The following is a 54,493-nucleotide window of genomic DNA, read 5'->3' as shown; positions in this document are numbered from 1 at the left end:
CTTGGGCCTTTGGTGGGGTGGCCCGGAGGGGCAAAGCCCCTTCGGTCTGCCCTTCCCCGCCATCCCACGTCACCTCACACGCAGGCCTGATCCATGGATTCCTTCTCCGGCCTCGCGCTTGGTTTCGGCAATGCCTTCTCGCTTGTGAATCTCGGTTGGGCGTTGCTCGGGTGCTTCCTTGGGACGGCCGTCGGCGTGCTGCCCGGGATCGGGCCGGCGCTGACCATCGCGCTGCTGCTGCCGATCACCTTCCAGGTCAGCGCGACCGGCGCCTTCATCCTGTTCTGCGGCGTCTTCTATGGCGCGATGTACGGCGGTTCGACCACCTCGATCCTGCTGAACACACCGGGCGAGAGCGGGTCGATCATCACCGCGCTCGAAGGGGCGAAGATGGCGCGCAACGGGCGCGCGGGACCGGCGCTGGCGACCTCGGCGGTCGGGTCCTTCGTCGCCGGCACCGTCGGCACGCTCGGCATCGCCTTCCTCGGTCCGATCATCGTGGAATGGGCGCTGGTGCTGGGGCCGGCGGAATATTTCGCTCTGATGGTGCTGTGCTTCGTCACCGTGTCAGCGGTGCTAGGAGCCTCGGCGCTGCGCGGGCTGACCTCGCTCGCCTTCGGGCTGATGCTGGGGCTGGTGGGCGTCGATCTGCAGACCGGGCAGCCGCGCCTGACCTTCGGCGTGCCGGAACTGCTCGACGGCGTAAACGTCGTGCTGGTCGCCGTCGCGCTGTTCGCGGTGGGCGAGGCGCTGCACATGGCCTGGCGCCACCACGAAGGAAAGATCGAGGTGCTCGAGGTCGGGCGGCTGATGCTGTCGAAGGAGGATTTGAAACGGTCCTTCTGGCCCTGGATGCGCGGCGCCGGGCTCGGCTTCCCCTTCGGCGTGCTGCCGGCCGGCGGCACGGAGATGCCGACCATGCTGTCCTATTACGCCGAACGCCGGCTGGCGAAGCCCCAATACCAGCACGAATTCGGCACCACCGGCGCCATCGAGGGCGTCGCCGGGCCGGAGGCCGCGAACAACGCGGCGGCGGCGGGCATCCTGGTGCCGATGCTCACCCTTGGCCTGCCGACCAGCGCGACGGCGGCGATCATGCTCTCCGCTTTCCAGTCCTACGGCATCAATCCCGGGCCGCTGCTGTTCACGCAGCAGGCGGAGCTGGTCTGGACGCTGATCGCATCGCTGTTCATCGCCAACGTCATGCTGGTGGTGCTGAACCTGCCGCTGGTCGGGCTGTGGGTGCGCATCCTCAAGATCCCGGTGCCGCAGCTCTATGGCGGCATCCTCGTCTTCGCCACCATCGGCACCTACGGCATCTCGAACAGCGTCATCGACCTGGTGATTCTCTATGCGCTGGGCGTGGTGGCGATGTTCATGCGGCGCTTCGACTTCCCGGTCGCACCCGTGGTCATCGGCATGATCCTTGGACCGATGGCCGAACAGGCGTTGCGGCAGGCGCTGACGATCAGCCAGGGCGATTGGACCACCTTCGTCACGCGGCCGGGCAGCGCGTTGATCCTGGCGCTGGCGGTCCTGGCGCTGGCCGGGCCGCGCCTCTACGGCGCCATCGCACGACGCGCCTGAGCGATGTTCTACGAACCGCGCAACGGCCACGGCCTACCGCATGATCCCTTCAAGGCGATCATCGCGCCACGGCCGATCGGCTGGATCTCGACGCTCGATGCGCAGGGGCGGGCGAACCTCGCGCCCTATTCCTTCTTCAACGCGGTGCATTCGCGCCCGCCGATGCTGATGTTCACCAGCGAGTCGATGAAGCACAGCGCGGCCAATGCGATCGCGAGCGGGGAGTTCGTGTTCAACCTCTGCACGCGCCCGCTGTTCGAGGCGATGAACATCTCCTCCGGCGCGCTCGCCGCGGGGGAGGACGAATTCGTCGCGGCGGGGCTGGAGGTAGCGCCGTCGCGCGTCGTGAAGGCGCCGCGCGTCGCCGCATCTCCCGCCGCGCTCGAATGCCGTGTCGTGCATTCGACGCAGTTCCACGACGTGGATGGGCGGGCGGTCGATGGGTGGATCATCATCGGCCAGGTGGTGGGCGTGCATATCGACGACGCCTTCATCCGCCATGGTCGCTTCGACACGGCGGCGGCGCAGCCGGTCGCGCGTTGCGGCTATCGCGACTACGCGACCGTGACCGAATTGTTCGAGGCGCTGCGCCCGACGGATGGCGGGGCCTTTGGGGCGGGGCAGCCGGATCGCTGAACCGACGGCCTACCCCCGCACCGGCCGCACCGTGGCCAGGATCGCCGCGCCGATCGCCAGGAACACCAGCACCGTCGCCATCCCCGCGCGCTGGCTGCCAGTGGCATGCGTCACCATCGCCAGCACCGCGGGCCCGCAGAATCCCGTGATCCGCCCCGACAGCGCGAACAGCCCGAAATGCGTGGCGATCTCGCCTTCCGGGGCCATGCGCGCCATCAGCGTGCGCGACGCCGCCTGCGCCGGCCCCATGAAGATGCCAAGCGCCATCGCCATGCCCCAGAACACGGCCTTGCTGTCGGTCAGCAGCAAGGCCGCGCCCAGCAGGATCATCGCGACCAGCGCGACCATCGCGGTGGGCTTCGAGCCCAGCCGATCCTCGATCAGCCCGAAGCCCGCGGCGCCAAGGCCCGCCGTGACGTTCAGCGCGATGCCGAAGAGCAGGATCTCCTCGAAATCCATGCCGTGGACGCCGGCGGCGAAGATGGCGCCGAAGGCGAACAGCGTGTTCAGCCCATCCGTGTAGAACAGCCGCGCGATCAGGAAGCGCAGCATGTCCGGTCGCTTCGGCAGGCCGCGCAGCAGCCCACGTGTCTCGGCGACGCAGGTCGTGACGGCCTGACCCATGGGCAGCCTTTGGTTTGGCGGATCGGGCACCATCAGCAGAACCGGCCAGCCGAACAGCAGCGTCCAGGCGCCGACAAGCAGCGCGGTGGCGCGCACATGCTCGGACGTCGCGCGATCCAGGCCGAACAGCGAGGGATTGGGCTGCACCAGCAGCACCAGCGCCACGCCAAGGCAGGCGAGCCCGCCCGCATAGCCCAGCCCCCAGGCGAGGCCCGAAACACGCCCGATCTGCGCGGGGGGTGCGACCTCCGGCAGCATGGAATTGTAGAAGACGGTGCCGAGCTCGAAGCCGATGGTCGCGATGCCGACGCAGACCAGCAGCCAGACTGTCCAGGACGGATCGGGTGCAGCGAACCACACCAGGGCGGTGAAGACCGCCGTGACCAGCGTGCAGGCCGCGAGCAGCGCGCGGCGATGCCCGCCGAGATCGGCGATGGCACCAAGCAGCGGCGACAGCAGGGCGACGCACAATGCGGCGGTCGTCTGCATCCAGCCCCATTGCGCCTGGCCGGTCGCGGCGTCCGGTGCCACGCCTTGGGTGAAATAGGCCGCGATGACGAAGGTCGAGACCACTGTCGGGAAGGCACTGTTCGCCCAGTCGAAGGACGCCCAGGCCAGGGCCTTGCGGTTCATCAGCGCGGGCCTGGCCCGCTACTCCACGGCCGTGACGGTGCCGGGTGCGGGCATCGACACGCGGGTGATCGCCCATTGCACGGAGGTCTCGCCCTCCTCCGCCACCAGCACGACCTGGGAGGACCGGCGCGGCTCGCCGCCGAGATACACACTGTCCTCCAGCGCGACGCGCGCGCCCTTGGCGCGGATCTTCCAGCCGATGCCGGATGGCAGGCGCAGCAGCGCGGCACTTTCGTCCTGCAGCAGCGATGCGACGACGCCGGGATGCAGGTGGAAGCGCAGCGAGAAGGCCGGCACGGCGACGTCGCCGGGGATCTCGACCATGTCCTCGCCACGCAGATCGTCACCGGATTCGGCGAGGTAGAGGCGCCGGCGATGCACCGCTCCGAAGGCGCGGCGCCAGCCGTCATGGCTCGCCTCCAGCCATTGCGCGCCGGCGGATTCATGGCGCGCGGTCTCGACCTGTTCGGGCCGGCGGCCGAGGCCTTCATGGCGCAGTTCCGACGAATTGGTGTCGGACAGCACCAGCGTCGAATGCGCTGCGGTGGCGCGCAGCGCGTCACGCCAGGCTTCCTCGGCGGCCGGCGCGGCGCCGCAATTCACGATCAGGCGGTCGCGGCCGACTGACATTTCGAAGGCCAGCGTCCCGGCATGGGCGAAGCGATCGGCGCCCGCCGGCAGCCCGCCATCGCCACCGGTGGTGGCACGCGCGGTAGGCGGCGCGCCGGTATCGGCGATGATCAGCGTGCGCCCCGCCTGGAGGCGCTGGAAGCCGGTCTCCGGCAGATCGAGCGGCGCCCGTCCGCGGGCCTGCCCCTGCGTCAGCACCAGGTCGAGCAGCGCCGAGCCTTCATCCCGCGTGCCGTTGAACAGCGCGAGCCCGCCATCGCCATGGCGGAACAGCCGCAGTGCCGGCGCGGCGCGATCCAGCACCGCGGCGAGGTGCGGCGGCGGTTCCATGCCCGCGCCGTGCAGCAGGTTGCGGATCTCGATCAGGTCCTGCAGCGCGACCAGCTGCATGGAGGGGGAGCGTTCGACATGTCCGCCATCGGGATGGAACTGGCGCTCGATCTCGGCGGGCAGGAAGCGGGCGGCGCGCTGGAGGTAGGCGTCCTCCTGCAAGGCGATCGCCGCGGCCATCGCGCCCTTCAGCGCGGCCAGCGCGCCGCGGTGCTCGGCCTCGGCCGGCAGGGCGGCGGACAGGTCGCGGGCATCCTGGGCCATGCGCGTCATCACCGCGCGGCGGAAGGCATCCTCGGAGGTCGCGGCGAAGAAATCCCAGTGGCCGAGCCAGGCGGACAGCCGGGCGCCGACGACTTCGGGCGCATCTGCGACGGCCTCGTCGGCCCCGCGCGCCAGCCAGTCGTCGGTCAGCGCCCTGGCATGCAACCGGGCGGCATCAGTGCCGAGCGCCCGCAGATCGCGCATCCAGGCGAAGCCATGCGCCGCTGCGCGCCAAGGCGCGGTGCCCGATGCGGTGTCCCAGCCTTCGGTGCCCGGCAGGCCGGGGCGCAGCATGCGGGAGGTGCCGAGCGTCTCGAACTCGCCGCGCAGCAGGCGGGCGCCGCGCGCGGGGTCACCGGGCCAAAGGTCGCGGAAGGCCCGCGCCGGTGCGTCCGGTACGCGGACAGGCTTCAGCCGCGCGAGCTTCTGGCGGGCCCCGCGCAGGATGCCGATCATGCCGGCGCCCCGCGGATCGCGGCGATGGCCGCGGCGTAGTCGGGTTGGCCGAACACGGCGGTTCCAGCGACCAGGCAATCGGCGCCGGCCGCGATGCAGGCCGGCGCGGTCTTCGCTGTCACCCCGCCATCGACCTGCAGGTGGATGGACCGGCCCGAGGCGTCGATCATCTGCCGCAGCGTGGCGATCTTCGACAATTGGCTCTCGATGAAGGATTGCCCCCCGAAGCCTGGATTGACGGACATGACCAGGATCAGGTCGGTCAGGTCGAGCACATGCACCACGGCATCGACCGGCGTCGCCGGGTTCAGCACCACGCCCGCCTTCTTGCCGAGTGCCCGGATGGTCTGCAGCGAGCGGTGCAGATGCGGCCCCGCTTCGGGGTGCAGGCTGATCAGGTCGGCGCCGGCCTCGGCGAAGGCGGCGAGGTAGGGGTCGGCCGGGGCGATCATCAGATGCACGTCGAAGGGCATCGTGCTGCGCTTGCGCAGCGCCTTCACCAGCACCGGACCGAAGGAGATGTTGGGCACGAAATGCCCATCCATGATGTCGAGGTGCAGCCAATCCGCGCCGGCGGCGGCGATGGCCTCGACCTCCTCGCCCAGGCGGGCGAAGTCGGCGGCGAGCAGGGAGGGGGCGATCAGTGGCACAGGCACGATTCCCTTGTAGCCGCGAGCGTTCCAGCGGGACAACTCAGGTCGAGTCGGTTCGCGCCGTCAAAGCCTCGTGCGCGGTGCCTTGCATACAGGCTGTGGCATGCATCACGCGGCCCCCCAATCGGCCCGAGGCTGCGCCTCGGGCCGGGAACGCACAGCGCGACCGCGCCCAGGCCGCCCGCGACCCCCAACGCACCAGTGCAGGGCGCGAAGGCAAGCCGCGCGGATGCGCGGCGCCCGCCGTTTGAGGGACAAAATCAGAGCGGCAACGCCGTGGTCGATTTCACCCGTTCCATCGCGAAGCGCGACGTCACCTTTCGCAGCGCCGGCACCTGGGCGGTCAACCGGCGGTAGAAGGTGTCGAAGGCCTGCATGTCCGGCACGACGACCCGCAGCAGGTAGTCCACATCGCCGCCGAGCCGCCAGCATTCCACGATCTCCGGCATCTTGCCGACGGTCGTGGCGAAGGATTCGATCCAGGGTGCCGAATGGTCGCCGGTCTCGATGGCGACGAAGACCGATACGCCAAGGCCGACCTTCTCGGGGTCGAGCAGCACGACCCGGCCGGTGATCACGCCCTCCTGCTCCATTCGGCGAATGCGCTTCCAGCAGGGGGTGGGGGTCAGCCCGACCTCCTTGGCGATATCGGCGAGGGACAGGGCGGCGTCGCGCTGGATCAGGCGGAGGATCGCGCGGTCGGTGTCGTCGGGCTCAAAACGGCGGCTCACGGGCAAGTCCTTGGCTGTATGATCATGGTTGGTAGTAGGAAAATCTTTTGCTTGCAAGATTCCCGGCCTTCCAGAGAAACGTGTTCCATCAATCAGCCGGAACGCCCGTCATGACGCGCCGCGACCTCCTCCTCCGATCCGCCTTGCTCGGCACTGCCGTGTCGCTGCCGCGCCTTGCCGCTGCGCAGCAGGCCGCAGTCTGGGCGCCGGACCGACCGCTGCGCGTCGTCATCCCGGTCGCGCCGGGCGGCAGCCTTGATATCCTCGGCCGGGTGCTGGCGCGCCATCTCACGACGCGGCTCGGTCAGGCGGTGGTGGCGGAAAACCATCCCGGCGCGGGCAGCAATCTCGCCTTCGAACTGGTCGCCCGCGCCCGGCCGGATGGGCTGACGCTGCTGGTGGGGTCCGACCCTCTGGCAATCAATCCGGCGCTTTACCCGCGCGTCGGCTTCGATCCGGTGCGGGACTTCGCCCCGGTGATCGAGGCAGTGCGTGCGCCGCAGGTGCTGGTGGTCAATCCGCGCTCGCCGGTGACGGATGTCGCAAGCTTCATCGACTGGGCAAAGGAACAGGAAGGCCGGCTGACCGTCGCTTCCCAGGGGAATGGGTCGATCGGCCACCTGGCCGGCGCGCTGTTCGCACAGCAGGCGGATCTGCGCTTCGTCCACGTTCCCTATCGCGGCGGCGGGCCTGCCGTGATCGACCTGATCGCGGGGCATGTGGAAGCGCTGTTCGTCACCCTGCCGGCCGCGATCGAGCACGTCCGCGGCGGCCGGCTGCGGGCCCTGGCGGTGACCGGGGCGGTGCGGTCCGCCGCCATCCCCGACGTCCCGACCGTCGCCGAGTCCGCCCTGCCGGGTTTCGACGTGGTCACCTGGCAGGGCATCCTCGTCCCTGCCCGCACGCCGCAGGCCGCGATCGACCGCCTCGCCACGGAACTCGCCGCGATACTGGCGTTGCCGGAGGTCGCCGACGACCTGGCGCGCCAGGGTTTCGCGGTGACGGCCGATGGCCCGGACCGCTTCGCCGCCCTGGTGCGGGCCGAATCCGAGCGCTGGCCGGCCCTCGTCCGCCGCACCGGCGCCCGGTCGGAGTAGGCAGGCCGCTGGACCAGGGACGACTCGCCGTGGTCAAACGCTCCGATGCCGTCACGACGCGCCGTGCTCTCGACCGCCGTGCTGGGCGCCTGCACCGCGCCGGATCCGGGCCGGGGCACTGCGTCGCTGTCGTCGGAATCGCTGCAGGTCGCCGCGGAATCCTGGCACACGGATCTCTGCCTTCCGGCCACGGCGATCCTGGCCGGCCCGCTTGCGCCGCTGGCGCGGGGCGCTCCGTCGGCGCGGATCTTCGCCTTCGGCTTCGGCCTCGAATCCTGGATGCGTGCCGCGCGGCCGGGATCGGGCGAGGCGCTGGCGGCGATCTCCGGCGGACCGGCGGTGGTGGCGGTGCGGGCATTGCCCGGACCACTGCCCCCGGGAACGGAGGAAGCCGTTTCGTTGCGCTTGCCCGCCGGGGGGCTCGCGGCCATCGCGGCCTTCATCGCGGGCCAGTTGTCGCCGCCCCTGCCGCCGGCATCGGGGGATGGCGCTTGGCTGCTGCTGCCCTCCACCCGGCGCTACAGCCTCGGCTTCACCTGCAACACCTGGGTCATGGCGGGTCTCGCCGCCGCGGGTCTGCCGGTGCCGGTCGCCGGCATGCGCTTCCGCGGGGAGACGATGGCCGCGCTTCAGGCCGAGGCGCGGCGCCAGGCCGTGCCGGGCTGAGCGCATGGGATTGCAGGGGTGGATTGCGAAGTTTGCGGTGCCTTCCGCCGGGCCGCCCCTGTAGGGGGAGCGCCCGCAAGGCCCTTTCCTGTGCGCAATGTCACGGATCGGTCGCCCCGAAGACCTTCATTTGCCCTGATTGGCGGGTTGAACACCCTCCCGAACGCGAATCGCCTCCGGAACCCGAGTTGATGCCCATTCGTCGCGAATTGCTGCTGCGCACCGCGCTGCTCCGCCAGCCGGACATGCCGCCCCTGCCGCCCCTGCGCGCCGTCGCGCAGCCGTCCCAACCCGTCCACGCGCCGCGCCGCGCGGCCAAGCCGGGCGCCCGCCGCCGGCCGGCCCGGCTGTCGGAAGGCGATACGACCGCGCGCTGATTACCGACCGATACGGCGCTGGGCTGGCGCCGCCCGGGCATCACCCCGCGCGGCGGAAGCGCGCCGCGAAGAACCCGTCCATCCCGCCGCGCGCACCCCATAGGTCGGGCCGCGTCCGCAGGCCGCCGCCGGGCGTAATCGCCTCCGGCAGGCCCTGCAATTCGGCCGGGGCGAAGGGGTCGTGCGCCAGCCCCAGCGCGGCGGCGCGGGCCAGATGCGCCTCGCCTTCCTCGGGCTGCAGCGAACAGGTGGCGAAGACGATCCGCCCGCCCGGCTTCAGCATGCGCGCAGCGGCCGCCAGCAGCCGGGCCTGAGCCTCGGCCGCCGCCGGCACGTCGCGCGGACGCTTGGCATGGGCCACGTCGGGGTGGCGGCGGATCGTTCCGGTCGCCGTGCAGGGGGCATCGAGCAGGATGGCGTCGAAGGGTTCGGCCGGCGTCCAGGCGGCGGCGTCTGCGCGGACGATCTCGGCCGGCAGGCGCAGCCGGGCGAGGTTCTCCGCCAGCCGGGCGACGCGGCCCGCGTCGCGCTCGACGGCCGTGACCACGGCTCCGGCGGCGGCAAGCTGCGCCGTCTTGCCGCCCGGCGCGGCGCAGAGGTCGGCGATGCGTTCCCCCGGCTGCGGCTTCAGCAGTAGCGCGGGCAGTGCGGCGGCGGCGTCCTGCACCCAGAAGCGGCCCTCGGCGAAGCCGGGCAGGTCGGTGACGCGGGTGCCGGCGGCGAAGCGCCAGGATCCGGTGGGCAGGATCTCCGCGCCTTCGGGCGGTGCTGCGCCCGGGGCGGCGGTCAGGTCGAGCGGGGCGGGGCCGCGATGGGCCTCGGCGATGGCGCGCACCGCCGGGCCATAGGCCGCGTGCCAGGCCGACCATAGCCATTGCGGCGTGTCGAGCCGCGGCGCGTCCAGCCCTTCGAGCGTGGCGGCCCCTTCGGTTGCGACCTTGCGCAGCACGGCGTTGACCAACCCGGCGAAGGCCTTGGGCGCGAGTGCGACGGCGGTGGCGACCGCGGCATGGGCCGGGGTGTCGAGCAGCAGCAGTTCCGCCGTGCCGATGCGCAGCGCGTGGCGCGCGGGCGGTGGCGGGTCGCGGCGCAGGAAGGGGGACAGCACCTCATCGATGCAGCCCAGCCGCCGCAGCACCATGGCCGCGATGCGGTGCGCCGCGGCGCGGTCGCGCGGGTCGAGCCGCTTCGGCAGATGTTCGAGCGCGTCCTCAAGCGGCTTGCGCTGTTCGAGGGTCGCGTCGAGCAGGTCGCGCGCGGCTTTGCGGGTCGGAAGTCCAGAAAGTGGTGCCAAGTTCTCGCGGGGTCCGGGGGGCGCGTACGCCCCACGGCGGGGGTGCGGGGGCGGCGCCCCCGCTTCATGGCACCGCAGCACGTTGCGTGCTAGACGCCCCGCGCGATGCGCGCTGCTGCCTTCCTCGACCGGCTGCCCGAGACGCGACGGCCGGCCTCATGGCTGGTGCTGTTGTGCCTGCTGTTGTGGCTGCCCGGCTTCTTCACGATCCCGGCCGGGGATCGCGACGAATCCCGCTTCGCCCAGGCCAGCCGCCAGATGGTCGAGACTGGCGACTATATCCGCATTCGCCTGGGCGAGGTCGAGCGCAACAAGAAGCCGGCCGGCATCCATTGGGCGCAGGCGGCGACGGTGCGTGCGCTGGAAGCCGTGGGCGTCCCGGCGCGTGGCGCGATCTGGGCGTATCGGCTGCCTTCGCTGGCGGGCGCGCTGATCGCGGTGCTGGCGACGTGCCTGCTGGGCCGTGCGCTGGTCGGGCGGCGGGCGGCCTTCATCGCCGCGGCGATGCTCGCGCCCTGCATGGTGCTGTTGGTCGAAACGCACATCGCCAAGACCGATGCCGCGCTGCTCGCGGCCATCACCGTCGCGATGGGCCTGATGGGCCGGGCCTATCTGTCGCCGCAGAATTTTACGGCAGGGCAGGCGGGGGCGTTCTGGGCGGTGCTCGGCGTCGGCATCCTGCTGAAGGGGCCGATCGCGCCGATGGTGCCGCTGCTGGCGGGGCTGACGCTCGGGGCGATGGACCGGCCGACGGGGTCGCCCTGGTGGAAGCCCTCGGCGCCGTGGTTCGGCGTGTTGCGCGCGGGCTGGGGCCTGCCACTGATGGTGTTGTGCGCCGCGCCTTGGTTCGTCGCCATCGGCATTGCCACCGAAGGCCGCTTCTTCACCGAGGCGCTCGGCGGCGACATGCTCGACAAGGTCTCCTCCGGTGAGGAAGCCCATTGGGGGCCGCCGGGGATGTATGCCGCGATCTTCGGTATCACGGCGTTCCCGTCGGCCTGGATCGTGCTGCGTTCCCTGCCGGGGTCCTGGGACGACCGGATGCAGGCGCCGGTGCGCTTCCTTCTGGCCTGGGCGGTGCCGACCTGGCTGTTGTTCGAGGCGGTGGCGACCAAGCTGCCGCACTACACCCTGCCCGCCTTCCCGGCGCTGATGCTGCTGGGCGCCCGCTGGGCGATGGACCCGCTGCGCGTCGCGCCACCGCGCTGGATCAACTGGCTGGCCGGCGCCGCGCTGGGCGGGGTGGCGATCGGATTGCCGCTGCTCGCGGGCTACGCCGTGTTCCGGGTGGAGGGGCGGATCGAGCCCTTCGCCATCCTCGGCCTTGCCGCCGGCATCTTCATGACCCGGGCGCTGCTGCGCATGGGCCGCCGCGCGCAATGGGGCCGCGCGGCGCTGGCCGGCGCGATCCTGGTGGTGCCGGTCTATGCCAGCGTGCTGGAAGGTGTGATCCCGCGGCTGCAGGCGGTGTGGCTGTCGCCGCGCCTGGCCGCGCAGGTCGCAACTGCCGCGCCCGGCCTGCCGGGGCGGGATTTCGGCGTGGTCGGGCATCACGAGCCGTCCCTGCAATTCGCCATGGGCGGCGACATTCGCCTGCTGCGGGACGGGGCCGCGGCGGCGGAATTCCTCGCCGGCGCGCCCGGCCGCATTGTGGCCGTGAATGACAGGCAGGAAGCGGCCTTCCGGCGTGACGCGGCGGAACGTGGCCTCGCCGTGCGGGAGCTCGGCACCGTCACCGGTCTGAACTATGTCCGCGGCCGTTGGGTCGCGATGTCCTTGTTCAAGGTGGATTGAATGTTCGCGTGGGTCACGGAAATGGTCGCCGCCGGCGGCCTGATGGGCGTCTTCGCGCTGATGGTGCTGGAGAACCTGTTCCCGCCCATTCCGTCCGAGCTGATCATGGCCGCGTCGGGCTTCGCCGCGGCGCGCGGCCAGATGTCGCTGGTCTGGCTGATCGTCTTCGCCGTGGCCGGGACATTGGCGGGCAACCTGTTCTGGTACGAGCTCGGCCGCTGGCTGGGGGTGGAGCGCTTCCGCCCGCTGGTGCAGCGCTTCGGCAAGTGGTTTGCCGTCGAGGAGGAAGACCTCGACCGCGCCACCGACATGCTGAAGCGCTGGGGGCCGTTTGCGATCTGCATCGGGCGGATGTTCCCCGGCGTGCGGACGCTGATCTCGGTGCCGGCCGGCATGGTCGCGATCCCGCGCGGCGTATTCTACCTTTGGACCGCGCTGGGGTCGGGCATCTGGCTGACCTTCCTCGCGCTCGCGGGCTATTTCCTCGAGGAACACTACGACAAGGTCGAGCACTGGGTGGAACCGCTCGCCTGGGTCGTGGTGGGTGCGGCGGTGGGCGGCTATGCGGTGCATCTCGCCTACGCCTTCCGCCGGGCGCGGCGGCGCCGGCAGCAGCAGCAGCAGGGCTGACGCGCCGAATCCACGCTTGACCTGCCGGGGCGCGGGCTGGCGTTAGTTGCGGAGCCGACCGGTTCCGGCCCCGGATTCCGGGGTCCCTGCGCCGGGGCAGGAGTCCGCCGCGCATGCCGAATGCCCCGCATGTCTTCTCGACCAGCGCACTGCCCGGCCGGCAGCAGCGGGACGCCTGGCGCGCCTGGTTCAATCCCGTCTTCGACCTGCGCTGGACCACTGAGGAGGCCGACAAGCCCTTCGAGGCGGAGAGCGTCACCTGGTCGGCCGGCGGCGCCGTCCTCAGCCGCGTCCGCGCGCCGAAGCTGCATTCCCTTCGCGACGCGCGGCACATCCGGCGCGCCCCCGCCGACCATTGGGTGATCGCGGTCGGCGCCAGCGAATCGCGCATCACCCTCCCCGAGGGCGAATTGCTTGTGCCCGCCGGCGCGCCGTTCCTCGTTTCGCTGGGTGAACCGGTCGAAAGCGAGCGGGATGCCGATGACCGGCTGCAGCTGTACCTTCCGCGCGACCGCTTCGCGGCACTTGCGCCCGAGCTCGACAAGGCGCGCGGCCAGGTGATCGAAGGGGCGCTCGGCCAGATGCTGGCGGAATATCTCCGGCTGCTGGAACGGTCCCTGCCCGCGCTGCGGCTGGATGACCGCCGCGGCCTTGGCGACGCGATCCAGGCGATGGTCGCCGCCTGCGTCGCGCCGACCGCGGCGCGCGTGTCGGAAGTGCGGGCGCAGCTCGACCTCACACGGCTGGAACGGGTGCGCCAGGCGATCCGCCGCCGGCTGCATTCGGCCACGCTGACGCCGGCATCGTTGTGCCGGGATGTCGGCATGTCGCGCTCCCAGCTCTATCGCCTGCTGGAAGGCGAGGGCGGGGTGATCCGCTACATCCAGCGCCACCGGCTGCGCGCCATCCATGCGGCCCTGGCGGACGGCGCGGATGGCCGGCCGATCGCCGCCATCGCCGAATCCTGCGGCTTCTACGAACCGTCCACCTTCAGCCGCACCTTCCGCCGCGAATTCGGCGCAACGCCGAGCGAGGTGCGCGCGGCGGCCCGCGCCGGTGCGCCGCCGGCCGATCCGTGGTCGCCGAGCATGAATGCCGATTTCGGCTCGCTCAGCGAATGCCTGCGGGCGTTCTGACGGGCGCCGCGCAGGCGTGCTGCCTCGGCGTGAGGGGCACGGCCCCTATTGCTGCCGCTGGGTCGGCCGCCGGCGGGGCGGCGGGGTGGTTCGTGCGGCGGGGCGGTGCGCCCTGTTGCTCGCCGGCGCCTGCCGGCCGCGCGCGGCCGGGCGTGCCGGGGGCGGCGGCGGTGGCCGGCGGATCAGGAAGCGCTGCTGCGCCGGGGGCATGATCATCCAACGGGCCTGCAGCGTCTCGTCGTCGTCCACCGGGTCGCCCATCCGCGCGAGGGCGGCGCGGGCGCGCCGCTTGTGTTCGTCGGACAGGTCGCTCCAGGCGATCGGGCCGGGGGCGTAGACGCGCTCCGGCTCCGGGTCCTCCGGCGCGGTGACGACCGGTGCCGGCGGTTGGGGCGCGGCGCAGGCGGACAGGCCGGCGAGCAGGGCAAGCAGCCCCGCACGTCGTCCGAAGCGGCCGGTCATGGCGTCAGCTCCACCATCACGGGGACATGGTCCGAAGCCTTCGGCCAGTCCCGCGCATCCTTGAAGACGATATGGCGGGACAATCCGCCGGCGAGGTCGGGGCTGACCCAGACATGGTCCAGTCGCCGCCCGCGATCCGACGCACGCCAATCGGCCGCGCGATAGGACCACCACGTGTAGAGTTTCTGGTCTTCCGGCACGAAATGGCGCAACGCGTCGTGCCAGCCGCCGGCACGTTGCCAGGCGGTCAGCGCATCCACCTCGACCGGGGTGTGCGAGACGACGTCGAGAAGCTGCTTGTGCGACCACACATCGTGTTCGAGCGGCGCGATGTTGAGGTCGCCGACCAGCACCGACCGCTTCGCCGGCCGCGCGGTGGACCAGGCGGTGCCCTCGGAGACGAAATCCAGCTTGTGGCCGAATTTCGGGTTCTTCTCCCGGTCGGGGATGTCGCCGCCGGCCGGGATGTAGAAATTGTGCAGCTCGATTGGCCCGCCGGGCGCGTCGATGCTGGCGCCGAGGTGCCGGCAGTCGCCCTTGCCGCACCAGTCGGGATCGTCGTCGCGCAGCAGGATCGGCCGCTTCGAGAGGATGGCCACGCCGTTGTAGCCCTTCATCCCGCGCACCAGGCGATGCGCGAAGCCGAGGGCCTCGACGCCATCATGCGGGAAGTGCTCGTCGGGGCACTTGGTTTCCTGCAGGCACAGCACGTCGGGTTCGAGCGTCGCCACGAGGTCGCTCAACAGCGGCAGCCGCAGCCGCACGCTGTTGATGTTCCAGGTGGCGATGCGCAGCGTGCCGCGCCCGGCGGCGGCCTTGCGGGGCATCAGACGATCTTCGTCTTCACCCCGCCCACGCCCTCGACGATGCCTTCCAGCACATCGCCCTTCACGACCGCCGCGACACCCTCCGGCGTGCCGGTCATGATCAGGTCGCCGGGGGCCAGTTCGACCAACTCGGACAGGTTCGCGATGACTTCCGGCACCGACCAGATCAGCTTGGACAGGTCGGAGGTCTGCACGACCTTGCCGTTCACCTTCAGCTCGATCTTGCCCTTGGACGGATCGATCCCGGCGGCCGGCACCAGCGCGCCCATCGGCGCCGACTTGTCGAAGCCCTTGCCCATGTCCCAGGGACGGCCGGTCTTCTTCGCCTCGTTCTGCAGGTCGCGGCGCGTCATATCCAGGCCGCAGCAATAGCCCCACACATGCTTCAGCGCGTCGGCCACCGCGATGTTCTTGCCGCCCACGCCGATGGCGACGACGAGTTCCATCTCATGGTGCAGCGACTTGCTCATCGGCGGATAGGGCATGTCGGCATCGTTGATGACGACCGCGTCAGCGGGCTTCGCGAAATAGAAGGGCGGCTCGCGCGTCGGATCGGAACCCATCTCGATGGCGTGTTCGGCATAGTTGCGCCCGACGCAGAAGATCCGGCGCACCGGGAACATGGCGTCGCTGCCCTTAACGGGAATCGCAGCGACCGGCGGCGGGGGCAGGACATAGGACACCATGCGGGCACGTCTCCGAGATCGAGAATGGGGTGGCAAACCTATACAGGCGGCCGGGGCGCGCCGGAAGCCGGGCTGGCCGCCATGCCCGAACTTAACATCTCACATGAAGATGATGGCCGAACCGTAAGTATTCGGGCGACACGTCGATCCGGACGGCCCAAAAAAGGAGCGCCCGGTCAGGGGGGTGACCGGGCGCCGTATTTTATTCCGATCGGAATGGTCGGGCGAGCCGGCAGGGGACACCGGAGCTCGACCCCCGGCATATTGCGTGCCGGTCAATGAACATTAGACCCGCACGCGCTTGAAGGCAAAAGGCAAATTCCGCGTCTTGCGTGATGCGCGTCACTTGCGCATCCGGACAGGTCATTCTGCCGCCTGCGCGATTGCCGCAAGATTGTTTCGCGCGGCGCGGTGCTCCGCGCAGGCCTGCCCGAAGGCGAGGAAGATCGCGCGGCTGTCGGCGTCGTGCTCCCAATCGTATTCCGGGTGCCACTGCACGCCGATGGCAAAAGCGGTGGCGCCGTCCACGCGCACGGCCTCGACCGTGCCGTCCGGGGCCCAGGCCTCGGCCACCAGGCGCGGCGCGAGGCGCTGGACGCCCTGGTTGTGCAGCGAATTCACGGCAAGCCGGCCGGCACCGCGCGAGGCAGGCGTCAGCACCCGGGCCAGCGCGCCCTCCGTCTCGATCCGCACGCCATGCGCCTTGCCCGTCCGCACGCGCGGGATGGGCTGGTCCGACGGCGTCGAATGGTCCATCCGCCCCGGCAGGTCCTGGATGCGCTGGTCGAGGCTGCCGCCCAGCGCGACATTGAGTTCCTGCATGCCGCGGCAGATGGCCAGCAGCGGTACGCCATGGTCGATGGCCGCGCGGATCAGCGGCAGGGTGGTGGCGTCGCGGTGGTGGTCCTCGGGCGTGCCGTCGGCATGGGCGGGGCCGTCATAATGGCCGGGCCAGACATTCGACCGGCTGCCGGTGAGGATCAGCCCGTCGAGATGCGGCAGCAGTTCACCCGACAGGTCCTCGCCGGCGGCGGGCAGCAGCACGGGGGTCCCGCGCGCCGGGCCGCGCACAACGCGGATGTAGCTGTCGGAGGCGGCGTGGTTCGGCGTGCCGAAGATGCCGAAGGGTTTCTGGCAGCAGGAGATGCCGATCAGCGGTCTCATGGAACGGCAGACTCCCGCGATGCGGTGTCAGGATCAAGGCATTCCGTGACGTTTTCGCCAAAGCCTGTGCAGCGTTGCATGCGCGCCATGCAGTGGGCGCGAGGCGCTGCACAGGATCTGGTCGGCGGCGTCAGTTCCTTCCGCCCTGCGGCGCGCCCATGCCGCCCGGCTCGAAGAAGCGCGGATCGTTGAACTGGAACAGCGCGGCCGGCAGGCGCATCCCGGTCTCGACGCGGAACAGGCTGACACGCGTCTCGCGTCGCTGCGGATCGACGATCGCCCATTGCCGCAATTCCATCGGCTCCGGGTTGAACACCAGGGTCAGGCGGCCTTCGCCCGGCTCGCGCGTGCGGTACATCGTCACGCGCAGGAATCCGCCGGAGCGTTCGATGCCGGTGACGGTGACATCGCCGGACAGCCGCACCTGCTCGCGCAGCAGGATGCCGAGCGGCGTCTGGCTGATCAGCAGCGTCGTCGGCGCCCGCAGCTCGCGGTCATACATCAGGAACTGTCCGGCATAGGCGACCAGCAGCAGCGGCTCTGGCGGGTCGTATTCGAAGCGCATCCGCCCGGGGCGCGAGATCCAGGCAGTGCCCTCCGCCGCCGCGCCATTCTGCGCGATCTGCAGGAAGCGGGCGCGCAGCGTCGTCAGGCCGTTCAGATAGGCCTCGACCCGCGCGAGGTCGGCGCGGTCCCGCTCGGTCAGCGCCGCGGCGTCCGCGCCGGGCGGTGCCGGGGCGCGTTGCGCCAGCGCGGGCGTGGCGAGCAGGGCGGGGGAGAGGAGCAGCAGGCGACGATTCATGGCGGTGGATGTGGCCTGTTCGCGGCGCTGTTGGAACCCCCCGCGATACTTGCCGGGGAATGGGCCGGCGCCGCTGCCGGCACCGGCCATCCCAGGCCGCCGTTCAGCGCGGCGCGGTCTGGCGCGGGGGCGCCGCCCCCGGCATGCCCTGCGGCACCTGCATGCTCTGGTAACCCTCGGGGCGGCGGAACTGCGCCGGATCCTGCGGGCCATAGGCGACGCGGACCGCTTCCATCCGGCCCTGCTGGCCCTGGGCGGTGCCCTGCGCGCGCAGCATCACGCCATCGGCGGTGATGCAGGCCTCGCCCGACTGCGTCTGGCCTTCATAGCGCCAGACGGTGCAGTCGGTGCCGGCGATCTTCTCGGTGCCGCCGCGCGTGAAGCGGGCGTTCTCCATCTCGCGCTGGATGCCGGCGGCCTGCTGCATCGGCACGTCCATGATGGTCCGCATCGCCTCCATCACCATGAAGCCGCGCTGGTTCTGGTGGTCGGCGACCATGTAGCCCATGCCGCCCGGCATGTTCATCCGCAGCAGCTTCTGCGCCGCCAGCCATTGCATGGTCAGTTCGGCGCCCTGGCCCTGGCCGGAGACGGCGTAGGTCACGGCGACATCGCGGGTCGGGTAGATCTGCGGGCGGTCCTGCGCCTGCGCGGCGAGGGGCAGGGCGGCGATCATGGCGGCGGCGAGAGTGGTGCGCATGGTTGGTCTCCTTCGCGGACAGTCTGGCCCGACGAATGTGGCGGCGGGATGAAGCGGTTCGCAGGCCGCGACGCGGCCGGCCGGCGTGGAGATTCGCGCCCACCGGCGCAACGCCCGCTCGAATCCCACGTTGCATCCTCGCAGTGACCGGAGGAGTAGCACCATGATCCGCAAAATCCCCGCGCTCATCGCGCTCGCCGCCGGCCTCGGCCTGGCCGCCTGCGGCAATTCGCCGGGCGAGCGCGCCGTCACCGGCGGCCTGCTCGGGGCGGGCACGGGGGCGGCGATCGGCTCCTTCTCCGGCAATGCCGGGACCGGCGCACTGATCGGTGGGGCCGTTGGCGCGGTCGGCGGCGCGGCGACGGCGCCCGGGGTGCTGCGCTGATCGCAGGCGGATAGCCGACCGAACCAGGGCGGTGCGCAGGACGCGCACCGCCTTTTCTTCGTGCCCACGTCAAGAGGGCGACTGCCGCGCGTCAGGCCTCGATGCCCACGAAAACGCCGCCCGAAGGGTGGCCCTTCGGGCGGCGCATGTCGGTAGCGGCATCAGCCGCGCGCGGCGTAGCTCACCACCGGGCGGGCCTGCAGGCTTTCCTTCGTCGCGCCGGTGAGCATCCAGCGCGAATCGGCCTCCGCGAAGCGCAACTCGGACAGCGGCACCGCCACCAGCCGCGACCCGATGCCGAGGAAGCCGCCGACCGACACCACCGCGACCGGCGCGGTGCCGTCACGCTGGATGATCAGGTCCTCGACCTCGCCGATCGACTGACCTTGGTCGTTGTAGATGTTCGCGCCGATGATCTTGCTGGCGCGGTTGCTCGGCCGGACCTCCTGCGTCGAGGCCGGGCGCGCCGGCTGCGGCGTGGCCGAACCGGTCGCCGAGGTCACGGCCTGCCCGGCGCGTTCGACCGCGCGGCCGGCCGCGGTGCCGGGCGGGTTGTTGCCGGTGCCGTCGGGGCTGGTCGGCTGGCCGGTCGCACGATCCACCGCGCGGCCCACGGCCGTGGAGGGCGGGTTGCCCGGCTGGCCGTCCGGCACGGTGCGCTGCCCCGTGGCGCGGTCGATGGTGCGGCCCACCGCGTCCGAGGGCGGGTTCGCCGCCGTCCCGTCGCGCGCTTGCGACAGAGCGAGCGCCGGCGTCAGCGCGATCGCGGCGGCGAGCGCGGCGGGGAGCATGCTGTTGGTCTTCGTCATGGCGTCTTCTCCTGCGAAGTGAAGCCGGCGGGTTGCCGGGGTGCGGGGAGAACGCCACCCGGCGGGCATGGTTGACGCACGTTCCTGCGAGGGGCGTGCAACCGAACCCGCGCCCTGCCGTTTTCATGTCGGTGACCGAGGACATGGAGATCGGCGATGTTTCGAATCTTCACCCTGCCCGTGCCGGTGCGGACCACCCATGGGCGCTGCCTGGCACGCTTCGGCATCGAGCCGGAGCGCGCCGGTGATCCGTGGTGGGTGATCTATCGCGATTCCAGCGGGCGTTGGCTGACCGCGATGGTGGCGGATCCGGCGATGGCCTGACGGCCCTGGCCGCCCTGCGGCCGGGTGCGGGATGTGTTCCTGCGACACCTGTCGCGCATCGACCCACGGGCCGTGGCGCGCGCTGCTCAGCCGGGCTCGGCTGATCGCTGCGCGCCGCCCATTAGCGCCGCTTCAGCCAGGCCGACACCGCCTCGGCCGTCACCGCCCCGATCAATGGCGCCGATCCGCCGCGCATGGCCAGCGCCAGCGCGTCGCGCACGGGGTCGCGCGTTAGCACGGCCGACAACATGGTCTCGCGCAATGCGCGCGCCTCCTCCGCGACAGGATCCGCGCGACGGCGGGCCAGCAGCGCCAGCGTCCCGGCGATCGCCAGATCGACCGCCGCCACGATCGCCGCTGCGACCGGCATGCCGTAGTCGAGGCTGAGTTGCGCGACGGCGGCGACATGCGCCGTCGCCAGCGCCGCCGCACCGAACGTCGCCGCGGCGGCGATCCAGCCGGCCCGGCGCGCGGTGCCGCTCACCTCCCGTCGCAGGCGGATGCCTTCCGCCTGCGCCGCCACGCCGAGCATCTGGAGCAGATGCATGGCGGCTACCGCCGGATCAGCAGGCCGACAGCGAGGCCGGCGAGCGCGGCCGCCCCGACCGCGACGAAGGGCTGAGCGCGCACGGTGCCGGCGAAGTGGTCGGATTGACGCTTGACGGTGTCGGCCGCGCCGTGGGCCAGGGCCTCGGCGTGCTCGGCGACGGCAGACAGCGTGGGATTGACGCGCTCGGCCATCAGCGCTTCGACCTTCGCGCGCAGCGCGGCGATCTCGCTCTGGGCCGCGTCCTGCACGTCGTCGCTGATGCGGTTGCTGGCATTTGCCATGATGGATCTCCTTTCATCGTCCTTGGCGGCATAACGACCGCGCGGCGCCGGGGTTGCACGGCGATGAAACCCGCGAAGCCACGGGGCGTTCGCCATCCGTCGCAACGCGGGAACCGTCCATGCCATCCGAAACGCACGAACCGGCGCAGCCGCCGGGCACCGGCCCCGATCCGCTGTGGCTGATCGCCGCGCTGATGGTGCTGGCGGCCCTGCATCTCGGCCGCGACGTGTTCATCCCCATGGCGCTCGCGCTGCTGCTGTCGGTCGTGCTGATACCGCCGGCGCGCGCGCTGCAGCACATGGGCCTGCCACGGCCGTTGACGGTCACGCTGCTGTTGCTGCTCGCCCTGTCGGCGATCGGCGCGACGATGCTGCTGGTGGCGTCGCAGGTGCTCGCGCTCGCCGCCGACCTGCCGGGCTGGGAGACCAACCTGCGCGCCCGGCTGCGCACGCTGTCCGAGGGGTCTGGCGTGCTTGACCGCGCCGCCGGCACGCTGCGCCGCCTGGCCGAGGAACTCGGCGGCGGCACCAGCACCTTCGCGCCGCCCGCCACCGCCAGCGCGACCACGACCGGCGGCGGCACGCTCGAGACGCTTCTCAACATGGCGGCCTATGTGGCCGCCCCGGCGGCATCGCTTGCGGTGGCGCTGCTGCTGATGGCGTATCTGCTGATGCAGCGGGAGGATGTGCGCGACCGCTTCCTCCGCCTCGCCGGCATGCAGGACCTCCACCGCACGACCCGCGCCATGGCGGACGCGACCGAGCGTGTCGGGCGCTACCTGTTGATGCAGATGCTGCTCAATGCGGTGTTCGGCTTCGGCATGGGCCTCGGCCTCGCGCTGATCGGCGTGCCCAACGCGCCGCTGTGGGGCGTGCTCGCCTTCGTGCTGCGCTTCGTGCCCTTCCTGGGCGCCTGGATCGCGATGACGCTGCCGCTGGTGGTCGCCTTCGCGACCGGGCAGGGATGGGCCGAACCGCTGCTCGTGCTGCTGCTGTTCGCCGTCGTCGATGGCGTGGTGACGCATGTCCTCGAGCCGATGATCTATGGCCGCACCACCGGCATCTCACCACTCGCGCTGCTCGTGTCCTCGGCGGTGTGGACGGTGCTGTGGGGGCCGATCGGGCTGCTGCTGGCGCCGCCGATCACCGCCTGCCTCGCCATCCTCGGCCGTCACGTCCCGGCCTTCGGCTTCCTCGAGATCCTGCTCGGCGACGGGGAGGCGCTGCCGGTGCCGCTGCGCTTCTACCAGCGCTACCTCGCCGAGGATGCCGAGGGCGCGTTGCAGATCGCCGAGGAGCATGCCGAGGCCGAGGGCACCGCCGCGACGCTGCGCGACCTCGTTCTGCCGGCGATCGCGGCGCTCGCCGCCGACCGTGCCGCGGGGGCCCTGTCGGTGCCGGCGGCGGGACGCTTGGCGAGGGACCTGGCCGCGCTGGCGACGACGCTGGTCGCCGAGGTGGAGGTATCGCCGCAGGCCGCCGCCGTCCGCGCCGTTCCACTTGCCGGGCCGGCGGATCGCGCCCTGGCTGCGACGGCCGCCGCCGCGGCGCGGCTGCGCGGCTGGCGCGCGGCGACGGAGGGCGAGCCGGTCGCGGTGACGATCCTGTGCCTCGCGCAGCCGGTCTCCGCGCCACGGCTGCGGCGCGCACGGGCCGAGGCATCGCGTGATGCGGGCAGCGTGATCGGCTTCGCGCTTGAGGAGGCGGCGGCGGCGCAACTCGGGGCTTCCATAGCCCCGGTGCCTGTCGCGCGTGGGCTGGAGGCGGTGATGCAGCGGCTCGGCACGCCCCCCGCGGCACCACAGGCGGCGACGGCGGAGAGCGAGGACGAACGGCCGCTGGATCTCGGCGCCGCCGCGCCGGCGTGACGGTGGCCGCGGTGCGCCGCGGTCCTGCACGGTTCCGCTTGCCAGCCCGCCCGCATCGCGGGATGCCTAGCTATGATCAGCCCCGACCCGCGCCGCTTCGCGCCCTCCGCCGCACGCAACCGCGACCCGATCCTGGATGCCATGCGCCATCACCTGCCGGCCGCCGGCCTGGTGTTGGAAGTGGCGAGCGGCAGTGGCGAGCACGCCGTCCACTTCGCCGCCGCCCTGCCCGGGCTGACCTTCCAGCCGAGCGACCCGGAGGCCGCGGCGCGCGCCAGCATCGACGCCTGGGCCGCGCGCTCGGGCCTGCCCAACATCCGTCCGGCGCTCGCGATCGATGCCGCGGTGCCGGGTTGGCCGGTCACGACGGCCGATGTGGTGGTCTGCATCAACATGATCCACATCGCGCCCTGCGCGGCGGCCGAGGGCCTGATGCGCGGCGCCGTGGCCATCCTGCCGCCGGGTGGGCCGCTGATCCTCTATGGACCTTACCGGCGCGGCGGCGCGCATACCGCGCCGTCCAATGCGGCCTTCGACGCTGATCTGCGCGCGCGCAACCCGTCCTGGGGCGTGCGCGACATCGAGGCCGTCGCCGCATTCGCCGCCGCGCAGGGCTTCGGGCTGCCAGACGTCACAGAGATGCCGGCGAACAACCTGACTGTCGTGTTCCGGCGCCTGTGACGGTGGGGCGCGGCACCTTGCACGATGCCGCGGCGCTGCTGCGCGCGCGGTCGGGGCTTCCGGTGCTGGCGCTGCTGATGCTGGGCTGCGGGGTCGCCTCGGCGGCGCTGGGCGCGGACCGTGGCTGGGACGCGCAGAACTACCACGTCTATGCGCCCTGGCGGCTGTTCGTGCCGCGTCCGCTCGACGGGCTGGCGGCAGGCATGCAGGGCTTCCACAATCCGTTGCCCGACATTCCGTTCGCCCTGCTGCTGTGGCGGCTGAACGACTGGCCGCACGTCGTGGCCTTCCTGATGGGGCTGCCGGCTGGTGCCGTGCTCTGGGTGGTCTGGCGCTGCGCGCGGCATGTGCTGGCCGCCGCTCCGGCGGTCGAGCCGCTTGCAGTGCTCGCGACCATCGGCGCGGCGGGTGGCGCGGTGTTCCGCAGCCAGGTTGGCACCAGCTCGGGCGATGCCGTCACCGGCGGGCTGGTGCTGCTGGGTGTGCTCGCGCTGCTGCGCCCGGACGGCGGGCGACCGGCGCGCGCGGCGTTCCTCGCCGGGCTGGCCTGCGGGGCGGCGATCGGGCTGAAGCTGACCAATGCGCCCTACGCGCCGGCCATCGCGGCAATGATCGTCGCAACGCTGGGCTGGAAGCGCCGACTGCCGGTGGCGCTGGCGGCCTGCGCCCTGGGTGGGTTGGCCGGTATCCTGGCCACCGGCGGCTGGTGGGCGGCGCATCTGATGGCGCAGACGGGCAACCCGGTCTTCCCCTATTTCAACGAGGTGTTCGCCGCCGGGGAAGGCATTCCGCGGGCCGGGCGCGACCTGCAATTCATGCCCGCGACGTTGACCGAGGCGCTGATCCGCCCCTTCCTCTGGGCCGTATCCGACCTGCCGCGCGTGACCGAGGAACGCATGCGCGACCCGCGCGTCGCGGCGGGCCTGCTGGCCGCGATCGTGCTGCCCTTCCTGCGAGGCGCGCCGGCGCGCCCTGCGGCGCTGCCGGTCGCCGCCTTCGTCTTGGTCGCCTATGCGATCTGGCTGCCGCTGTTCTCGATCTACCGCTACGCCTTCGTCATCGAGGCGCTGGCTCCCGCCCTGCTGATCGCGGCGCTGACCGCGCTGCCGCTGCGCATCGCAGCCACGGGCGCGGCGGTTGCGGTGCTAGCGGCCTTCGCATTCACCAAGCCGGTGCCGGCGCTGCGCGCGCCAATGGCCGAGCGGTATCTCGTGGTCGACTGGCCCGCGCTGGCGCCCGGGGCGGCCGTGCTCGGCACCAGCAAGCCGACGGCCTTCCTGGCGGTTGGCTTGCCGCCGGATATCGGTTTGTGGAGCCTGACCGGCCTTGCCGAGGTCGGCGGCCCGCGCAACCGCGCCGCGTTTACGGCGCTGCTGGCGGGGCCGGCGCCGCTCTATGCCGTGGCGCCCGGGGATGGGCAGGGGCTTGGGCTGCTGGCGGATCATGGGTTGTCGCCGATCACCGAGGATTGCCGGCGCATCTGCACCAACTGGTCCCCGGCGGGCGTCGGGCCGCTGGTCTGCCCGCTGCGCCGCGAAGGCCGTGCCGAGATGCCGTCACCGCTGCGCCATGCCGGCGCGGCGCGCCACTTGTGCGAGGCCGCCGGTCCCGGCTTCCGCAGCGCCGGCCGGCGCGGGCTGCGGGTGGATGGCGAGGCACTGCTTGATTTCGGCGCCGACTGTCGGGTTGGGGAAGTCACCGCGCCGGGCTTGGCGCGCCTCGATGCCGTACCGCCGGCGCAGCCCCTGGAGGGGAGCCGCTTCCGTTTCACCCTGCCTGAGGATGGCGTGGTGCGCCTGCGCGGCGACGCGGTGCTGGCCGAAGCCGCCTGCATCAGGCAGTGATGCCTATGGGTTTCGGCGGGCGCATGGCAATGGCGGCAATCGACGGCAAGGCGAAGGGGGCAGGGGCGCGGCGACGCGTCGCGGTGCTGATCCCCTGCTTCAACGAGGACGTGGCGGTGCCCGGCGTGATCGCTGCCTTCCGCGCGGCGCTGCCGGACGCGACCGTCTATGTCTACGACAACAATTCGACCGACCGCACGCGGGAGGTCGCGGCGGCGGCCGGCGCCGTGGTGCGGACCGAGGCGTTGCAGGGCAAGGGCAATGTCGTCCGCCGCATGTTCGCCGACATCGAGGCCGAGGCCTATGTCCTGGTCGATGGCGACGACACCTACGACGCCGCCGCTGCGCCGGAGATGGTGCGCCTGCTGCTGGCGGACCGGCTGGACATGGTGACCGCCGTGCGCGTGACGGAAGAAGATGCCGGCCGCGCCTATCGTCCCGGCCATCGCTTCGGCAACCGTCTGCTGACAGGCATGGTGCGGCGCATCTTCGGCGACCGGATAACCGACATGCTGTCGGGCTACCGCGTCTTCTCGCGCCGCTTCGTGAAGTCGTTCCCGGCCCTCGCCTCAGGCTTCGAGACGGAGACGGAATTCACCGTCCATGCGCTGGAACTGCGCTTGCCGGTCGGCGAGGTCCGCACCCGCTACAAGGAGCGCCCGGTCGGGTCGGTCAGCAAGCTGAACACTTGGCGGGACGGCATCCGCATCCTGCGCACCATCCTGCTGCTGGTACAGCGGGAGAGGCCGCTCGCCTTCTTCGCCGGGACGGGGGCGGCGCTGATGGCGCTGGCGGTCATTCTCGCGGTGCCGCTGCTGGCGACCTATGTCGAGACCGGGCTGGTGCCGCGCTTCCCGACGGCCATGTTGGCGACGGGACTCGCGATCCTCGCCTCACTGTCCGCGGTCTGCGGGCTGATCCTGGATACGGTGTCGCGCGGGCGGCTGGAGACGCGGGTGCTGGCCTATCTCGCCATTCCGGCACCGCGGGGGGATGAGGACGAGGGCTGACGTCCTACGCCCCCAGCAACCGCGACAGCGCGCGCGCTTCGTCCACCACCGCCGGGGCGATCGCTTCCGCTTCCGCCGCGCCGAGGCGCAGCACCGGGCCGGAGATGCCAAGAGCGCCAAGCATCCGTCCCGCCCGGCCGAAGACGGGGGCGGCGACCGCCGCGATCTCGGGGTCGCGCTGGCCGATCGATATGGCGAACCCCGCCTTGCGCACCGCCTCGTGGATCGGCAGCGCGCCATCGGTGAAGGCCATCAGCACATGCCCGCTGGCGCCGCGGTCGAGCGGCATCGCCGCCCCTTCCTCGATATGCAGCCGGATCGGGCGCGGGGATGCCTCACGGAACAGGCAGATTCGGCGGTCGCCGTCGCGCACGTAGAAGCCGGCCGTCTCTCCGGTGCGTGCCACCAGCCGCGCGAGCGCCGGCCGGATCTGGTCGGCCAGGTCATAGGCGGCGCGATACAGCCCGCCGAGCCGGAACGGCGTCGGCCCCAGCCGGTAGCCGCCATCGGCGCTGCGCGCGAGATAGCCGAAACGGATCAGCGATCCCGCGAGGCGCAACGCCGTGCTTGGGTACAGGCCGGCGCGGGCGGCCAGTTCCGCCAGGGTCAGGGTCTTGGCGCCATCGGCGAAGGCTTCAAGCAGGGCGAGGGCACGTTCCACCGCCTCGACCCGCTGCTCGGCGGCGGGGGCTGCGATGCGGGCGGGGCGGCCGCGTCGGCGGGCGGGCACTTCCGGGTTGACATCGGGGCTGCTCATCAGGATTATTCTTTCCAACAGAATTCAATTCTGTGCAACAGAATTAATTGTGCCGGTAGCGAGCCGGCCAGAGGAGACGGCGATGAGCGACCTGCCGCGCAGCGTGCGGATTGCCGAGGAAGGTCCGCGCGAGGGCTTCCAGATTGCGACCACCCCAGTGCCAACCGCCGACAAGATCGCGTTGATCGACGCGCTGTCGGCGACCGGCGTCGCACGGTTGCAGGTCGCGTCCTTCGTCAGCCCCAAGCGCGTGCCTGGCTGGGCCGATGCCGATGCTGTGGTGGCGGGTTTCACGCCCCGGCCGGGCGTTGCCTACACCGCACTGTGGTTCAATCCGCAGGGCCTGCAGCGCGCGCTGGGCTTCAAGGACCGCCTGTCGATCAGCGGTTCCATCACCGTGGCCGCGTCCGAGGCCTTCTCGCTGCGCAACCTCAACCGCGACCGTGCCGGGCAGCTTGCCGCAATGCGCGAGAACATCGCCGAGCACCAGGCGGCCGGCGTGCCGGTCACACGTGCTTCCGTCCAGGCCGCCTTCGGCTGCAACTTCCAGGGCGAGGTGACGGTGGCCCAGGCCATCGCCGCGGTGGCCGACGTCATGACGCTCGCTGCCGAGACGGGTTGCGCGATCGAGCGCATCTCGCTCGCCGACACCATGGGCTGGGCCAACCCGCTGCATATCGAGCGCGTGGTTGGCGAGGTGCGGTCGCGCTGGCCGGATCAGGCGATCAGCCTGCACCTGCACGACACGCGCGGCCTCGGCATCGCCAATGCGCTGGCCGGGCTGCGCATGGGCGTCGCGGAATTCGACGCGGCGGTGGGCGGCGCGGGCGGCTGCCCCTTCGCGGGCCATCCCGGCGCGCCGGGGAACATCGCGACGGAGGAGCTCGTGCTGCTGTGCGAGGAGATGGGAATCAGCACTGGCATCGACGTCGATGCGCTGATCGCGGCGGGGCATCTCGCGGAACGCGTCCTTGGACGGACGCTGCCCTCGGCGCTGCTGCGTGGCGGGTCGCTGACGGCGTTCCGGGCGAAGGCACACGCGGCGTGATGGCCGCGCCGCCGCGCCCCTTCGTTTCGCGCCCATTGCAAGGACACCGCCCATGACCGCCCCGCTCCCCCTTGAAGGCATCCGCGTCGTCGAGTTCTCCCACATGGTCATGGGCCCGACCTGCGGTCTGGTGCTGGCCGATCTCGGCGCCGAGGTCATCAAGGTCGAACCGCCCGGCAAGGGCGACCGCACACGCTACCTCACATCCTCCGGCACCGGCTTCTTCCCCGCCTTCAGCCGCAACAAGAAGTCGGTGCAGCTCGATACCGAGAATGAGGACGACCTCGAGACGCTGAAGCGGCTGATCGACACCGCCGATGTGCTGCTGGAGAATTTCCGTCCCGGCGGGCTCGAGGCGAAGGGCCTTGGCTATGCCGCGCTGTCGGCGCGCAATTCGCGGCTGATCTATCTCTCGCTGAAGGGCTACCTGCCCGGCCCCTACGAGAATCGCACCGCGCTTGATGAGGTGGTGCAGATGCAGTCGGGCCTCGCCTACATGACCGGCCCGCCGGGGCGGCCGCTCCGCGCCGGGGCGCCGGTGAACGACATGATGGGCGGCATGTTCGGCGCCATCGCCGTGATGGGCGCGCTGCGCCAACGTGACGTGACGGGGCGCGGCCAGCACCTGCAATCGGGGCTGTTCGAGAACGCCGCCTTCCTGGTGTCCACCGCCATGCTGCAGCAGGCACTGACGGGGCAGGAGCCGACGCCGATGCCCGCCGGCCGCCGCGCCTGGGGCGTCTACGACGTGTTCGACACGAAGGATGGCGAGCAGATCTTCATCGGCGTCGTCACCGAACGGCAGTGGGAGATCTTCCTGCGCGAGCTGAACGAACCGGTGCTCGACAACCCCGACTACGGATCGAACACGGAACGCGCGAAACGCCGCGAGACGCTGATCCCGCTGGTGCAGTCCCTGCTGGTCAAGCACGACGTCGCGACGCTGGAGGCGATGTGCGAGCGCGCCGGCTTGCCCTTCTCGCGCATCGCGAAGCCCTGGGACCTGTTCGAGGATCCGCATCTGAAGGCGAGTGGCGGGTTGCTGCCGGTCACGCTGCCGGACGGCCGCCCAGCCACGGTGCCGGCGCTGCCGATCCGCTTCGGCGCGGATCGCCTGACGGTCCGCCTCGACCTGCCGAAGGTCGGCGAGCACGACGCCGAAATCCTGGGCCCGCTCCGCGCGCGCCCCAATGCTGCCGACTGAGACCTGCCGGAGGAAACACGAAATGCTTCGACGTAACCTGATGGCGGCCGCCGCGCTGGCCGCGCTGCCACGCACCGCGCGCGCGCAAGCCCCTTGGCCGGACCGCCCGATCCGCCTGATCGTCCCCTTCCCGCCGGCCGGCGGGACGGATGTGATCTCGCGGGAGATCGGCGCGCGCATCGCTGCCACCGCGGGCTGGAACATCGTCATCGACAACCGGCCCGGCGCGGGTGGCAATATCGGCCTCGACGCTGTCGCGAAGGCCGCACCCGATGGCTACACTATCGGCATGGGGCAGGCATCGAACCTCGCGATCAATCCCGCGCTCTACCCGCGCATGCCGTTCGATTCGTTGACCGATTTCGCGCTGATCTCGATCGTGGCGAGCCAGCCCAACATCCTGGTGGTCGCGCGCAACTCGCCGCTGCGTTCGCTGGCCGATCTGGTCGCCGCGGCGCGCGCGCGGCCGGGAGCGATGACGGCGGGCAATGCCGGCAACGGCACGACGGGGCACCTGGCCGGTGCGCTGTTCGCTCGCGCGGCGGGAATCGAGTTCGTCCATGTCCCCTACCGCGGCGCGGCACCGGTGATCACCGACCTGCTGGCCGGGCGCGTCGACATCTTCTTCGCCAATCCGCTGGCGGTGAAGGGCGTGCTGGAATCGGGCGATGTGCGCGCGCTCGCCGTCACCTCCCCGGGCCGTGCGCAGGCCTTCCCGGCCGTGCCGACGGTCGCCGAGCTCGGCTTCCCGGGCTTCGAGGCGATGAACTGGACCGGCCTCGTCGCCCCCGCGCGCACGCCCGAGCCGGTCATCGCCCGCCTGTCGGAGGAAACGCGCAAGGCGCTGGGCCAGGCCGAGACCGTCGCGCGGCTGGCCACCGAGGGCAGCGAGGCGGTCGGGTCCACACCAGCCCAGTTCCGCGACTTCCTGCGCGCGGAACACGCGAAATGGGGCCAGGTGGTGCGCGAGGCGCGCATCCAACTCGACTGACGTGCGGCGCGGGCCTTGCTAGGCTCGCCCCATGACAGCGCCCATCCGCTTCACGCTGAACGGGCAGGAGGTGACGCTTCCGGCGGACACCTCCCCCACCATGACGCTGCTGGACTGGCTGCGCGGCCCGGCGCGGCTGCACGGCACCAAGGAAGGCTGCGCGGAAGGCGATTGCGGTGCCTGCACCATCGTCCTCGAACACGCGGACGGCACGCGCGCACCGGTCAATGCCTGCCTGATGCTGCTCGGCCAGGCCGCCGGCCATGTCATCCGGACCGTCGAGGGCCTGCGCGGCGAGGATGGCAGCCCGCATCCGGTCCAACAGGCGCTTGCCGCGCATGACGGCACGCAATGCGGCTTCTGCACGCCGGGTATCGTCATGTCGGCCTGGGCCTGGTCACGCGAGGGCGGCGATCCGCATGAGGCGCTGGCAGGCAATCTTTGCCGCTGCACGGGATACCGCCCGATCCTGGATGCCATGACGACGATGGCCGATGACGGGGCTCCGCCACCCTTCGCGCATGACCCGCCGGAGGAGATCGCCATCGGCGACCAGCGCTTCTTCCTGCCGCAAACGGTCGATGCCGCTGTGGCGCTGCGCGCCGCTCATCCTGAGGCCTGGTTGCTGGCCGGCGGCACCGATCTTGGCCTGCGGGTGTCGGAGCATCGCGAGCAGCCGGCGACCGTCATCTGCCTGCTGAACATCCCGCGCCTGCGCCGCCTGGAAGTCACCGAGGGCGGAATCGAGGCCGGCGCCGCGGCACCCTATGCGCGGCTGCTCGATGCCTGCACGGAGGATGCAGACTTCGCGCCACTCGCTGGCCTGCTGCGGCGGCTCGGTTCACGGCAGATCCGCGCGATGGGCACGCTGGGCGGCAATCTCGGCACGGCGAGCCCGATCGGCGATGCGCTGCCGCCGCTGATCGCGCTCGGCGCGCGGGTGCTGCTCGCCTCGCCGCGCGGCCAGCGCGACATGCTCGTTGAGGATTTCATCACCGGCTACCGCACCAATGCGCTGGCGGCGGACGAGATCATCGCGCGCATCGACATTCCGCGCCCCGCGCGAGGATCGCTGTTTGCTTGCGAGAAACTGTCCAAGCGCCATGACCAGGACATCGCGACCGTTGGGTTGTCCGCGCTGCTGACGCTGCGCGAGGGCATCGTGGCGGAAGCGCGCATCGCCCATGGCGGCTGCGGGCCGCGCGCGGCGCGCGCACCGGCTGCGGAGACGGCGCTGGTCGGCGCGCGCTTCGATGCCGCCACAGCCGATCGCGGAGCGCAGGCGCTGGAAGCGGAAATCGCGCCGCTGTCGGACCTGCGCGGCAGCGCGGAGTACCGCCGCATTGTCGCGGGAAACCTGTTGCGGCGGATGGCGCTGCGCACGCCGGACATGGCCGGCGAGGTCATGGCCATCCCGGCCCCGCACGCACCCGGATTCGTCGCATGAGCGTCGGCGCGGTGGTCCCTCACGACAGCGCACTCGGGCACGCCACTGGCGCAGCGCGCTTCGCCGACGACCTGCCCGAACCGCCGGGGCTGCTGCATGGCGCGTTGGTGCTCGCGTCGGTCGCACACGGCGTGCTGGATGGGCTGGAGGTGCCGCCGCTGCCCGGCGTGGTGCGTGTTCTGACCGTCGCCGATATTCCTGGCCCGAATGACGTGTCGCCATCCGGGCGCGGCGGGGAGCCGCTGTTTGCCGACCGCACGATCCGCCATCACGGCCAGCCCATCGCGCTGGTGCTGGCGGAGGATCGCGACATCGCGCTGCGCGCCGCCGCCGCGATCAGGCCCGCCATCACGTCGCTGCCAGCGCTGCTGACCCCCGAGGAGGCACTCGCCCGCGCCGACTACCTCATGCCGCCGCAGGTCATCCGGCGTGGTGATGCCGCGACCGCGCTCGCCGCCGCGCCGATGCGCGCCGAAGGCCGCTTCGGCGCCGGCGGGCAGGAGCATTTCTACCTTGAATCCCAGGTCGCGATCGCCGTGCTGGGGGAGGATGGGGAGATCGCCGTCACCTCCTCGACCCAGCATCCGACCGAGGTGCAGCACATCGTCAGCCGGATCCTCGGCTGCGATTACAATCGCGTGCCGGTCACCTGCCGGCGCATGGGCGGCGGCTTCGGCGGAAAGGAGAGCAATGCCTCCTGGGTCGCGGCAGCGGCGGCCCTTGGCGCGCGGGTCACTGGCCGGCCGGTGAAGCTGCGCCTGCCGCGCAAGACGGATATGGCCGCGACGGGCAAGCGTCATCCCTTCCTCTATCGCTGGAGGGCGGGCTTCGATGCGACCGGGCGCATACTGGCACTGGAGGCGACGCTCGCTGCCGATGGCGGGCACAGCCTGGATCTCACGCCCGGGGTGGTGTTCCGCGCCATCACCCATGCGCTGAACTGCTACGACGTGCCGGATGTGACGCTGACAGCGCTCGCGCTGCGGACCGACACCGTGTCCCACACGGCCTTCCGCGGCTTCGGCGGCCCGCAGGGCGTGCTGCTGATGGAGGATGTGATCCGCGGCGTCGCGCAGGCCACGGGCCTCATGCCCGAAGCCGTGCGCGAGCGCAATTTCGCGGGCGCGCCCAACGATACGCGCACGCCCTATGGCCAGGTGCTGGAAGGCGACCTGATCCGCCGCGTCTGGGCGGAATGCCGCGCCGATGCGCACTGGGACGAACGCCGCGCGGAGATTGCCGCCTTCAACGCGACGCACCCCTTCCTGCGGCGCGGGCTCGGCAGCTTCGTTCTCGCCTTCGGCATCTCCTTCGGCGTCCGTCACCTGAACCAGGCAGGCGCGCTGGTGCATGTCTATGCCGATGGCTCCATCCGCCTGAACCATGGCGGGACGGAGATGGGGCAGGGGCTCAACATCAAGATCGCGCAGGTGGTGGCCGAGACTTTCGGCGTTCCGCTCGAACGCGTGCGCATCACCGCGACCAGCACGGCGGAGGTGCCGAACACCGCGCCCACCGCCGCCAGCACGGGCAGCGACATGAATGGCTGGGCGGCGCATCTCGCCGCCGCGACGATCCGCGCCCGCATGGCCGAGGTCGCCGCTGCTCTGTGGGAGGTCCCTGCCGAGACCATCACCTTCGCCGAAGGCCGCGCCTTCGTCGCGCGTCCCGGCGACAACCGCGCCATGTCCTTCGGGGAGCTCGCGCATCACTGCTGGATGGAGCGCGTCTCGCTCTCCGCCACCGGCTTCTACCGGACACCGGACATCCACTGGGATCCGGTGGCGATGAAGGGGGAGCCGTTCTTCTACTTCTCCTACGGCGCCTCGGTGGCCGAGGTCGTCGTGGACACGCTGACCGGCGAGCACCGCGTGCTGCGCGCCGACCTCGTCCAGGATTGCGGCCGCTCCCTGAACCCCGCCATCGATCGCGGCCAGATCGAGGGCGCCTTCGTCCAGGGCCTCGGCTGGCTGACCTGTGAGGAACTGTTCTGGGACGAACAAGGTCGGCAGCGAACGCTTGGGCCGTCCACTTACAAGATCCCGGGATCGCGCGACGTGCCGCCGGCCTTCAACGTGCGGCTGCTGGCGGACGCGCCGGCGCGGTCGGACACGATCTTCCGGTCGAAGGCGGTGGGCGAACCGCCGCTGATGCTGGCGACCGCCGTGTGGAACGCGCTGCGCGACGCGACGGGCGCGGCGCAGCTGGACCTTCCCGCGACGCCGGAGCGCATCCTGCGTGCGATACGATCGGCCACTATGCGCGAAGAATAACCGCCGCCGCGCTCGGAGCCATAGGTGCAGGGCGTCAACGGGCAACCGTCGCACGTCACGGCGCACGCCGCGATCCGGGAGCGCTAAGCGCGACCGCGCCCCGACCACCCGTCGCGCCCGGCGCGCCAGTGCATGGCGCGTAAGCCAAGCGCCCGGACGGGCGCGCCGGCGCTTGAGGTCCAACAAAATTCCAACGACCCATTGCATGGGCCGTTGGAATCAAGGCGCGGGGATCGTGAAAGCCGGCACGGCAACGCCGAGCGGTTGCCCGAGTGCCGCCTTCACCTGCACACCCGCCACCGCGTAGCCGCCGCTCACGGGCACCAGGATCGGCGCGCCGCTGCTGCCGACCGTGCCGGCGCAGTTGTGCCCGACCAGGATGCCCTGCGGGCCGAAGGTGCTGACGGTGACGACGCGGCAAGCGCGGTCGGCCAGCAGCACGTCCGGGCGATCGTACTGCCACGCCGCGAGCGTCGCCGGCGTGCCCTGCTGCGGTGGTTCCCGCAGCATCGGCAGCGCGTGGCCGCCACCCGGCTGTCCTGCCAGCGTCACCAGCGCCCAGTCGGCGCGCCAGGGTTCCTCTCGCGACGGATCGAAGCCGGGGCCGCTGCGCAGGGAGGCGGCGCGCACCGTGCGCCCGCCGAGGCGGACGCTGATCTCGGTTGGCGGCACCAGTCGCGTCGCATCGCTTGAAACCAGGCAATGCGCGGCCGTCAGCACCACGCGCGGCGCCACCATTGCCCCGGTGCAGCGCCCGCCGGCCGTGGTTTCAATCAGCGCGATGGCGTCGAAGGGGGCCTGCACGGGGGAAACCGGCAGGCGCGTATCGACCGGGCCGAGGCCCGGCACCTCTGCCACGCCCGGCAGCGCAAGCAGCAGCGCGGCAAGCATCAGCGCCGGCGCGATGGCGCCGCTCCGCACAGGGGCTTTGCCTGTCATCACGTCGTCGGCGTTTGCGGCGGCGGGTGGCAGGATCGTGGTGGCTGGGGCGCCGGGGGCGTGCTTGGCGGCGCCGGCACCTGGGTCTGGTGCTGAGCCCGGGCCGCGCCACCCGGCAGGGCCGCCGGCAGCAGGCCGAACACGAGCGCGCAGACAGGCAGGGCGATGGTCCGCATGCGCGGAGGCTAGAGCCTTTGGGGGGGTGAAGGGAACAGCGTTGCGCGCCCATCTGGCCTGGCCGGCGGGGCCGGGCCATCCTCGGCGCCATGTTTCGCGCCGTCTTCCTCCTCGGCCTGTTGGCCGCAATTGGTGCCGCGATCGCCTGGCTGGCCGCCGCCCCGCCGCCGCGCGGTTCCGCCGGGCCCGCCCACGCCGGGGCGCCGCGTCAGCCGGCCTCGGTCACCTCGCCGGCCGGCGGCCAGGCGGGGCTGTCCACCCCGTTCGGTGACGCCCTGTTCCGCTGGCGCTGCACCACCGGGCTTCAGGAGGCGCTGGGCAACCGCCCGGACTGGCCGCTGGAGCGCGTCGCCGGCCTTTGCCTCTGCGCCGCCAACCGGCTGCGGGAGGACGGGCCGCGCGACATCATCGTCGGCGCTGGCGACGTCGCCGTGGCGCTGGAGGCCGCCGAAGCGCGGCTGTGCCGGCGGCGATAGACCAAAGGATTTCGCAGCCGTTACGCTGGCGGCGGCCAGACCGGCGCGTGCGCCCCGATCTCGGCGAGCCGTGCCGCGAAGGGCACCGACCGGCGCCCCCGCAGCAGCCCCTGCAGTCGCGGCAGCGTGGACCGGCGGTTCAGCCACAGCATCAGGCTGCCCAATGCCCCGGCATCGGGCCGGCGCACCAGGCGCTCCCCCGTGTCGAGGTCATAGGGGTGGCAGTAGGACCACAACGCGCCGCCCTCCGCCTTCGCCGCCCAGTCCCGTGACAGCGCGCGCAGGCGCCAGGGCGGCAGCCAGCGCAGATACATGCCTCCGAGGAAGGGCAGCGCCAGTGGCCCGATCCGCCCGAGTGGCACCGGCAGCTCCAGCAGGCCGTCGGCCCAGCGGAACGGCCGGGATGGCGCGCCCGGCCAGCCCGCCAGCGGGTTGCGCGCCGGCAGCAGTGAGGAGGAATAGGCGAAGCCGAGTTCCGCCAGGATCGCCGGCGCCCAGCGGGCGGCGGGGGTCAGGGAGAAGTACGGCGCCCGGTAGCCGAGCGGCGCCATCCCCGAAACCTCCGCGAGCCGCGCCCGCGCCGCTGCCATGCCGGCGCGGAAGGCCACCGGCCCCTCGGCGGCGAGGTGGCGATGGGCATGGCCGTGGGACGCAGCCTCATGCCCGCGCCGGACGATGTCGCGCACGAGGGCCGGGTCGGCGCGCACCACCTCATCCAGCACGAAGAAGGTTCCGAGGGAGTCCGTGGCCTCCAGCAAATCCAGCAGGCGCCGGGTCGATGCGGCCGCGCCAGCCCCGCCCGGGTGCGATTCGACGTCCACGGTGAAGGTGAACAGGGCCGGCAGCGGCGCGAAGCCCAGGGCGGCCCTGTCCGCCGCCCTTGTTCGGCCGCTTTCACGTTGATAGGTATGGGTTCCGGGACAGGGCTGCATGGCGATGGAGGTCGCTGGTGCGCCCTTCCCCGTCAAGGCCATCGGCATGGCCGGCGGCACACCCCGGGTGGCACCATGACGCGCGGCGGAGGCTGAACTTGACGACAACCCTCTCCTTGGAAGCGGAGGTCGCGCGCCTGATCGTCGAGGCACTGCACCTCGAGGTCGCGGCGGAGGAGATCGACCCGGAAGCCCCGCTGTTCGGGGAGGGTCTGGGGCTCGATTCCATCGATGCGCTCGAGATCGCGCTCGCCGTGTCGCGCCGCTACGGCTTCCAGCTTCGTTCCGATGACGAGCGGAACCATCGCATCTTCGCCTCGCTTCGCGCGCTGTCGGCGCATATCGAGAAGAACCGGACGGGCTGACCGCCATGGCCACCCTGCCGCTGACCGCGCGCGGACCGCAGGAGGTGATCTTCCATCGCGGCACGGCGCCGGTGACGACCGCCCGCTTCCTGGCCGAGGTGGCCACACTGGCCGCGCGACTGCCGGCCGAGGGGCCGGTGCTGAATTTCTGTACCGACCGCTACCTCGCGCTGGTGGCCTTCGCTGCGGCGCTGTCGCGCGGGCAGGTGACGTTGCTGTCGGCCGACCGCTCGGCGCAGCGCCTGGCCGATATCGCGGGCGGCCACGGCGCACGCTACGCGCTGTCCGACACCGATGCCGTGCTGCCCGTGCCCGTGCTGCGGCCGGATGCGCCGCCGGGTGACGCCGCGCCGAACCCGCAGATCCCGGCCGAGGCCGTGGCAGCGATCGGCTTCACATCCGGCAGCATGGGGGAGCCACAGTCGCACGCCAAGCCCTGGGGCTCGCTGGTGTCGGGCGCGCGGGCGGCCGCTGAGCGCTTCGGCGTCACGGGCGGGACCAGCGTCCTCGGCACCGTTCCGGCGCAGCACATGTACGGCTTCGAGACGACCCTGATGATGCCGCTGCATGGCGGCGGCGCGGGGCATGCCGGGACGGTCTTCTATCCCTCCGACATCGCCGAGGCGCTGGCCGCGCTGCCGGCGCCGCGGCTGCTGGTGACGACGCCGCTGCAGATGCGCGCCCTGCTCGGCAGCAAGGTTACGCTGCCGGCGCTGGCCGGCGTGATCTCCGCCACCGCGCCGCTGGCTGCGGAGATGGCTGCCGAGGCCGAGGCAGCCTGGGGCGCCCCGGTGCGAGAGATCTACGGCGCCACCGAGGCCGGTTCCATCGCGTCGCGCCGCACCCTGGATGGGGAGGCGTGGGAGCCCTATCCGGGCATGCGCTTCGACATCGACGCGGATGGCGCGCGCGTCACCGTGCCGGGCCTGCCCGCGCCGGTGCCGCTGTCGGACCGGCTGGAATGGGTGGGCGAGGGCCGCTTCCGGCTGGAAGGGCGGCTCGCGGACATGGTGAAGCTCGCGGGCAAGCGTGCCTCGCTGGCGGGGCTGACGCGCATCCTGACGGCAATCGACGGCGTGGAGGATGGCGTCTTCGTCGCGCCGGACGACCTGGATGTGAACCCCCGCGCGCGCCTAGCGGCTGCGGTGGTGGCGCCAGGGCTGAGCGCGAAGCACGTGGTCGCCGCGCTGCGCAAGACCGTGGAGCCCGCGTTCCTGCCGCGACCGGTGGTGATGTTGCCGGCGCTGCCGCGCGACGCCGTGGGAAAGGTGAGCCGGGCGGCGATCGCGTCGCTGGCGTGGAAGCGATGAGAAGGCCGGAGGGGCGCCGCCCCTCCGGAGCACCCCGCCAAATGGCAGTGCCATTTGGAATGCCGATTTCTGGCGCCGGGCAGGCGGGTCGCGCAGCGGATGCCGCGCGTCAGGTCGCGTAGTCGGGTTCCTCGCGGTCGAGGACGCGGCGCCAGGCATCCAGATGCAGGCGGGCGTCGAGCTTCTCCCCCCATGCCCCTGTGTGGTGGCGGCGCAGCCCATCCGGCAGCTTGTGCAGTGGCATGCCGGTCTGCATGGCCGTCATCTGGTACATGGTCGTGCGTTCAGCCATGTAGGTCTCGTCGAAGGCATCGTGGACCGTGGGGCCGACCACCGTCACGCCATGGCCGCGCATCACCATGATGGTCTTGTCGCCCATCAGCCGCGCGATGCGGTCGCCCTCCTCATTGCTGTGCACGGGCTGGTCGCCTTCGCCGTCATAGACGGTACGGTCGTTCAGCAGCAGCGAGTTGTGGTGGGAGAGCGAGAACTCCGCGCCCTCGATCATCGACAGCGCGGTCAGCCAGCGCGGATGGACATGCACCACGCAGGTCGCCTTGGGGTTCGCGAGGTGGATGCGGCAATGGATGTGGAAGGCGACCTTGCGCAGTTCCCCCTTGCCGCGCAGCACCTTGCCGTCGAGGTCGCAGACGATCAGGTCGGAAGCGCGCAGCTCCTGGAACAGGTAGCCGCGCGGGTTGATCAGGAATAGCGGCTGCTCGCTGTCCGGCAGCATCAGCGAATTGTGGTTGCCGATATGCTCGTTCCAGCCGAGCCGCGCGCCGATGCGGAACACCGCCGCCATGTCGCAGCGCAGCGCCCATTCGCGTTCCTCCGCGCGGCTGTCGGAAAGGGAGTGGACCACATGCGCCATGGAGACCTCCTGCCGGAACGCCGCAAGGCTCGCACGATCCGCGCGAAGGCACCATCCGTGGATTGACGTGTCAGGGGGCGCGGCGGACGCTTTCGCGCAGCACGCCGAGGAGCACCGCCATGTCGCCACCGCCGCCCGTCGCGGAACTGCCGATCACCGGCTACCTCGACCGCTTCTCCCACCGGCCGGGCGAACGCTTCGAGGCGCGGATCAGCGTGCGGGACGGTGGCCAGGCGCGGGCGCGGCTGGTGCGCGTGATCTCCGGCGATCCGAACCCGGCAGGGCCGGGGCTGCGCTTCGAGGATCTGTCGCATCGCTTCGACGTGACCTTCGAGGGGCGGCGCCAGGCGATCCGGCTCGGGTCGCACGCCATCGTGCCGCGCGCGCCACGCCGCGAGGCCGGGTCGCTGACCTGGAGCGCGCTGGTCTGGCTCGGGGTGCTGCCGGCGGAGGAGGCGACGATCCTCTGCGAGGCGGCGGATGGCGTCGCCGCGACGCTCGCGATCGGACGCGACGGCGTGATGGGCATCGTCACGGCCGAGGGGCGGGCCGTGGTCGTCGCGACGGATCGCCCACCGGCGCTGCGCGGCTGGCATCGCCTGTGGCTGAGCGCGGACCCCGGCACCGGGCGCGTTGCGGTGGGGATGGCGCCGCTCGATGGGGCCGCCGCGACGGTCGCGACGGCAGTGGTGCCGGGGCTGCGCGTGCCGGCGGGGGGCGGGCGCATCACCATCGCCGCGAATGGCGCGGCGGAGCCGGGCCGGCATTTCACCGGCAAGATCGAGGACCCGGCGCTGCTCGACGGCTATCGCGACGCCTGGGCGCATCCCGAGGCGACGCTCGCGGCGCTGGCGCCGATCGCCGGCTGGGACTTCTCGCGCGACATGATGACACAGCGCGTCCTCGATGTCGGGGAGCAGGGTTGCGACGGATATCTGGTGAATGTGCCGACACGCGCGGTGGTCGGGGCGCGGTGGTCGGGGGCGGAGATGTGCTGGCGCCACGCGCCGCGCGACTATGGCGCCATTCATTTCCACGCCGACGATCTCGGCGATTGCGGCTGGCAGACCGATGTCGCCTTCACCGTGCCGGAAGACCTGCCGTCCGGCGCCTACGCCCTGCACCTGACCTGTGCAGGCGGGGAGGACTGGCTGCCGCTGTATGTGCCGCCGCCGCGCGGGGTCGCGCGGGCGCCGGTGGTGTTCCTCGCTTCCACCTTCACCTACCAGGCCTATGCCAACCATGCGCGCGGCAATGCCGATGCGGCCTACAAGGCGCGCGTCGCGGCCTGGGGCGCCTATCCGCACAACCCGGACGATTATCCGGTCTATGGGCGGTCCACCTACAACAAGCATCCGGATGGCAGCGGCATCGCCTTCTCCTCGCGGCTGCGACCGATCCTGACGATGCGGCCGGGCTTCCTGACCTTCAACGACGCGCGCGGGTCGGGGCTGAGGCACTATCCCGCGGACACGCACCTGCTCGCCTGGATGGAGGCGAAGGGCATTGCCTTCGACGTCATCACCGATGAGGACCTGCACGAGGAGGGGGCCGCGCTACTGAAGCCCTATCGCGTCGTGCTGACGGGCTCGCATCCCGAATACCACACGCTGCAGACGCTGGATGCGTTGGCTGACTACACGCGCCATGGCGGGCGACTGATGTATCTCGGCGGCAATGGATTCTACTGGCGCGTCGCGGTGACGCAGACGCTGCCGGGGATGATGGAGCTGCGCCGGTCCGAGGGCGGCATCCGCGCCTGGGCCGCGGAGCCCGGCGAATACTGGCACCAGACCGATGGTGCCTATGGCGGGCTGTGGCGGCGCAACCGGCGGCCACCGCAGATGCTGGCCGGCGTCGGCTTCTCCGGCCAGGGGCTGTTCGAGGGCACGCATTACCGCCTGCTGCCCGCCGCGCGCGATCCGCAGCACGCCTGGATCTTCGATGGCGTGGCAGGGGAGACCTTCGGCGACTATGGCCTGTCCGGCGGCGGCGCTGCCGGCTTCGAGCTGGATCGTGCGGACTTCACCCTGGGCACGCCGGCCGGCACCACCATCCTCGCGCGGTCGGAGGATCCGCCGGCGTCCTTCGTCACCGTGCCGGAGGAACTGCTGTCGCACCTCGCGACGATCAGCGGCGAGACACCACAGGCGCTGAAGCGCGCCGAGATCGTGCAGTTCGACACGCCAGGTGGCGGCGCGGTCTTCGCCACCGGGTCCATCACCTGGTGCGGCAGCCTGTGGCAGGATGGCGCCTTCCAGGGACCGATCAGCCGCATCATGGAGAATGTCGTGGCACGTTTCTCCATCCCCTGAGGACGATCCCCCGTTGACACGCCGCGTTGCGCGTCGGACGCTTCATGCAACAGGGCTGTCACGCATCACCCGGGGGATTGTGCTTATGAAGCGCTCTCGTCTTGCGTTCTCGATCCTGGCGGTGGGCCTTGGCCTGCCGGCAGTGGCCTTCGCGGCCCCGTTCCAATGCCCGTCGCGCGGCGGCGACATCGTCTTTGGTCAGGAAGCGAATGTGAATTCGCTGGACCAGATGACGTCCACGACCATCTCGACCCGCAACATCGCGATGAACATGTACGAATCGCTGATGACGCGCAGCGAGGACAACCAGCCGATCCTCGAGCTCGCGGAGAGTATGGAGGAATCGGGCGACGGCCTGACCTATACCTTCCGCCTGCGCCAGGGCGTTACCTTCCACAACGGCAAGCCGATGACCTCGGCCGATGTCGCGGCATCCTTCAACCGATACAACCGCATCGGCATACAGCGCAGCACGCTCGACAATGTGGCGGGCTGGGACACGCCGGATCCGCGCACCTTCGTCATCCGCATGAAGCAGGTGCAGCCCACCTTCATCGAGGCGCTGTCCTCCTTCTCGGTCCCCATCGTCGTCATTCCTTCGGAGCACGAGAATGACGAGCGCCAGCAATTGCGCCCCGTGGGCACCGGACCGTTCCGCCTGCTGGAGTTCGTCCCCGGCAGCCATGCGCGGCTCGGCCGCTTCGACGGATACCAGCCGAACACGGCCTTCGAGCAGCGCACCGGCTTCGGCGGGTATCGCGTGGCCTGCGTGGATACCGTCACCTTCCGCATCGTGACGGAGGCCTCCGCCCGCGTCGCGGGGCTGGAAACCGGCGCCTTGCAGGCTGTCGAGGACGTGCCGACCCGTTCGCTCGACACGCTGCGCCGCAACAGCGCCATCACCATCCTGCCGCTGCAGAACTGGTGGATCCAGATCGCGCTGCCGAACACGTCCATCCCGCCGACCAACAACCTCGCCTTCCGCCGCGCGGTGCAGGCCGCGCTCGGGATGGAAGACATCATGGATGCGGCAACAGATGGGAATTACCGGCTCAATGTCGGCTTCCAGTTTCCGGGCCGGCCATCTTACACCGATGCCGGCAAGGAGACGTACAACATCAACGATCAGGCGCGCGCCCGCGCCCTGTTGCGTGAATCCGGCTACCGCAACGAGCCCATCATTCTCCTGACCAACCGCGACTATCCGCCGATGTACAACGCGGCGCTGGTCATGCAGCAACAACTGCGTGCGGTCGGCATCAACGCCAATCTCCGCGTGGTGGACTGGCCGACCTCGGTGCAGATGTCGCAGCGGGTGAACAGCGACGAATGGCACTTCTTCCATACCGGCTGGGGCACGCAACCCGCGCTTGGCGCGCTGGCGACGATGCAGTTCCTGGTCAGCCCCAACGCCGCCTATCGTCCGCGCGACGATCGCGACGACCCGGAGGTGCTGGCCCTGTGGAACGCGATGAACAACGAGCGTTCCGCCGAGGCGCGCCAGGCGGCCTATGCGAACATGCAGCGGATGGTCCTGGAGCGGGCCTATGCGCTGCCCTTCGGATCGCTGACCAAGGTGCAGGCGGTGCGATCCAACGTGCAGGGCTTCGTGCCCTTCCGTATCCCGCGCTTCTCCAACGTGTGGGTGCAGCGATAACACCATGGCCGGGGTCGCCTTCCGCCGCCTGCTGAGCGCGATCCCGGTCCTCCTCATCGTCAGCCTGATCACCTTCGGGCTGATGCGGCTGATCCCCGGCGATCCGGCGGCGGCCATCGCCGGTGTGTCAGCCACGCCAGCGCAGATTGAACAATTGCGGCGGGATCTCGGGCTCGACCAGCCACTGCATCTGCAACTGCTGGACTATTACCAGGGCTTAGCGCGGGGCGATCTGGGGCGGTCGCTGCTGCTCGGCAAGGGTGTCTTCGCCGCGACGATGGAACGGCTGCCGGTCACCATCGGGCTGTCCCTGTTCGCACTGGTCTTCACCCTGCTGATCGGCATCGCCAGCGGCATCGTCGCCGCGCTGCGGCAGAATTCCTGGATCGACCAGGCGGCGATGATGTTCGCCATGATCGGCATCAGCGTGCCGAACTTCTTCCTTGGTCTGCTGATGATCATCCTGTTTGCGGTGCATCTCGGCTGGCTGCCTTCGGGTGGCTACGTCGCCTTCGGCGAGGATCCGGTGGGTTGGCTGCGCAGCATGACGATGCCGGCCTTCTCGCTGGCGCTGCTGCAGGCGGGGCTGCTGGCACGCATCACGCGGTCGTCGATGCTGGAGGTGCTGCGCCAGGACTATATCCGCACCGCCAAGGCGAAGGGCTTGCCGCATCGCAAGGTGGTGCTGAAGCACGCGCTGTCGAATGCACTGATCCCGATCGTGACGGTGGTCGGCATCATCGTCTCCTTGCTGCTGTCCGGCGCGGTGGTGACGGAGGCGCTGTTCTCCATTCCCGGCATGGGCCAGTTGCTGACCCAGGCGGTGCTGTCGCGCGACTATCCGATGGTGCAGGGGGGGCTGCTGCTGGTGACAACCTTCCTGGTGATGGTGAACATCACCGTCGATGTCCTCTACGCCGTGCTGGACCCGCGGGTGCGCTATGAGTGACGTTGCCGACGCCGAAGGCATCGCGCTGAAGCGGGAACACCCTGCGCGCGCGGCGCTGCGCCGCCTGTTCCGCCACCGGCTGTTCGTGACGGGGTTGTTCCTCTTCACCATCGTCGCCGGCATCGGGGCGGCCGCGCCTTGGATCACCGACATCGACCCGCAGCGCCTGTCGATGCGCAACAAGTTCCTTTCGCCCAGCGAGACCTGGGTCTTCGGCACCGACAATTTCGGCCGGTCGCTGTGGTCGCGCGTGGTGTGGGGCGCGCAGCTGTCGATGGTCATCGGCGCGTCGGTCGTCGCGCTGAACGCGGTGTTCGGCACGCTGATCGGCGCGGCCGCGGGGTATTTCCGCCGGCTCGACAACGCGTTGATGCGGGTGAACGACGCGCTGATGGCCTTCCCGGCAATCCTGCTGGCCATCGCCGTGACCTCGGTGCTCGGGCCATCCACGCTGAACGTCATCCTGGCGTTGTCGATCGTCTACATCCCCCGCACGGCGCGCATCGTGCGCTCATCGGTGATCGTGCTGCGGGAGATGGAATACGTGCAGGCCGCGATCGCCGCCGGCGCCGGGCACTGGCGCATCCTGCGCCACCACATCCTGCCCAACGCCATGGCGCCGATGATCGTGCAGCTCTCCTTCCTCTTCGCCTATGCCGTGTTGTCGGAAGCGACGCTGTCCTTCCTCGGCGTCGGCGCGGTGCCGCCGACGCCCACCTGGGGCAACATCATGGCCGAGGGCCGCGACTTCATGCGGGAAGCGCCCTGGATCATCACGATCCCCGGCGTGATGCTGATGATCACGGTGATGGGGCTCAACCTTCTCGGCGACGGGCTGCGCGACGTGCTCGACCCACGGCTCAGGATCCAGCAGTGAACCTACTCGAGGTGCGCGGCCTGACCACGGCCTTCATGACCGGGCGCGGCGAGGTGAACGCCATCGAGGACATCTCCTTCTCGTTGAAGGAAGGCGAGATCCTCGGCATCGTCGGTGAGTCAGGCTCCGGGAAGTCGGTCACGGCGCTGACCATCATGGACCTGTTGCCGAAGCCGCCGGCCCGCGTCGCGGCCGGCGAAGTGACCTTCAACGGCCAACGCCTGACCGCCATGTCCGACCGCCAGATGCAGGCGATCCGCGGCCCCGGGATCTCGATGATCTTCCAGGAGCCGATGACCTCGCTGAACCCGGTCTTCTCCATCGGCGACCAGATCATGGAGACGATCGCGGCACATGAACGCCTGTCGCAGGCGGATCTGCGCCGCCGCGCCATCACCATGCTGGACAAGGTCGGCATCCCGTCAGCCTCGCGGCGGCTGGACGACTACCCGCATCAGATGTCAGGCGGTCAGCGCCAGCGCGTGATGATCGCCATGGCACTTGCCTGCAATCCGAAGTTGCTGATCGCGGATGAGCCCACCACGGCCCTCGACGTCACCATCCAGGCGCAGATCCTCGATCTTCTGATGGATCTGCGCGACGAGTTCGGCATGGGCGTCATCATCATCACCCACAACATGGGGGTGATCGCGGAGACGGCGGACCGCGTGCTGGTCATGTATGCCGGTCGTGTCATCGAGGAAGCGCCGGTCGCGACCATCTTCGACCATCCGATGCATCCCTATACCCGTGGGCTCCTGGAATGCGTCCCCTCGCTCACCGAGGACCGCCCGCGCCTCGTCGCCATTCCCGGCACGCTGCCCGAACCCGCCCGCCGCCCGCCGGGCTGCCGCTTCGGTCCGCGCTGCGCCCATGCGCTGCCATCCTGTTCCGCGTCGATCCCGGCGCTGGAGACGCTGGAGCCGACCCACACCGCGGCCTGCTTCCGTGCCCGGGAACTGGCATGACCACGCCGCTGATCGCAGCCACCGCGCTGTCCAAGCATTTCGAGGTCGGTGGCGGCGGCTTCTTCGGCTTGCGCCGCGGCACGACGCTGAAGGCGGTGGACGAGGTCTCGCTGTCGATCAATGCCGGGGAGACGCTTGGCCTGGTCGGCGAATCCGGCTGCGGCAAATCCACGCTGGGCCGGCTGCTGCTGCGGCTGATCGAACCGACCTCTGGCGCCATCGCCTTCGACGGCAACGACATCACCGCCATCGGCCGGATGGAGATGCGCGGCTATCGCCGCTTCATGCAGATCATCTTCCAGGATCCCTACGGCGCACTGAACCCGCGCATGTCGGTCGAGGACATCATTGGCGAGCCGCTGATCATCCATGGCGCGAAGCCCGGTGCTGAGACTCGTGCGAAGGTGACGCAGATGCTCGGAAAGGTCGGCTTGCCGGCGCGCGCGCTCGACCGCTTCCCGCATGAATTCTCCGGCGGCCAGCGGCAGCGCATCGGCATCGCCCGCGCGCTGATCCTGCATCCGCGGCTGATCGTCTGCGACGAGGCGGTCTCGGCGCTCGACGTCTCGGTGCAGGCGCAGATCGTCAACCTGTTGCAGGATCTGCAGCGGGAAATGGGGTTGACGTACCTGTTCATCGCGCACGACCTGTCGGTGGTGCGCCACATCTCGGACCGCGTCGCGGTGATGTATCTCGGCAAGGTGGTGGAAGTCGCGGATAAGGCGACGATCTACGCCGCGCCGCTGCATCCCTATACACAGGCGCTGATCGCGGCGGTGCCGGCGCAGCATCCGGCGCAGCGGTCGCGCGGCAAGCGGGAACGCATCGCGGGCGACATCCCCTCGGCGCTCAACCCGCCATCGGGTTGCCGCTTCCACACGCGCTGCCCGCATGTGATGCCGGTCTGCCGCGAACGTGCCCCCGAATTGCGCGTCACCGCACCAGGCCATCAGGTCGCCTGCCACCTGACCGACAACTGAGGAACGCCATGTCAGAACCAAGAAAGTCCCGCCTGGTCCCGGAAGTGGACTTCGCGAAGGACGGCAAGCAGACCGGCTTCATCCGCCTGTTCCATTCCACGCACGACAGCGCCTACGGCTTCCTGCCCATCCCGATCGTGGTGGTGAAGAACGGCGAGGGTCCGACCGCGCTGTTCTCCTCCGGCAATCATGGCGACGAGTATGAGGGCCAGCTCGCCGTCACCAACCTGGTCAAGTTTCTCGAACCATCCATGATCCGCGGCCGGGTCATCCTGCTGCCCATGGCGAATTACCCGGCGGCGCTGGCGGGGCGGCGCGTCTCGCCGATCGACGACGTGAACATGAACCGCGTCTTCCCCGGCGACCCGGATGGCACGGTCACGCGCCAGATCGCACATTACATCGACAGCGAATTGATCCCGCTCGCCGACCTCGTCATCGACCTGCATTCGGGCGGCTCGTCGCTGAACTACGTCCCGACCGCGCTCGCCAAGCAATCGGCCGATCCGGCGCTGTATCAGAAGCAGCTCGCGGCACTGCGGGCCTTCGGTGCTCCCTACACCTACATCCAGGGCGGCGCGCAGGGGCAGGGCGGCGACCAGACGCTCGGCGCCGGGGCGGACCGGCGCGGCAGGATCGCGCTGGGGACGGAACTCGGCGGCGCGGGGGCGGTGAATGCCTCGGGCCTCGCGATTGCCGAGCGCGGGTTGCGCAACCTGCTGGTTCACCTCGGCATCCTCGGCAAGGAACATTGGGAGGACCCGCCGGCGGCGACGCGCTTCCTCGATGTGCGTGGGCCCGAAATGTATGTCTATGCGCCGGAAAACGGGGTGTTCGAACCCCTGGTCGAACTCGGCGACACCGTCGCCATCGGCACGCCGGCCGCGCGCATCCACATGCCTGAGACACCCTGGCTGCCGCCGGTCGAGATCGCCTTCAAGGCCGCCGGCCTCGTCATGTGCAAGCGCATCCCCGCGCGCACCAAGCGCGGCGACTGCCTGTTCCACCTGGCGACCGGCCTCGTGACCTGAACCCCTTGCGGGATGGCCGCCGGGCGTGCTGAAGCCCGGCGGTGAGCACGCGCCACGACACCGCCTTCGTCATCGGCCCCGACCATCCCGCCCTGCCCGGGCATTTCCCGGGCCGTCCGGTCGTTCCGGGCGTGGTACTGCTGGATCACGTCGTGGCGGCCGCGCGCGAGGCCTTCGGCCTCGGTCCGGCAACGGGCTTGCCGCGCGCGAAGTTCGCCGCCCCCGTGCTGCCGGGCCAGCGCGTGGACGCCACGCTGACCCGGCTCGACGCCACGCGCATCGCCTTCGCCTGTAGCGCCGAGGGGCAGGTCGTCGCGTCCGGCGAATTGCGCTTTGCGCCATGACTGACACCGCCGCCTGGACGCGCACGCCCGAACGCGGCGGTGGCGGCACGGCGCAGCGCCTGATCGTGCGCATCGCGCTCGGGCTCGGCTGGCATGCCGGCCAGGCGCTGCTCTATCCGATCACGCTGTTCTTCCTGACCACTTCCCCTGCGATGCAGAAGCGCGCCGTCTGGCGCTACCTGACGCGCGCACTCGATCGACAGGCCGGCTGGCACGATATCTGGCGGCTGTACTTCTGCTTCGCGTCGACCATGCTCGACCGCGTCTTCCTCCTCACCGGCCGCACCGCCGGCTATCGGGTGGAGATCGAAGGGCTCGATCTGCTGAAGGATGCCGCCGTCGCGGGGCGCGGCATGGTGCTGCTCGGCGCGCATATGGGGTCCTTCGAGGCCCTGCGTGCCATCGGCGGCGCCGATGCGCCGGTCGAGGTCCGCATGCTGATGCACGCCAATCCCGGCGGCGCGGCGGATGCGATGTTCGACAGCCTCGATCCCACCCGGGCCGGCGCGATCATCCGGCTCGGCCGGCCCGAGGCGATGCTCGAAGCCCGCGAGGTGCTGGACCGCGGCGGCGTCGTCGGCCTGCTGGCCGATCGCGCACCGCGTGGCGAACGCATGCTTGCCGTCCCGTTCCTCGGTGCCGAGGCGCCGTTCCCGGGTGGGCCGATGACGCTCGCCGCCATCCTGCATGCACCGGTGGTGCTGGGCTTCGGACTGTGGCTCGGGCCACGCCGCTACCTGTTGCGTTTCGAATCCTTCGCCGAGACCGTCGACCTGCCGCGTGCAACGCGGGAAGCCGCGCTGCGTTCCTGGTTGGCGCGCTATGCCGCGCGGTTGGACCAGATCTGCCGCGCCCATCCGTACAATTGGTTCAACTTCTACGATTTCTGGCAGGAGGAACCGTGACCCGTCGCGCTGTCCTCATCGCGATGGCGCTGCTGCCTGGCGCGGCGCGCGCGCAGGATGCGATGGCGCAGGTCATGGCCGCGCTCGCGGCGGTGCGCGAAAGCCGCGCGCGCTTCGTCGAGGAGAAGGAACTGCCGGAGCTCGACCGCCCGCTGACCTCACGCGGGACGCTCGCCTGGAGCGCGCCGGACCGGCTGGAGAAGCACACCACCGAGCCCTTCGAGGAACGCCTGCTGGTCGAAGGCGACCGCCTGCTGCTGGAACGCCCGGATCGTGGTGCGCGACAGGAAATCGCCCTCGACACCGCGCCTGAGATCCGCCCGCTGGTCGAGGCGATCCGCGCCACGCTCGCCGGCGACGCAGCGACGCTGCGCGCCTATTTCCGCGTCGATTTCTCGGGCGACCCGGCGCGCTGGCGGATGGTGCTGACACCGCTGTCGACGCGCGTACTGGCTGCTGTTCAGCGCATCGCCATCGAGGGCGAGCGGGCCTTCGTGCAGGTGATCGAGACCCAGGGCCGCGAGGGCCGCAGCCGCATGACGGCGACGCCGCTGCGATGAACCGCCTGCTGCGATTCCTGCCGCTGCTGCTGATGCTGGCGGTGCTCAGCGCTGCGTTTCCACTGGTGCTGCGCCACGTTACCCTGCGCAGCGATATCAGCGACTTCCTGCCTGATGCGCGAACCCCCGAAGCGGCCTTCCTGCTGCACGAACTGCGCGAGGGTGCCGCGACGCGCCTGCTGATCGCGGGCATCGAGGGCGCGCCGGCGCCGGACCTCGCGCGCCTGTCACGCGCTGTGGCGACGGCACTCGGCGACAGCGGACTGTTCGCCATCGTCACCAATGGCGCGCCGCGCATCGACGATGCCGAAGCCGCGCTGCTCTTCGCGCATCGCTACGCGCTATCCCCCACGGATCTGACGGAAGCCGCGCTGCGCGACGCGCTGGAGACGCTGCTCGACGGGCTGCGTTCCTCTGCCGAGCCGCTGCTGCGCCGCTTCGGTTTTGCCGACCCGACCGGCGCCTTTCTGACCCTGCTGCGCGGCTGGTCGGCGGAAAGCCGCGTTGCGACGGAACAAGGCGTCTGGATGGCGGCGGGTCCACGTGCGCTGATCCTCGCACAGACCCGCGCCGCCGGCCTCGACACTATGGCGCAGCAGCACGCGGCGGATGCCTTCCGCGCCGCCTTCGCCGCCGCCGATCCGCCGTCCGGTGCAAGGCTGCTTCTGTCCGGCCCTGGCGTCTTCGCGGCGGAAGCCGCGGCGGCGGTGCGCGCCGATGTGAAGCTGGTCTCCACCCTGTCCTTCCTGCTGGTCGCCGCCTTCCTGTTCTGGCGCTACCGCTCGCCGATGATGCTGGCGGTGGTGGCGGTGCCGCTCGCGCTGGGCACTCTGGCGGGACTGGTCGTGGTGAATGCGGCCTTTGGTCATGTGCATGGCGCGGCGCTCGGCTTCGGCATGACCATGCTTGGCGTCTGCGACGACTATCCGATCCTGCTGGTGACCAATCGCGCCCCGGGCGAGTCGCTACACGACACGGCGCGGCGCATCTGGCCGACGTTGCGCCTAGCCGTCGCGGCGGCCGTCGCCGGGCTGGTGCCGATGTTGGCCTCGGGCTTTCCGGGTCTCGCGCAGCTTGGGTTGTTCGCGGCGGCGGGGTTGGCCGGGGCGGCGCTGGCGACGCGCTTCCTGCTGCCCGCGCTGCTGCCGGCGGAGGGCCTGCCGGTGCGGGCGCTGCCGGAACGGGCGGCGCATGCGCTGCTGCGCCTGCCGTCGCTGCGCTGGCCCGTGCTGGGCGGGCTGGTGCTGGTCGCGATCGCCCTGGCCCTGGCCGGCGGACCGCGGATGGCGCGCGACATCGCCGATCTCTCGCCGGTGCCGGAACAGGTCCGCGCGCTGGATGGCGAGTTGCGCGGCCAAGTCGGCGCGCCGGATGTGCGAGTGGTGCTGTCGGTCGCCGGTGCGGATGCGGAAGCCGCGTTGCGTGCCTCGGAATCGGCTGCCGCGGCGCTGCTGCGATCCGGTGCGGTCGCTGGGCTCGATCACCCCGCGCGCTACCTGCCGAGTGCCGCGACGCAGCGCGCCCGCATCGCCGCGCTGCCGGATGACGCGACCCTGGCCGCTCGGCTGGAGGCGGCGCGGGCCGGCCTGCCCTTCCGCGCCGCGGCCTTCACGCCCTTTCTCGAAGGCGTGGCGGAGGCGCGGCGGCTGCCGCCCCTGACGCCATCCGATCTGCGCGACGCGCCGCTGCTCGCCGCGCGGCTGTCCCCGTTACTGCGGCAGGACGCCGATGGCTGGCGCGCCCTGCTGCTGCCCGAGGGTGTCCGCGACCTCGCGGCGCTGCGCGCGGCCGCCACGACGATCCCCGGCCTGCTGGTGGTGGAGATCAAGGCGGAGACCGGGGCGCTGCTCGATCAGGGCATCGCTGCCGCGCTGCGCTGGGGTGCGGTGGGCGGCGTGCTGGTGCTGCTGCTGCTGGGCGCCGCGCGCGGCGTGGCTGGGGGCTTGCGCATCGCGCTCGCGCTGTGCGGCGCCCTGCTGCTGACCTTCGCCACGCTTCATGCGCTTGGCGAACAGATCACCGTCTTCCACCTGACCGCGGCGCTCTTGCTGGCCGGCGTCGGCATGGACTATGCCCTGTTCATCTCCCGCACGGACCGCGGCGATGCCGGGGACGCGGCCCGTGCGCTCGGTGCGGTCATCACCTGCATGGTCACGACGTCGCTCACCTTCGGTCTCCTCGCGCTGTGCCGTACGCCGGTGCTGCATGCGACGGGGCTGACCGTGTGCATCGGCGTGGCCAGCGCCTTCCTGCTGGCCTGCGCGCTGGCGCCGCGGCGGGCCGCGGTATGACGCCCTTCCGCATCACGGCGATCACCGCCACCAGCGCCATGGGCGTCGGCCTGGGCGCGACGCGCGAGGCGCTGCGGGAACGCCGCGGCGGGCTGCGCCCCTGCGACTTGCCCGGCATGCCCGCGGGCATCTGGATCGGTCGCGTGCCGGATGCCGAGGCCATCGAACCGCCCGCGCCGCTCGCCGCCTTCGCCTGCCGCAACACGCGTCTTGCCGAACTGGCGCTGCGCCAGGACGGCTTCATCGACGCCGTGGAGGAGGCGAAGCGGCGCCATGGTGCCGCGCGCATCGCGGTGGTGCTCGGCACCTCCACCTCCGGCATCGCGGAGACCGAGCACGCCTGGGCGCGCCGCGGCGCGGACGGCGTGCTGCCGCCCTATGATTTCGCACGCACCCACGACCTGCATGCGCTGCCGCGCTATCTGCGGGCGCGGCTTGGCCTCGGCGGGCCGTGCATCTCGATCTCCACCGCCTGCACCTCCGGCGCGCGATCCTTCCTTGATGCCGCGACGCTGATCGAGGCGGGATTTGCCGATGCGGCGGTGGTGGGTGGCGCCGATACGCTGTGCGGGCTGACGCTGCACGGCTTCCGTTCGCTCGAACTGCTCGCCCAGGGGCCGACGCGCCCCTGCGCCGAGGATCGCGACGGCATCAGCATTGGCGAGGCGGCGGCTTTCGCGCTGATCGAGCGCGCCGCGCCAGGCGATGCGGGACGCCTCGGGTTGCTCGGCGCGGGCGCCTCCTCCGACGGACACCACATGTCCTCGCCGCATCCGGACGGGCATGGCGCGGTGGCGGCGATGCGTATGGCGCTGGACCGCGCGGGCCTGGCCCCGGGCGACATCGACTACGTCAACATGCACGGCACCGGCACGCGCGCGAATGACGCGATGGAAGACCGCGCCATCGCGCGCATCTTCGGCGATGCCGTGCCTTGTTCCTCCACCAAGGGGTGGACCGGCCACACGCTGGGCGCGGCCGGCGCGTTGGAAGCAGCGGTCGCGGCGATCTGCGTCGAGGACGGGCTGGTGCCAGGGTGCCTTGGCGTCGCGCGCGTCGATCCGGCCTTCGCCGCCGGCATCGTGGTGGACAATCGCGATGCGCGGATCGATCGCGTGCTGTCCAATTCCTTCGGCTTCGGCGGCAGCAATTGCGCGCTGGTGATCGGGCGCGTCCCGTGACCGCGGCTGCTGGGATTGCCGGGATCGGGCTGCTTGGGCCGGGGCTGGCCGGTTGGGCCGCGTCGGTGCCGGTCCTGGCGGGTGCTGAGCCCCATGTGAGTGCGCCGGTGGTGTCCCCGGTGCCCGCGCTGCTGCCGGCGACCGAACGGCGCCGCACCGGGCCGTCCGTGCGCCTCGCCCTCGCCGTCGCGGCGGAGGCGGTGCAGGCCAGCGGCCTGCCGCCGGAGGAACTCGATACCGTCTTCGCCAGTTCCAACGGCGAAGGGCAGGTGATCGTCTCGATCCTCGAGGCGCTGCACGCGCCGGATGGCGCGATCTCCCCCACCCAGTTCCACAATTCGGTGCACAACGCGGCGGCGGGATATTGGGGCATCGCGGCCGGTTCGGCGCGGCCTTCGGTCAGTCTCGGCGGGCATGACTTCGCCTTCGCGACCGGGCTGATGCAGGCGGTGGCGCAGGTCGCGGCGCAGCGCGTGCCGGTGCTTCTGGTCGCCCATGACGTGCCGCTGCCGCCGCCGCTGGCAACGTTGCGCCCTGGGGAGGGGGCCTTCGCCGTCGCACTGGTGCTGGTGCCCGGAGCAGGCGCGCTGGGCGCGCTGAGCGTGGCCTACGGCGCCGAGGACACGGCGACGGAATCCCCCCTGCCAATGGCGTTCGAGGTGCTTCGCACGGGCAATCCGGTGGCCCGCGCCCTGCCGCTGCTGATGGCGTTGGCGACGCGGCGCGATGCGACGCTGCGTTTCGCATTGCCTGAAGCCGCCGCGCTCGATGTCACGGTGACGCCATGACCGATCTGCCAGGCACGCGCGATGCGATCGCCCGGCTGGTGCCGCACCAGGGTGCGATGTGCCTGCTCGAACGGGTGCGATCCTGCAACGCATCGGGCATCGCCTGTGCCTCGGCCACGCATTGCGACCCGGGCCACCCGCTGCGGCGGGACGGTGTGCTGCCGGCGGTCTGCGGGCTGGAATACGCGTTGCAGGCGATGGCGCTGCATGGTGCGCTGACGGATGGCGCGGCGCAGGGGCCGGGCTACCTCGCGGCGCTGTCGGGCGTGACGCTGGCGGTGGAGCGGCTGGACGACGTGGCCGGCGAGCTGCTCGTCACCGCCACGGCCCTGGCGCGGGAGAGCCGCGGCTTCATCTATGGCTTCGAGGTCGCGGGCGGCGGGCGGGTGCTGCTGTCGGGGCGGGCGACGATCGTGCTGGTTTCGGAAGGATGCGCCGCATGACCAAATCCCTCGGCATCCTCCTCGAATCCGGCGGCCATGCACGCGGCCACTACGCCTTGGTCGTGGCGGCCGGCGCCGCTGCTCTTGGCCGTGCCGTGACGCTCTTCGCGACCAACCAGGGCTGCCTGTTGCTGGCCGACCCATCCCCGCTGGTCGCGGATGCACGGGAGGTCACCATCACCGCGCGCGGCGTCGCCGGCGTCACCGTCCTGCTCGAAGCCTGTGCCGAACTCGGCGTGCGGCGCATCGCCTGCGAGGCGGGGCTGAAGGCCGAGGGCCTGTCTGGCCTGGCGCTCGCCGCGGGGGTCGAGGTCGCGGGCATCGCGACCTTCCTCGAGGCGGTCGGGGACGGGCAGATCATCACGCTGTAGCGCGGCGCTTGACCCGGCGCCGCCGGGGGGTGGACAGAGGGGGGCATGACGGCTTTTTTCCGCCTCGCACTCGTTGCGCTCGCCGTGCTGGGCGCCCTGCCCGCCGCGG

The 54,493-nt window shown here is 71.2% G+C and carries 55 protein-coding genes; 37 read left to right on the top strand and 18 right to left on the bottom strand.

What is annotated here, in order from left to right; genetic code table 11:
* Positions 1-93 precede the first annotated feature (93 nt).
* Positions 94-1,587 carry a tripartite tricarboxylate transporter permease gene (locus tag AC2YHJ_RS14720; RefSeq protein WP_487396829.1) on the top strand — a complete coding sequence of 498 codons (1,494 nt, stop codon included), beginning with the start codon at positions 94-96 and terminating at the stop codon, positions 1,585-1,587.
* Positions 1,588-1,590: 3 nt separating this feature from the next.
* Positions 1,591-2,223, top strand: coding sequence for a flavin reductase family protein (locus tag AC2YHJ_RS14715; RefSeq protein WP_487396828.1), 633 nt, complete (start codon positions 1,591-1,593; stop codon positions 2,221-2,223).
* A 9-nt stretch (positions 2,224-2,232) separates the two neighbouring features.
* Here the strand turns inward: AC2YHJ_RS14715 and AC2YHJ_RS14710 are convergent, their stop codons facing one another.
* The 4 genes from AC2YHJ_RS14710 to AC2YHJ_RS14695 all read right to left on the bottom strand — a co-directional run bounded on the left by AC2YHJ_RS14710 (position 2,233) and on the right by AC2YHJ_RS14695 (position 6,544).
* Positions 2,233-3,480: an MFS transporter gene (locus AC2YHJ_RS14710; RefSeq protein ID WP_487396827.1), complete on the bottom strand. Its 1,248-nt coding sequence runs from the start codon at positions 3,478-3,480 to the stop codon at positions 2,233-2,235.
* Positions 3,481-3,498: 18 nt separating this feature from the next.
* Positions 3,499-5,160 carry a heparinase II/III family protein gene (locus tag AC2YHJ_RS14705; protein WP_487396826.1) on the bottom strand — a complete coding sequence of 554 codons (1,662 nt, stop codon included), beginning with the start codon at positions 5,158-5,160 and terminating at the stop codon, positions 3,499-3,501.
* Positions 5,157-5,816 carry a ribulose-phosphate 3-epimerase gene (gene rpe / locus AC2YHJ_RS14700; RefSeq protein ID WP_487396825.1) on the bottom strand — a complete coding sequence of 220 codons (660 nt, stop codon included), beginning with the start codon at positions 5,814-5,816 and terminating at the stop codon, positions 5,157-5,159. The genes AC2YHJ_RS14705 and rpe overlap by 4 nt, the downstream gene beginning before the upstream one ends.
* A 257-nt stretch (positions 5,817-6,073) precedes the next feature.
* The gene (locus tag AC2YHJ_RS14695) at positions 6,074-6,544 is read right to left on the bottom strand and encodes an Lrp/AsnC family transcriptional regulator (RefSeq protein ID WP_487396824.1); all 471 of its coding nucleotides are present in this window, start codon (positions 6,542-6,544) and stop codon (positions 6,074-6,076) included.
* 110 nt (positions 6,545-6,654) lie between these two features.
* Between AC2YHJ_RS14695 and AC2YHJ_RS14690 the strand changes: the two genes are divergently transcribed.
* The 3 genes from AC2YHJ_RS14690 to AC2YHJ_RS14680 all read left to right on the top strand — a co-directional run bounded on the left by AC2YHJ_RS14690 (position 6,655) and on the right by AC2YHJ_RS14680 (position 8,684).
* The gene (locus tag AC2YHJ_RS14690; protein WP_487396823.1) at positions 6,655-7,641 is read left to right on the top strand and encodes a Bug family tripartite tricarboxylate transporter substrate binding protein; all 987 of its coding nucleotides are present in this window, start codon (positions 6,655-6,657) and stop codon (positions 7,639-7,641) included.
* 45 nt (positions 7,642-7,686) lie between these two features.
* A complete protein-coding gene (locus AC2YHJ_RS14685; protein ID WP_487396822.1) occupies positions 7,687-8,307 on the top strand; it encodes a DUF2459 domain-containing protein in 621 nt (206 codons plus the stop codon).
* A 191-nt stretch (positions 8,308-8,498) separates the two neighbouring features.
* Entirely contained in the window at positions 8,499-8,684 is a 186-nt protein-coding gene (locus AC2YHJ_RS14680; RefSeq protein ID WP_487396821.1) for a hypothetical protein, read from the top strand.
* Positions 8,685-8,724: 40 nt separating this feature from the next.
* Here AC2YHJ_RS14680 and AC2YHJ_RS14675 read toward each other — a convergent pair whose 3' ends face one another.
* Positions 8,725-9,978, bottom strand: a complete 1,254-nt coding sequence (locus AC2YHJ_RS14675) for an RsmB/NOP family class I SAM-dependent RNA methyltransferase (RefSeq protein WP_487396820.1) — start codon at positions 9,976-9,978, stop codon at positions 8,725-8,727.
* Between the two features lie 105 nt (positions 9,979-10,083).
* On the opposite strand from AC2YHJ_RS14675, the gene AC2YHJ_RS14670 reads away from it, so the two are divergent.
* The 3 genes from AC2YHJ_RS14670 to AC2YHJ_RS14660 all read left to right on the top strand — a co-directional run bounded on the left by AC2YHJ_RS14670 (position 10,084) and on the right by AC2YHJ_RS14660 (position 13,538).
* Positions 10,084-11,772, top strand: a complete 1,689-nt coding sequence (locus AC2YHJ_RS14670; RefSeq protein ID WP_487396819.1) for an ArnT family glycosyltransferase — start codon at positions 10,084-10,086, stop codon at positions 11,770-11,772.
* On the top strand, positions 11,773-12,402 hold the full coding sequence (locus tag AC2YHJ_RS14665) for a DedA family protein (protein WP_487396818.1): 630 nt from the start codon (positions 11,773-11,775) through the stop codon (positions 12,400-12,402).
* Between the two features lie 113 nt (positions 12,403-12,515).
* Complete coding sequence (locus tag AC2YHJ_RS14660) at positions 12,516-13,538, top strand: helix-turn-helix domain-containing protein (RefSeq protein ID WP_487396817.1); 1,023 nt, start codon at positions 12,516-12,518, stop codon at positions 13,536-13,538.
* 45 nt (positions 13,539-13,583) lie between these two features.
* Here AC2YHJ_RS14660 and AC2YHJ_RS14655 read toward each other — a convergent pair whose 3' ends face one another.
* The 6 genes from AC2YHJ_RS14655 to AC2YHJ_RS14630 form a co-directional block, all read right to left on the bottom strand.
* The gene (locus tag AC2YHJ_RS14655) at positions 13,584-14,000 is read right to left on the bottom strand and encodes a hypothetical protein (RefSeq protein WP_487396816.1); all 417 of its coding nucleotides are present in this window, start codon (positions 13,998-14,000) and stop codon (positions 13,584-13,586) included.
* Positions 13,997-14,827, bottom strand: coding sequence for an exodeoxyribonuclease III (locus tag AC2YHJ_RS14650; protein WP_487396815.1), 831 nt, complete (start codon positions 14,825-14,827; stop codon positions 13,997-13,999). The genes AC2YHJ_RS14655 and AC2YHJ_RS14650 overlap by 4 nt, the downstream gene beginning before the upstream one ends.
* The gene (locus AC2YHJ_RS14645; RefSeq protein ID WP_487396814.1) at positions 14,827-15,513 is read right to left on the bottom strand and encodes a fumarylacetoacetate hydrolase family protein; all 687 of its coding nucleotides are present in this window, start codon (positions 15,511-15,513) and stop codon (positions 14,827-14,829) included. Before AC2YHJ_RS14645 ends, AC2YHJ_RS14650 begins: the two co-directional genes overlap by 1 nt.
* Before the next feature lie 363 nt (positions 15,514-15,876).
* Positions 15,877-16,677, bottom strand: coding sequence for a gamma-glutamyl-gamma-aminobutyrate hydrolase family protein (locus AC2YHJ_RS14640; RefSeq protein WP_487396813.1), 801 nt, complete (start codon positions 16,675-16,677; stop codon positions 15,877-15,879).
* A gap of 130 nt (positions 16,678-16,807) precedes the next feature.
* Entirely contained in the window at positions 16,808-17,479 is a 672-nt protein-coding gene (locus tag AC2YHJ_RS14635) for a LolA family protein (RefSeq protein WP_487396812.1), read from the bottom strand.
* Between the two features lie 103 nt (positions 17,480-17,582).
* A complete protein-coding gene (locus AC2YHJ_RS14630) occupies positions 17,583-18,179 on the bottom strand; it encodes a DUF4412 domain-containing protein (protein WP_487396811.1) in 597 nt (198 codons plus the stop codon).
* Positions 18,180-18,342: 163 nt separating this feature from the next.
* Here AC2YHJ_RS14630 and AC2YHJ_RS14625 point away from each other — a divergent pair, with 163 nt between their 5' ends.
* A complete protein-coding gene (locus tag AC2YHJ_RS14625; RefSeq protein WP_487396810.1) occupies positions 18,343-18,564 on the top strand; it encodes a YMGG-like glycine zipper-containing protein in 222 nt (73 codons plus the stop codon).
* Between the two features lie 161 nt (positions 18,565-18,725).
* Here AC2YHJ_RS14625 and AC2YHJ_RS14620 read toward each other — a convergent pair whose 3' ends face one another.
* Positions 18,726-19,373, bottom strand: a complete 648-nt coding sequence (locus tag AC2YHJ_RS14620) for a PRC-barrel domain-containing protein (protein WP_487396809.1) — start codon at positions 19,371-19,373, stop codon at positions 18,726-18,728.
* Positions 19,374-19,529: 156 nt separating this feature from the next.
* Here AC2YHJ_RS14620 and AC2YHJ_RS14615 point away from each other — a divergent pair, with 156 nt between their 5' ends.
* Complete coding sequence (locus AC2YHJ_RS14615; RefSeq protein WP_487396808.1) at positions 19,530-19,697, top strand: hypothetical protein; 168 nt, start codon at positions 19,530-19,532, stop codon at positions 19,695-19,697.
* Between the two features lie 121 nt (positions 19,698-19,818).
* Here AC2YHJ_RS14615 and AC2YHJ_RS14610 read toward each other — a convergent pair whose 3' ends face one another.
* Positions 19,819-20,244 carry a phage holin family protein gene (locus AC2YHJ_RS14610; RefSeq protein WP_487396807.1) on the bottom strand — a complete coding sequence of 142 codons (426 nt, stop codon included), beginning with the start codon at positions 20,242-20,244 and terminating at the stop codon, positions 19,819-19,821.
* A 5-nt stretch (positions 20,245-20,249) separates the two neighbouring features.
* A complete protein-coding gene (locus AC2YHJ_RS14605) occupies positions 20,250-20,528 on the bottom strand; it encodes a hypothetical protein (RefSeq protein WP_487396806.1) in 279 nt (92 codons plus the stop codon).
* A gap of 119 nt (positions 20,529-20,647) precedes the next feature.
* On the opposite strand from AC2YHJ_RS14605, the gene AC2YHJ_RS14600 reads away from it, so the two are divergent.
* The 4 genes from AC2YHJ_RS14600 to AC2YHJ_RS14585 all read left to right on the top strand — a co-directional run bounded on the left by AC2YHJ_RS14600 (position 20,648) and on the right by AC2YHJ_RS14585 (position 25,931).
* On the top strand, positions 20,648-22,396 hold the full coding sequence (locus AC2YHJ_RS14600) for an AI-2E family transporter (RefSeq protein WP_487396805.1): 1,749 nt from the start codon (positions 20,648-20,650) through the stop codon (positions 22,394-22,396).
* A gap of 72 nt (positions 22,397-22,468) precedes the next feature.
* Entirely contained in the window at positions 22,469-23,077 is a 609-nt protein-coding gene (locus AC2YHJ_RS14595) for a DUF938 domain-containing protein (protein WP_487396804.1), read from the top strand.
* Between the two features lie 17 nt (positions 23,078-23,094).
* Positions 23,095-24,921, top strand: coding sequence for a hypothetical protein (locus tag AC2YHJ_RS14590; protein ID WP_487396803.1), 1,827 nt, complete (start codon positions 23,095-23,097; stop codon positions 24,919-24,921).
* A gap of 29 nt (positions 24,922-24,950) precedes the next feature.
* Complete coding sequence (locus AC2YHJ_RS14585) at positions 24,951-25,931, top strand: glycosyltransferase family 2 protein (protein ID WP_487396802.1); 981 nt, start codon at positions 24,951-24,953, stop codon at positions 25,929-25,931.
* A gap of 4 nt (positions 25,932-25,935) precedes the next feature.
* On the opposite strand, the gene AC2YHJ_RS14580 is transcribed toward AC2YHJ_RS14585, so the two are convergent.
* Positions 25,936-26,688 carry an IclR family transcriptional regulator gene (locus AC2YHJ_RS14580; RefSeq protein ID WP_487396801.1) on the bottom strand — a complete coding sequence of 251 codons (753 nt, stop codon included), beginning with the start codon at positions 26,686-26,688 and terminating at the stop codon, positions 25,936-25,938.
* Positions 26,689-26,770: 82 nt separating this feature from the next.
* Here AC2YHJ_RS14580 and AC2YHJ_RS14575 point away from each other — a divergent pair, with 82 nt between their 5' ends.
* From AC2YHJ_RS14575 to xdhB, 5 genes are read left to right on the top strand one after another with little or no spacing between them, the layout of a single operon-like run.
* Positions 26,771-27,736, top strand: coding sequence for a hydroxymethylglutaryl-CoA lyase (locus tag AC2YHJ_RS14575; RefSeq protein WP_487396800.1), 966 nt, complete (start codon positions 26,771-26,773; stop codon positions 27,734-27,736).
* Between the two features lie 52 nt (positions 27,737-27,788).
* A complete protein-coding gene (locus AC2YHJ_RS14570; protein WP_487396799.1) occupies positions 27,789-28,940 on the top strand; it encodes a CaiB/BaiF CoA transferase family protein in 1,152 nt (383 codons plus the stop codon).
* Positions 28,941-28,962: 22 nt separating this feature from the next.
* A complete protein-coding gene (locus AC2YHJ_RS14565; protein WP_487396798.1) occupies positions 28,963-29,931 on the top strand; it encodes a Bug family tripartite tricarboxylate transporter substrate binding protein in 969 nt (322 codons plus the stop codon).
* Positions 29,932-29,962: 31 nt separating this feature from the next.
* Positions 29,963-31,378: a xanthine dehydrogenase small subunit gene (locus tag AC2YHJ_RS14560; protein ID WP_487396797.1), complete on the top strand. Its 1,416-nt coding sequence runs from the start codon at positions 29,963-29,965 to the stop codon at positions 31,376-31,378.
* On the top strand, positions 31,375-33,651 hold the full coding sequence (gene xdhB / locus AC2YHJ_RS14555) for a xanthine dehydrogenase molybdopterin binding subunit (RefSeq protein WP_487396796.1): 2,277 nt from the start codon (positions 31,375-31,377) through the stop codon (positions 33,649-33,651). The genes AC2YHJ_RS14560 and xdhB overlap by 4 nt, the downstream gene beginning before the upstream one ends.
* A gap of 219 nt (positions 33,652-33,870) precedes the next feature.
* Here the strand turns inward: xdhB and AC2YHJ_RS14550 are convergent, their stop codons facing one another.
* Complete coding sequence (locus AC2YHJ_RS14550; RefSeq protein WP_487396795.1) at positions 33,871-34,590, bottom strand: trypsin-like serine peptidase; 720 nt, start codon at positions 34,588-34,590, stop codon at positions 33,871-33,873.
* Between the two features lie 266 nt (positions 34,591-34,856).
* On the opposite strand from AC2YHJ_RS14550, the gene AC2YHJ_RS14545 reads away from it, so the two are divergent.
* Entirely contained in the window at positions 34,857-35,243 is a 387-nt protein-coding gene (locus tag AC2YHJ_RS14545) for a hypothetical protein (RefSeq protein WP_487396794.1), read from the top strand.
* Positions 35,244-35,263: 20 nt separating this feature from the next.
* Here AC2YHJ_RS14545 and AC2YHJ_RS14540 read toward each other — a convergent pair whose 3' ends face one another.
* Positions 35,264-36,223: a DUF3473 domain-containing protein gene (locus AC2YHJ_RS14540; RefSeq protein ID WP_487396793.1), complete on the bottom strand. Its 960-nt coding sequence runs from the start codon at positions 36,221-36,223 to the stop codon at positions 35,264-35,266.
* 50 nt (positions 36,224-36,273) lie between these two features.
* On the opposite strand from AC2YHJ_RS14540, the gene AC2YHJ_RS14535 reads away from it, so the two are divergent.
* Together AC2YHJ_RS14535 and AC2YHJ_RS14530 are read left to right on the top strand one after the other, a co-directional pair.
* A complete protein-coding gene (locus AC2YHJ_RS14535; RefSeq protein WP_487396792.1) occupies positions 36,274-36,540 on the top strand; it encodes a phosphopantetheine-binding protein in 267 nt (88 codons plus the stop codon).
* A gap of 5 nt (positions 36,541-36,545) precedes the next feature.
* Positions 36,546-37,850, top strand: a complete 1,305-nt coding sequence (locus AC2YHJ_RS14530) for an AMP-binding protein (protein ID WP_487396791.1) — start codon at positions 36,546-36,548, stop codon at positions 37,848-37,850.
* Positions 37,851-37,959: 109 nt separating this feature from the next.
* Here AC2YHJ_RS14530 and AC2YHJ_RS14525 read toward each other — a convergent pair whose 3' ends face one another.
* On the bottom strand, positions 37,960-38,724 hold the full coding sequence (locus tag AC2YHJ_RS14525) for a class II aldolase/adducin family protein (protein ID WP_487396790.1): 765 nt from the start codon (positions 38,722-38,724) through the stop codon (positions 37,960-37,962).
* A gap of 119 nt (positions 38,725-38,843) precedes the next feature.
* On the opposite strand from AC2YHJ_RS14525, the gene AC2YHJ_RS14520 reads away from it, so the two are divergent.
* The 15 genes from AC2YHJ_RS14520 to AC2YHJ_RS14450 all read left to right on the top strand — a co-directional run bounded on the left by AC2YHJ_RS14520 (position 38,844) and on the right by AC2YHJ_RS14450 (position 54,384).
* The gene (locus tag AC2YHJ_RS14520; RefSeq protein WP_487396789.1) at positions 38,844-41,039 is read left to right on the top strand and encodes a N,N-dimethylformamidase beta subunit family domain-containing protein; all 2,196 of its coding nucleotides are present in this window, start codon (positions 38,844-38,846) and stop codon (positions 41,037-41,039) included.
* Positions 41,040-41,124: 85 nt separating this feature from the next.
* Complete coding sequence (locus AC2YHJ_RS14515) at positions 41,125-42,696, top strand: ABC transporter substrate-binding protein (RefSeq protein WP_487396788.1); 1,572 nt, start codon at positions 41,125-41,127, stop codon at positions 42,694-42,696.
* A gap of 4 nt (positions 42,697-42,700) precedes the next feature.
* A complete protein-coding gene (locus AC2YHJ_RS14510; RefSeq protein WP_487396787.1) occupies positions 42,701-43,645 on the top strand; it encodes an ABC transporter permease in 945 nt (314 codons plus the stop codon).
* Complete coding sequence (locus tag AC2YHJ_RS14505) at positions 43,638-44,522, top strand: ABC transporter permease (RefSeq protein ID WP_487396786.1); 885 nt, start codon at positions 43,638-43,640, stop codon at positions 44,520-44,522. Before AC2YHJ_RS14510 ends, AC2YHJ_RS14505 begins: the two co-directional genes overlap by 8 nt.
* A complete protein-coding gene (locus AC2YHJ_RS14500) occupies positions 44,519-45,490 on the top strand; it encodes an ABC transporter ATP-binding protein (protein ID WP_487396785.1) in 972 nt (323 codons plus the stop codon). The genes AC2YHJ_RS14505 and AC2YHJ_RS14500 overlap by 4 nt, the downstream gene beginning before the upstream one ends.
* Positions 45,487-46,470, top strand: coding sequence for an ABC transporter ATP-binding protein (locus tag AC2YHJ_RS14495; protein ID WP_487396784.1), 984 nt, complete (start codon positions 45,487-45,489; stop codon positions 46,468-46,470). The genes AC2YHJ_RS14500 and AC2YHJ_RS14495 overlap by 4 nt, the downstream gene beginning before the upstream one ends.
* A gap of 8 nt (positions 46,471-46,478) precedes the next feature.
* On the top strand, positions 46,479-47,501 hold the full coding sequence (locus tag AC2YHJ_RS14490; RefSeq protein WP_487396783.1) for a succinylglutamate desuccinylase/aspartoacylase family protein: 1,023 nt from the start codon (positions 46,479-46,481) through the stop codon (positions 47,499-47,501).
* Between the two features lie 41 nt (positions 47,502-47,542).
* On the top strand, positions 47,543-47,845 hold the full coding sequence (locus tag AC2YHJ_RS14485; RefSeq protein ID WP_487396782.1) for an ApeI family dehydratase: 303 nt from the start codon (positions 47,543-47,545) through the stop codon (positions 47,843-47,845).
* A complete protein-coding gene (locus AC2YHJ_RS14480) occupies positions 47,842-48,750 on the top strand; it encodes a lysophospholipid acyltransferase family protein (RefSeq protein ID WP_487396781.1) in 909 nt (302 codons plus the stop codon). Before AC2YHJ_RS14485 ends, AC2YHJ_RS14480 begins: the two co-directional genes overlap by 4 nt.
* The gene (locus tag AC2YHJ_RS14475) at positions 48,747-49,310 is read left to right on the top strand and encodes a LolA family protein (RefSeq protein WP_487396780.1); all 564 of its coding nucleotides are present in this window, start codon (positions 48,747-48,749) and stop codon (positions 49,308-49,310) included. Before AC2YHJ_RS14480 ends, AC2YHJ_RS14475 begins: the two co-directional genes overlap by 4 nt.
* Positions 49,307-51,601, top strand: coding sequence for an MMPL family transporter (locus AC2YHJ_RS14470; protein ID WP_487396779.1), 2,295 nt, complete (start codon positions 49,307-49,309; stop codon positions 51,599-51,601). The genes AC2YHJ_RS14475 and AC2YHJ_RS14470 overlap by 4 nt, the downstream gene beginning before the upstream one ends.
* Complete coding sequence (locus AC2YHJ_RS14465) at positions 51,598-52,782, top strand: beta-ketoacyl-ACP synthase (RefSeq protein WP_487396778.1); 1,185 nt, start codon at positions 51,598-51,600, stop codon at positions 52,780-52,782. The genes AC2YHJ_RS14470 and AC2YHJ_RS14465 overlap by 4 nt, the downstream gene beginning before the upstream one ends.
* Positions 52,779-53,570, top strand: coding sequence for a beta-ketoacyl synthase chain length factor (locus AC2YHJ_RS14460; protein ID WP_487396777.1), 792 nt, complete (start codon positions 52,779-52,781; stop codon positions 53,568-53,570). The genes AC2YHJ_RS14465 and AC2YHJ_RS14460 overlap by 4 nt, the downstream gene beginning before the upstream one ends.
* Positions 53,567-54,013 carry a hotdog family protein gene (locus AC2YHJ_RS14455; RefSeq protein WP_487396776.1) on the top strand — a complete coding sequence of 149 codons (447 nt, stop codon included), beginning with the start codon at positions 53,567-53,569 and terminating at the stop codon, positions 54,011-54,013. The genes AC2YHJ_RS14460 and AC2YHJ_RS14455 overlap by 4 nt, the downstream gene beginning before the upstream one ends.
* Entirely contained in the window at positions 54,010-54,384 is a 375-nt protein-coding gene (locus tag AC2YHJ_RS14450) for a DsrE family protein (protein WP_487396775.1), read from the top strand. The genes AC2YHJ_RS14455 and AC2YHJ_RS14450 overlap by 4 nt, the downstream gene beginning before the upstream one ends.
* The last annotated feature ends 109 nt before the right edge of the window (positions 54,385-54,493 follow it).

This window comes from Roseomonas sp. SRI_022, from assembly GCF_057586215.1.
Note: the sequence above shows the minus strand (reverse complement) of the source record. Positions and strands in the feature narration are given on the sequence as shown.

What these genes read in the sequence shown, in the direction of transcription:
- AC2YHJ_RS14720 (WP_487396829.1), top strand. Translation starts at nt 94, where the DNA reads ATGGATTCCTTCTCCGGCCTCGCGCTTGGTTTCGGCAATGCCTTCTCG.
- AC2YHJ_RS14715 (WP_487396828.1), top strand. Translation starts at nt 1,591, where the DNA reads ATGTTCTACGAACCGCGCAACGGCCACGGCCTACCGCATGATCCCTTC.
- AC2YHJ_RS14710 (WP_487396827.1), bottom strand. Translation starts at nt 3,480, where the DNA reads ATGAACCGCAAGGCCCTGGCCTGGGCGTCCTTCGACTGGGCGAACAGT.
- AC2YHJ_RS14705 (WP_487396826.1), bottom strand. Translation starts at nt 5,160, where the DNA reads ATGATCGGCATCCTGCGCGGGGCCCGCCAGAAGCTCGCGCGGCTGAAG.
- AC2YHJ_RS14690 (WP_487396823.1), top strand. Translation starts at nt 6,655, where the DNA reads ATGACGCGCCGCGACCTCCTCCTCCGATCCGCCTTGCTCGGCACTGCC.
- AC2YHJ_RS14685 (WP_487396822.1), top strand. Translation starts at nt 7,687, where the DNA reads ATGCCGTCACGACGCGCCGTGCTCTCGACCGCCGTGCTGGGCGCCTGC.
- AC2YHJ_RS14680 (WP_487396821.1), top strand. Translation starts at nt 8,499, where the DNA reads ATGCCCATTCGTCGCGAATTGCTGCTGCGCACCGCGCTGCTCCGCCAG.
- AC2YHJ_RS14670 (WP_487396819.1), top strand. Translation starts at nt 10,084, where the DNA reads ATGCGCGCTGCTGCCTTCCTCGACCGGCTGCCCGAGACGCGACGGCCG.
- AC2YHJ_RS14665 (WP_487396818.1), top strand. Translation starts at nt 11,773, where the DNA reads ATGTTCGCGTGGGTCACGGAAATGGTCGCCGCCGGCGGCCTGATGGGC.
- AC2YHJ_RS14660 (WP_487396817.1), top strand. Translation starts at nt 12,516, where the DNA reads ATGCCGAATGCCCCGCATGTCTTCTCGACCAGCGCACTGCCCGGCCGG.
- AC2YHJ_RS14655 (WP_487396816.1), bottom strand. Translation starts at nt 14,000, where the DNA reads ATGACCGGCCGCTTCGGACGACGTGCGGGGCTGCTTGCCCTGCTCGCC.
- AC2YHJ_RS14650 (WP_487396815.1), bottom strand. Translation starts at nt 14,827, where the DNA reads ATGCCCCGCAAGGCCGCCGCCGGGCGCGGCACGCTGCGCATCGCCACC.
- AC2YHJ_RS14645 (WP_487396814.1), bottom strand. Translation starts at nt 15,513, where the DNA reads ATGGTGTCCTATGTCCTGCCCCCGCCGCCGGTCGCTGCGATTCCCGTT.
- AC2YHJ_RS14640 (WP_487396813.1), bottom strand. Translation starts at nt 16,677, where the DNA reads ATGAGACCGCTGATCGGCATCTCCTGCTGCCAGAAACCCTTCGGCATC.
- AC2YHJ_RS14635 (WP_487396812.1), bottom strand. Translation starts at nt 17,479, where the DNA reads ATGAATCGTCGCCTGCTGCTCCTCTCCCCCGCCCTGCTCGCCACGCCC.
- AC2YHJ_RS14630 (WP_487396811.1), bottom strand. Translation starts at nt 18,179, where the DNA reads ATGCGCACCACTCTCGCCGCCGCCATGATCGCCGCCCTGCCCCTCGCC.
- AC2YHJ_RS14625 (WP_487396810.1), top strand. Translation starts at nt 18,343, where the DNA reads ATGATCCGCAAAATCCCCGCGCTCATCGCGCTCGCCGCCGGCCTCGGC.
- AC2YHJ_RS14620 (WP_487396809.1), bottom strand. Translation starts at nt 19,373, where the DNA reads ATGACGAAGACCAACAGCATGCTCCCCGCCGCGCTCGCCGCCGCGATC.
- AC2YHJ_RS14615 (WP_487396808.1), top strand. Translation starts at nt 19,530, where the DNA reads ATGTTTCGAATCTTCACCCTGCCCGTGCCGGTGCGGACCACCCATGGG.
- AC2YHJ_RS14610 (WP_487396807.1), bottom strand. Translation starts at nt 20,244, where the DNA reads ATGCATCTGCTCCAGATGCTCGGCGTGGCGGCGCAGGCGGAAGGCATC.
- AC2YHJ_RS14605 (WP_487396806.1), bottom strand. Translation starts at nt 20,528, where the DNA reads ATGGCAAATGCCAGCAACCGCATCAGCGACGACGTGCAGGACGCGGCC.
- AC2YHJ_RS14600 (WP_487396805.1), top strand. Translation starts at nt 20,648, where the DNA reads ATGCCATCCGAAACGCACGAACCGGCGCAGCCGCCGGGCACCGGCCCC.
- AC2YHJ_RS14595 (WP_487396804.1), top strand. Translation starts at nt 22,469, where the DNA reads ATGATCAGCCCCGACCCGCGCCGCTTCGCGCCCTCCGCCGCACGCAAC.
- AC2YHJ_RS14585 (WP_487396802.1), top strand. Translation starts at nt 24,951, where the DNA reads ATGGCGGCAATCGACGGCAAGGCGAAGGGGGCAGGGGCGCGGCGACGC.
- AC2YHJ_RS14580 (WP_487396801.1), bottom strand. Translation starts at nt 26,688, where the DNA reads ATGAGCAGCCCCGATGTCAACCCGGAAGTGCCCGCCCGCCGACGCGGC.
- AC2YHJ_RS14575 (WP_487396800.1), top strand. Translation starts at nt 26,771, where the DNA reads ATGAGCGACCTGCCGCGCAGCGTGCGGATTGCCGAGGAAGGTCCGCGC.
- AC2YHJ_RS14570 (WP_487396799.1), top strand. Translation starts at nt 27,789, where the DNA reads ATGACCGCCCCGCTCCCCCTTGAAGGCATCCGCGTCGTCGAGTTCTCC.
- AC2YHJ_RS14565 (WP_487396798.1), top strand. Translation starts at nt 28,963, where the DNA reads ATGCTTCGACGTAACCTGATGGCGGCCGCCGCGCTGGCCGCGCTGCCA.
- AC2YHJ_RS14560 (WP_487396797.1), top strand. Translation starts at nt 29,963, where the DNA reads ATGACAGCGCCCATCCGCTTCACGCTGAACGGGCAGGAGGTGACGCTT.
- xdhB (WP_487396796.1), top strand. Translation starts at nt 31,375, where the DNA reads ATGAGCGTCGGCGCGGTGGTCCCTCACGACAGCGCACTCGGGCACGCC.
- AC2YHJ_RS14550 (WP_487396795.1), bottom strand. Translation starts at nt 34,590, where the DNA reads ATGACAGGCAAAGCCCCTGTGCGGAGCGGCGCCATCGCGCCGGCGCTG.
- AC2YHJ_RS14545 (WP_487396794.1), top strand. Translation starts at nt 34,857, where the DNA reads ATGTTTCGCGCCGTCTTCCTCCTCGGCCTGTTGGCCGCAATTGGTGCC.
- AC2YHJ_RS14540 (WP_487396793.1), bottom strand. Translation starts at nt 36,223, where the DNA reads ATGCCGATGGCCTTGACGGGGAAGGGCGCACCAGCGACCTCCATCGCC.
- AC2YHJ_RS14530 (WP_487396791.1), top strand. Translation starts at nt 36,546, where the DNA reads ATGGCCACCCTGCCGCTGACCGCGCGCGGACCGCAGGAGGTGATCTTC.
- AC2YHJ_RS14525 (WP_487396790.1), bottom strand. Translation starts at nt 38,724, where the DNA reads ATGGCGCATGTGGTCCACTCCCTTTCCGACAGCCGCGCGGAGGAACGC.
- AC2YHJ_RS14520 (WP_487396789.1), top strand. Translation starts at nt 38,844, where the DNA reads ATGTCGCCACCGCCGCCCGTCGCGGAACTGCCGATCACCGGCTACCTC.
- AC2YHJ_RS14515 (WP_487396788.1), top strand. Translation starts at nt 41,125, where the DNA reads ATGAAGCGCTCTCGTCTTGCGTTCTCGATCCTGGCGGTGGGCCTTGGC.
- AC2YHJ_RS14510 (WP_487396787.1), top strand. Translation starts at nt 42,701, where the DNA reads ATGGCCGGGGTCGCCTTCCGCCGCCTGCTGAGCGCGATCCCGGTCCTC.
- AC2YHJ_RS14505 (WP_487396786.1), top strand. Translation starts at nt 43,638, where the DNA reads ATGAGTGACGTTGCCGACGCCGAAGGCATCGCGCTGAAGCGGGAACAC.
- AC2YHJ_RS14495 (WP_487396784.1), top strand. Translation starts at nt 45,487, where the DNA reads ATGACCACGCCGCTGATCGCAGCCACCGCGCTGTCCAAGCATTTCGAG.
- AC2YHJ_RS14490 (WP_487396783.1), top strand. Translation starts at nt 46,479, where the DNA reads ATGTCAGAACCAAGAAAGTCCCGCCTGGTCCCGGAAGTGGACTTCGCG.
- AC2YHJ_RS14480 (WP_487396781.1), top strand. Translation starts at nt 47,842, where the DNA reads ATGACTGACACCGCCGCCTGGACGCGCACGCCCGAACGCGGCGGTGGC.
- AC2YHJ_RS14470 (WP_487396779.1), top strand. Translation starts at nt 49,307, where the DNA reads ATGAACCGCCTGCTGCGATTCCTGCCGCTGCTGCTGATGCTGGCGGTG.
- AC2YHJ_RS14465 (WP_487396778.1), top strand. Translation starts at nt 51,598, where the DNA reads ATGACGCCCTTCCGCATCACGGCGATCACCGCCACCAGCGCCATGGGC.
- AC2YHJ_RS14455 (WP_487396776.1), top strand. Translation starts at nt 53,567, where the DNA reads ATGACCGATCTGCCAGGCACGCGCGATGCGATCGCCCGGCTGGTGCCG.
- AC2YHJ_RS14450 (WP_487396775.1), top strand. Translation starts at nt 54,010, where the DNA reads ATGACCAAATCCCTCGGCATCCTCCTCGAATCCGGCGGCCATGCACGC.